At 28.7% G+C, this 57,671-nt stretch carries 59 protein-coding genes (2 of these 59 only partly in view); 26 read left to right on the forward strand and 33 right to left on the reverse strand.

All coding sequences use genetic code 11. From position 1 onward, the window contains the following. The 3 genes in view from ileS to ACTTA6_RS05435 are tightly spaced (each overlapping or abutting the next) and all read right to left on the reverse strand, a layout consistent with a single transcriptional unit that may run on beyond the window. On the reverse strand, window positions 1-1,827 hold the 5' portion of the coding sequence (gene ileS / locus ACTTA6_RS05425; RefSeq protein WP_440613759.1) for an isoleucine--tRNA ligase. Its footprint begins 903 nt before the window's first position; the window shows 1,827 of its 2,730 coding nt (coding positions 1-1,827); it begins with the start codon at window positions 1,825-1,827; its stop codon lies off the left edge, out of view. Next, window positions 1,824-2,747, reverse strand: coding sequence for a bifunctional riboflavin kinase/FAD synthetase (locus ACTTA6_RS05430; RefSeq protein WP_440613758.1), 924 nt, complete (start codon window positions 2,745-2,747; stop codon window positions 1,824-1,826). The genes ileS and ACTTA6_RS05430 overlap by 4 nt, the downstream gene beginning before the upstream one ends. Then, window positions 2,741-3,559 (reverse strand): TIGR01459 family HAD-type hydrolase, encoded by an 819-nt coding sequence (locus ACTTA6_RS05435; RefSeq protein ID WP_440613757.1) that lies wholly within the window; start codon window positions 3,557-3,559, stop codon window positions 2,741-2,743. The genes ACTTA6_RS05430 and ACTTA6_RS05435 overlap by 7 nt, the downstream gene beginning before the upstream one ends. 130 nt (window positions 3,560-3,689) lie before the next feature. Here ACTTA6_RS05435 and groES point away from each other — a divergent pair, with 130 nt between their 5' ends. The 3 genes from groES to typA all read left to right on the forward strand — a co-directional run bounded on the left by groES (window position 3,690) and on the right by typA (window position 7,767). Continuing rightward, the gene (gene groES / locus ACTTA6_RS05440) at window positions 3,690-3,980 is read left to right on the forward strand and encodes a co-chaperone GroES (protein WP_440613756.1); all 291 of its coding nucleotides are present in this window, start codon (window positions 3,690-3,692) and stop codon (window positions 3,978-3,980) included. 23 nt (window positions 3,981-4,003) lie between these two features. Continuing rightward, window positions 4,004-5,668, forward strand: a complete 1,665-nt coding sequence (gene groL, locus ACTTA6_RS05445; RefSeq protein WP_075506444.1) for a chaperonin GroEL — start codon at window positions 4,004-4,006, stop codon at window positions 5,666-5,668. A gap of 272 nt (window positions 5,669-5,940) precedes the next feature. Beyond that, window positions 5,941-7,767, forward strand: coding sequence for a translational GTPase TypA (gene typA, locus ACTTA6_RS05450; RefSeq protein WP_440613755.1), 1,827 nt, complete (start codon window positions 5,941-5,943; stop codon window positions 7,765-7,767). On the opposite strand, the gene yczE is transcribed toward typA, so the two are convergent. Next, window positions 7,764-8,411, reverse strand: a complete 648-nt coding sequence (gene yczE, locus ACTTA6_RS05455) for a membrane protein YczE (RefSeq protein WP_440613754.1) — start codon at window positions 8,409-8,411, stop codon at window positions 7,764-7,766. The genes typA and yczE overlap by 4 nt on opposite strands. Window positions 8,412-8,455: 44 nt before the next feature. Between yczE and ACTTA6_RS05460 the strand changes: the two genes are divergently transcribed. Next, window positions 8,456-9,136 carry a DUF6134 family protein gene (locus tag ACTTA6_RS05460; protein ID WP_440613753.1) on the forward strand — a complete coding sequence of 227 codons (681 nt, stop codon included), beginning with the start codon at window positions 8,456-8,458 and terminating at the stop codon, window positions 9,134-9,136. A 2-nt stretch (window positions 9,137-9,138) separates the two neighbouring features. On the opposite strand, the gene ACTTA6_RS05465 is transcribed toward ACTTA6_RS05460, so the two are convergent. From ACTTA6_RS05465 to tldD, 3 genes are read right to left on the reverse strand one after another with little or no spacing between them, the layout of a single operon-like run. Then, the gene (locus ACTTA6_RS05465) at window positions 9,139-10,110 is read right to left on the reverse strand and encodes an NAD(P)-binding protein (RefSeq protein ID WP_440613752.1); all 972 of its coding nucleotides are present in this window, start codon (window positions 10,108-10,110) and stop codon (window positions 9,139-9,141) included. Continuing rightward, the gene (locus ACTTA6_RS05470) at window positions 10,107-11,423 is read right to left on the reverse strand and encodes a TldD/PmbA family protein (RefSeq protein WP_440613751.1); all 1,317 of its coding nucleotides are present in this window, start codon (window positions 11,421-11,423) and stop codon (window positions 10,107-10,109) included. Before ACTTA6_RS05470 ends, ACTTA6_RS05465 begins: the two co-directional genes overlap by 4 nt. 3 nt (window positions 11,424-11,426) lie before the next feature. Beyond that, on the reverse strand, window positions 11,427-12,839 hold the full coding sequence (gene tldD, locus ACTTA6_RS05475; RefSeq protein WP_440613750.1) for a metalloprotease TldD: 1,413 nt from the start codon (window positions 12,837-12,839) through the stop codon (window positions 11,427-11,429). 86 nt (window positions 12,840-12,925) lie between these two features. On the opposite strand from tldD, the gene ACTTA6_RS05480 reads away from it, so the two are divergent. Further along, window positions 12,926-13,276: a DCC1-like thiol-disulfide oxidoreductase family protein gene (locus ACTTA6_RS05480; protein ID WP_440613749.1), complete on the forward strand. Its 351-nt coding sequence runs from the start codon at window positions 12,926-12,928 to the stop codon at window positions 13,274-13,276. Here the strand turns inward: ACTTA6_RS05480 and ACTTA6_RS05485 are convergent. The 6 genes from ACTTA6_RS05485 to ACTTA6_RS05510 are packed head-to-tail and all read right to left on the reverse strand — an operon-like array spanning window position 13,269 to window position 18,404. Next, window positions 13,269-13,562 (reverse strand): hypothetical protein, encoded by a 294-nt coding sequence (locus ACTTA6_RS05485; protein WP_440613748.1) that lies wholly within the window; start codon window positions 13,560-13,562, stop codon window positions 13,269-13,271. The genes ACTTA6_RS05480 and ACTTA6_RS05485 overlap by 8 nt on opposite strands. Window positions 13,563-13,592: 30 nt before the next feature. Continuing rightward, a complete protein-coding gene (locus tag ACTTA6_RS05490) occupies window positions 13,593-14,795 on the reverse strand; it encodes a hypothetical protein (protein WP_440613747.1) in 1,203 nt (400 codons plus the stop codon). Window positions 14,796-14,823: 28 nt separating this feature from the next. Further along, window positions 14,824-16,014 (reverse strand): class I SAM-dependent methyltransferase, encoded by a 1,191-nt coding sequence (locus ACTTA6_RS05495; RefSeq protein ID WP_440613746.1) that lies wholly within the window; start codon window positions 16,012-16,014, stop codon window positions 14,824-14,826. A gap of 1 nt (window position 16,015) precedes the next feature. Then, window positions 16,016-16,894 (reverse strand): dihydrodipicolinate synthase family protein, encoded by an 879-nt coding sequence (locus tag ACTTA6_RS05500; protein ID WP_440613745.1) that lies wholly within the window; start codon window positions 16,892-16,894, stop codon window positions 16,016-16,018. Between the two features lie 11 nt (window positions 16,895-16,905). Then, window positions 16,906-17,907 (reverse strand): glycosyltransferase family 4 protein, encoded by a 1,002-nt coding sequence (locus ACTTA6_RS05505; protein WP_440613744.1) that lies wholly within the window; start codon window positions 17,905-17,907, stop codon window positions 16,906-16,908. After that, complete coding sequence (locus tag ACTTA6_RS05510; protein WP_440613743.1) at window positions 17,904-18,404, reverse strand: J domain-containing protein; 501 nt, start codon at window positions 18,402-18,404, stop codon at window positions 17,904-17,906. Before ACTTA6_RS05510 ends, ACTTA6_RS05505 begins: the two co-directional genes overlap by 4 nt. Before the next feature lie 15 nt (window positions 18,405-18,419). Between ACTTA6_RS05510 and ACTTA6_RS05515 the strand changes: the two genes are divergently transcribed. Together ACTTA6_RS05515 and ACTTA6_RS05520 are read left to right on the forward strand one after the other, a co-directional pair. After that, window positions 18,420-20,498 carry a S9 family peptidase gene (locus ACTTA6_RS05515; protein WP_440613742.1) on the forward strand — a complete coding sequence of 693 codons (2,079 nt, stop codon included), beginning with the start codon at window positions 18,420-18,422 and terminating at the stop codon, window positions 20,496-20,498. Between the two features lie 101 nt (window positions 20,499-20,599). After that, window positions 20,600-21,046 carry an Hsp20 family protein gene (locus ACTTA6_RS05520; protein ID WP_440613741.1) on the forward strand — a complete coding sequence of 149 codons (447 nt, stop codon included), beginning with the start codon at window positions 20,600-20,602 and terminating at the stop codon, window positions 21,044-21,046. A gap of 41 nt (window positions 21,047-21,087) precedes the next feature. Here the strand turns inward: ACTTA6_RS05520 and ACTTA6_RS05525 are convergent, their stop codons facing one another. Continuing rightward, entirely contained in the window at window positions 21,088-21,393 is a 306-nt protein-coding gene (locus ACTTA6_RS05525) for a hypothetical protein (RefSeq protein WP_440613740.1), read from the reverse strand. 125 nt (window positions 21,394-21,518) lie between these two features. Here ACTTA6_RS05525 and ACTTA6_RS05530 point away from each other — a divergent pair, with 125 nt between their 5' ends. Beyond that, entirely contained in the window at window positions 21,519-22,829 is a 1,311-nt protein-coding gene (locus ACTTA6_RS05530; RefSeq protein ID WP_075506462.1) for an NCS2 family permease, read from the forward strand. 38 nt (window positions 22,830-22,867) lie between these two features. Here the strand turns inward: ACTTA6_RS05530 and ACTTA6_RS05535 are convergent, their stop codons facing one another. Further along, window positions 22,868-23,401: a phosphoribosyltransferase gene (locus ACTTA6_RS05535; RefSeq protein WP_440613739.1), complete on the reverse strand. Its 534-nt coding sequence runs from the start codon at window positions 23,399-23,401 to the stop codon at window positions 22,868-22,870. A gap of 28 nt (window positions 23,402-23,429) precedes the next feature. Between ACTTA6_RS05535 and ACTTA6_RS05540 the strand changes: the two genes are divergently transcribed. Then, window positions 23,430-23,726 (forward strand): DUF1330 domain-containing protein, encoded by a 297-nt coding sequence (locus ACTTA6_RS05540; protein ID WP_075506464.1) that lies wholly within the window; start codon window positions 23,430-23,432, stop codon window positions 23,724-23,726. Here the strand turns inward: ACTTA6_RS05540 and ACTTA6_RS05545 are convergent. Together ACTTA6_RS05545 and ACTTA6_RS05550 are read right to left on the reverse strand one after the other, a co-directional pair. Then, window positions 23,713-24,348, reverse strand: coding sequence for a DNA-3-methyladenine glycosylase family protein (locus ACTTA6_RS05545; RefSeq protein ID WP_440613738.1), 636 nt, complete (start codon window positions 24,346-24,348; stop codon window positions 23,713-23,715). The genes ACTTA6_RS05540 and ACTTA6_RS05545 overlap by 14 nt on opposite strands. Next, window positions 24,341-25,222, reverse strand: coding sequence for a DMT family transporter (locus ACTTA6_RS05550; protein ID WP_440613737.1), 882 nt, complete (start codon window positions 25,220-25,222; stop codon window positions 24,341-24,343). Before ACTTA6_RS05550 ends, ACTTA6_RS05545 begins: the two co-directional genes overlap by 8 nt. 33 nt (window positions 25,223-25,255) lie before the next feature. Between ACTTA6_RS05550 and msrA the strand changes: the two genes are divergently transcribed. The 4 genes from msrA to ACTTA6_RS05570 are packed head-to-tail and all read left to right on the forward strand — an operon-like array spanning window position 25,256 to window position 30,639. Then, window positions 25,256-25,699, forward strand: a complete 444-nt coding sequence (gene msrA / locus ACTTA6_RS05555) for a peptide-methionine (S)-S-oxide reductase MsrA (RefSeq protein WP_440613736.1) — start codon at window positions 25,256-25,258, stop codon at window positions 25,697-25,699. Window position 25,700: 1 nt separating this feature from the next. Beyond that, the gene (locus ACTTA6_RS05560) at window positions 25,701-26,513 is read left to right on the forward strand and encodes a rhodanese-like domain-containing protein (RefSeq protein WP_440613735.1); all 813 of its coding nucleotides are present in this window, start codon (window positions 25,701-25,703) and stop codon (window positions 26,511-26,513) included. Between the two features lie 3 nt (window positions 26,514-26,516). Further along, a complete protein-coding gene (locus tag ACTTA6_RS05565; RefSeq protein ID WP_440613734.1) occupies window positions 26,517-27,512 on the forward strand; it encodes an efflux RND transporter periplasmic adaptor subunit in 996 nt (331 codons plus the stop codon). A 4-nt stretch (window positions 27,513-27,516) separates the two neighbouring features. Then, window positions 27,517-30,639, forward strand: coding sequence for an efflux RND transporter permease subunit (locus ACTTA6_RS05570; protein WP_440613733.1), 3,123 nt, complete (start codon window positions 27,517-27,519; stop codon window positions 30,637-30,639). On the opposite strand, the gene ACTTA6_RS05575 is transcribed toward ACTTA6_RS05570, so the two are convergent. Continuing rightward, window positions 30,636-31,235, reverse strand: a complete 600-nt coding sequence (locus ACTTA6_RS05575; RefSeq protein ID WP_440613732.1) for a transglycosylase SLT domain-containing protein — start codon at window positions 31,233-31,235, stop codon at window positions 30,636-30,638. The genes ACTTA6_RS05570 and ACTTA6_RS05575 overlap by 4 nt on opposite strands. Next, complete coding sequence (locus tag ACTTA6_RS05580) at window positions 31,222-31,611, reverse strand: hypothetical protein (RefSeq protein ID WP_440613731.1); 390 nt, start codon at window positions 31,609-31,611, stop codon at window positions 31,222-31,224. The genes ACTTA6_RS05575 and ACTTA6_RS05580 overlap by 14 nt, the downstream gene beginning before the upstream one ends. A gap of 45 nt (window positions 31,612-31,656) precedes the next feature. Between ACTTA6_RS05580 and ACTTA6_RS05585 the strand changes: the two genes are divergently transcribed. Beyond that, window positions 31,657-32,367 (forward strand): 2,3-bisphosphoglycerate-dependent phosphoglycerate mutase, encoded by a 711-nt coding sequence (locus tag ACTTA6_RS05585; RefSeq protein WP_440613730.1) that lies wholly within the window; start codon window positions 31,657-31,659, stop codon window positions 32,365-32,367. On the opposite strand, the gene ACTTA6_RS05590 is transcribed toward ACTTA6_RS05585, so the two are convergent. The 7 genes from ACTTA6_RS05590 to polA are packed head-to-tail and all read right to left on the reverse strand — an operon-like array spanning window position 32,345 to window position 40,836. Continuing rightward, a complete protein-coding gene (locus tag ACTTA6_RS05590; protein ID WP_440613729.1) occupies window positions 32,345-33,034 on the reverse strand; it encodes a sugar phosphate nucleotidyltransferase in 690 nt (229 codons plus the stop codon). The two genes, ACTTA6_RS05585 and ACTTA6_RS05590, sit on opposite strands and share 23 nt — an antisense overlap. A gap of 3 nt (window positions 33,035-33,037) precedes the next feature. Then, on the reverse strand, window positions 33,038-33,979 hold the full coding sequence (locus ACTTA6_RS05595; protein ID WP_440613728.1) for a phosphotransferase: 942 nt from the start codon (window positions 33,977-33,979) through the stop codon (window positions 33,038-33,040). 12 nt (window positions 33,980-33,991) lie between these two features. Next, entirely contained in the window at window positions 33,992-34,444 is a 453-nt protein-coding gene (tsaE, locus tag ACTTA6_RS05600) for a tRNA (adenosine(37)-N6)-threonylcarbamoyltransferase complex ATPase subunit type 1 TsaE (protein ID WP_440613727.1), read from the reverse strand. Next, entirely contained in the window at window positions 34,428-35,714 is a 1,287-nt protein-coding gene (gene ahcY / locus ACTTA6_RS05605; protein ID WP_440613726.1) for an adenosylhomocysteinase, read from the reverse strand. Before ahcY ends, tsaE begins: the two co-directional genes overlap by 17 nt. Before the next feature lie 42 nt (window positions 35,715-35,756). Continuing rightward, window positions 35,757-37,298, reverse strand: a complete 1,542-nt coding sequence (locus ACTTA6_RS05610; RefSeq protein WP_440613725.1) for a sensor histidine kinase — start codon at window positions 37,296-37,298, stop codon at window positions 35,757-35,759. Next, window positions 37,298-38,005 (reverse strand): response regulator transcription factor, encoded by a 708-nt coding sequence (locus ACTTA6_RS05615; RefSeq protein ID WP_440613724.1) that lies wholly within the window; start codon window positions 38,003-38,005, stop codon window positions 37,298-37,300. The genes ACTTA6_RS05610 and ACTTA6_RS05615 overlap by 1 nt, the downstream gene beginning before the upstream one ends. A gap of 56 nt (window positions 38,006-38,061) precedes the next feature. Further along, window positions 38,062-40,836, reverse strand: a complete 2,775-nt coding sequence (gene polA, locus ACTTA6_RS05620) for a DNA polymerase I (protein WP_440613723.1) — start codon at window positions 40,834-40,836, stop codon at window positions 38,062-38,064. Window positions 40,837-40,947: 111 nt separating this feature from the next. Here polA and ACTTA6_RS05625 point away from each other — a divergent pair, with 111 nt between their 5' ends. Beyond that, on the forward strand, window positions 40,948-41,499 hold the full coding sequence (locus ACTTA6_RS05625) for a biotin transporter BioY (protein WP_440613722.1): 552 nt from the start codon (window positions 40,948-40,950) through the stop codon (window positions 41,497-41,499). Here the strand turns inward: ACTTA6_RS05625 and ACTTA6_RS05630 are convergent. Further along, the gene (locus ACTTA6_RS05630; RefSeq protein WP_440613721.1) at window positions 41,492-42,055 is read right to left on the reverse strand and encodes an ActR/PrrA/RegA family redox response regulator transcription factor; all 564 of its coding nucleotides are present in this window, start codon (window positions 42,053-42,055) and stop codon (window positions 41,492-41,494) included. The genes ACTTA6_RS05625 and ACTTA6_RS05630 overlap by 8 nt on opposite strands. Window positions 42,056-42,219: 164 nt before the next feature. On the opposite strand from ACTTA6_RS05630, the gene ACTTA6_RS05635 reads away from it, so the two are divergent. Genes ACTTA6_RS05635 through speB form a run of 3 tightly spaced genes read left to right on the forward strand, consistent with a single transcriptional unit; the run spans window position 42,220 to window position 45,325 of the window. After that, entirely contained in the window at window positions 42,220-43,404 is a 1,185-nt protein-coding gene (locus ACTTA6_RS05635) for a type III PLP-dependent enzyme (RefSeq protein ID WP_440613720.1), read from the forward strand. Continuing rightward, the gene (locus tag ACTTA6_RS05640; protein WP_440613719.1) at window positions 43,404-44,447 is read left to right on the forward strand and encodes a 1,9-bis(guanidino)-5-aza-nonane synthase; all 1,044 of its coding nucleotides are present in this window, start codon (window positions 43,404-43,406) and stop codon (window positions 44,445-44,447) included. Before ACTTA6_RS05635 ends, ACTTA6_RS05640 begins: the two co-directional genes overlap by 1 nt. Window positions 44,448-44,449: 2 nt before the next feature. Then, entirely contained in the window at window positions 44,450-45,325 is an 876-nt protein-coding gene (gene speB / locus ACTTA6_RS05645; protein WP_440613718.1) for an agmatinase, read from the forward strand. On the opposite strand, the gene ACTTA6_RS05650 is transcribed toward speB, so the two are convergent. From ACTTA6_RS05650 to ACTTA6_RS05665, 4 genes are read right to left on the reverse strand one after another with little or no spacing between them, the layout of a single operon-like run. Further along, window positions 45,322-45,876, reverse strand: coding sequence for a queuosine precursor transporter (locus ACTTA6_RS05650; protein ID WP_440613717.1), 555 nt, complete (start codon window positions 45,874-45,876; stop codon window positions 45,322-45,324). The genes speB and ACTTA6_RS05650 overlap by 4 nt on opposite strands. Further along, complete coding sequence (gene rpmB / locus ACTTA6_RS05655) at window positions 45,876-46,187, reverse strand: 50S ribosomal protein L28 (RefSeq protein WP_075506505.1); 312 nt, start codon at window positions 46,185-46,187, stop codon at window positions 45,876-45,878. Before rpmB ends, ACTTA6_RS05650 begins: the two co-directional genes overlap by 1 nt. 52 nt (window positions 46,188-46,239) lie before the next feature. Then, the gene (locus ACTTA6_RS05660; RefSeq protein WP_440613716.1) at window positions 46,240-47,292 is read right to left on the reverse strand and encodes a quinone-dependent dihydroorotate dehydrogenase; all 1,053 of its coding nucleotides are present in this window, start codon (window positions 47,290-47,292) and stop codon (window positions 46,240-46,242) included. Next, a complete protein-coding gene (locus ACTTA6_RS05665; protein WP_440613715.1) occupies window positions 47,292-48,854 on the reverse strand; it encodes a lysine--tRNA ligase in 1,563 nt (520 codons plus the stop codon). The genes ACTTA6_RS05660 and ACTTA6_RS05665 overlap by 1 nt, the downstream gene beginning before the upstream one ends. Before the next feature lie 87 nt (window positions 48,855-48,941). On the opposite strand from ACTTA6_RS05665, the gene ACTTA6_RS05670 reads away from it, so the two are divergent. The 3 genes from ACTTA6_RS05670 to ACTTA6_RS05680 are packed head-to-tail and all read left to right on the forward strand — an operon-like array spanning window position 48,942 to window position 52,493. Continuing rightward, a complete protein-coding gene (locus ACTTA6_RS05670) occupies window positions 48,942-50,381 on the forward strand; it encodes a TrkH family potassium uptake protein (protein ID WP_440613714.1) in 1,440 nt (479 codons plus the stop codon). 2 nt (window positions 50,382-50,383) lie between these two features. Next, a complete protein-coding gene (locus ACTTA6_RS05675) occupies window positions 50,384-51,760 on the forward strand; it encodes an AmpG family muropeptide MFS transporter (RefSeq protein ID WP_440613713.1) in 1,377 nt (458 codons plus the stop codon). After that, entirely contained in the window at window positions 51,750-52,493 is a 744-nt protein-coding gene (locus tag ACTTA6_RS05680; protein ID WP_440613712.1) for a C40 family peptidase, read from the forward strand. The genes ACTTA6_RS05675 and ACTTA6_RS05680 overlap by 11 nt, the downstream gene beginning before the upstream one ends. On the opposite strand, the gene ACTTA6_RS05685 is transcribed toward ACTTA6_RS05680, so the two are convergent. Together ACTTA6_RS05685 and hisC are read right to left on the reverse strand one after the other, a co-directional pair. Further along, entirely contained in the window at window positions 52,490-53,386 is an 897-nt protein-coding gene (locus ACTTA6_RS05685; RefSeq protein WP_440613711.1) for a prephenate dehydrogenase, read from the reverse strand. The genes ACTTA6_RS05680 and ACTTA6_RS05685 overlap by 4 nt on opposite strands. Beyond that, window positions 53,387-54,469 carry a histidinol-phosphate transaminase gene (gene hisC / locus ACTTA6_RS05690; protein WP_440613710.1) on the reverse strand — a complete coding sequence of 361 codons (1,083 nt, stop codon included), beginning with the start codon at window positions 54,467-54,469 and terminating at the stop codon, window positions 53,387-53,389. Between the two features lie 192 nt (window positions 54,470-54,661). On the opposite strand from hisC, the gene metX reads away from it, so the two are divergent. From metX to rpmA, 5 genes are all read left to right on the forward strand, one after another. Next, window positions 54,662-55,792 carry a homoserine O-acetyltransferase MetX gene (metX, locus tag ACTTA6_RS05695; protein ID WP_440613709.1) on the forward strand — a complete coding sequence of 377 codons (1,131 nt, stop codon included), beginning with the start codon at window positions 54,662-54,664 and terminating at the stop codon, window positions 55,790-55,792. Continuing rightward, the gene (gene metW / locus ACTTA6_RS05700; RefSeq protein ID WP_440613708.1) at window positions 55,782-56,378 is read left to right on the forward strand and encodes a methionine biosynthesis protein MetW; all 597 of its coding nucleotides are present in this window, start codon (window positions 55,782-55,784) and stop codon (window positions 56,376-56,378) included. The genes metX and metW overlap by 11 nt, the downstream gene beginning before the upstream one ends. Then, window positions 56,379-57,098: a hydroxyacylglutathione hydrolase gene (gene gloB / locus ACTTA6_RS05705; RefSeq protein WP_440613707.1), complete on the forward strand. Its 720-nt coding sequence runs from the start codon at window positions 56,379-56,381 to the stop codon at window positions 57,096-57,098. It begins immediately after the preceding gene. Window positions 57,099-57,164: 66 nt separating this feature from the next. Further along, window positions 57,165-57,563 (forward strand): 50S ribosomal protein L21, encoded by a 399-nt coding sequence (gene rplU / locus ACTTA6_RS05710; RefSeq protein ID WP_440613706.1) that lies wholly within the window; start codon window positions 57,165-57,167, stop codon window positions 57,561-57,563. A 14-nt stretch (window positions 57,564-57,577) separates the two neighbouring features. Further along, a protein-coding gene (gene rpmA / locus ACTTA6_RS05715) for a 50S ribosomal protein L27 (RefSeq protein WP_075506491.1) crosses the window boundary here: on the forward strand, window positions 57,578-57,671 show its 5' end (the start). 161 nt of this gene lie beyond the right edge of the window; 94 of the gene's 255 nt are visible here — the first part of the coding sequence; it begins with the start codon at window positions 57,578-57,580; its stop codon lies beyond the right edge, outside the window.

A 57,671-nucleotide genomic window follows, 5' to 3' on the forward strand; every position in this document is an offset into this window, starting at 1 on the left:
TAGAGATTTAGACATTTTTAAACCTTTTCCATCTACCACAAAACCATGAGATAAAATTGACTCAAATGGGGCTCTCCCTCTTGTGCCACAAGACTCTAACAAAGATGAATGAAACCAACCTCGATGCTGGTCTGATCCTTCTAAATACATTGATGCTGGCCATTTAAGGTCATTTCTTTTCTCTAATACAAATGAGTGGGTTGAGCCACTATCAAACCAAACTTCAACAATATCACTTAATTTATCATAATCTTGTGCTTTATATTTATCGCCTAAAAATCTTTGCGGATCGTCTGAAAACCAACAATCAGATCCCTCTTTTTCATAAATTGATGCAATATTTTCATTGACTTCATCATCAACTAAAATTTCTTTGGTTTTTTTATTAACAAAAATAGGTAAAGGGACACCCCACACTCTTTGTCTAGAAACGCACCAATCAGGTCTAGTTTCGATCATAGATTTTAATCTTTCTTTTCCCTTGCTTGGATAAAATGTTGTATCATCAATGGCTTTTAAAGCTTTGTCTCTTAATTTATGACTTTCCATAGAAATAAACCACTGAGGTGTTGCTCTATGAACCAATGGTGCTTTTGATCTCCAAGAATGAGGATAAGAATGAACTAGCTCACCATTTGATAATAAATTTTTTTGCTCTTTAAGTTTTTCAATTACTATTGGGTTAGCTTTAAAAATATGAATACCTTCAAATAATTTTACATTATTTGTATATTTCCCATCACCATCAACTGTCTCTATTGCTTTTATTCCATTATTCAAACATAAATTAAAATCATCTGGTCCATGACTTGGCGCACAATGAACTATTCCTGTGCCCTGCTCTGTCGTCACAAATCTTGCTTCTAACATTGGGATCTCAGTTTCATAACCTAAGTTTAAAAAGGGATGATTACAAATAGTATCCTTGAACTCTTTTCCTTTAAACTTTTTAATCTCTTTATAATTTTTAATTCCACATTCTTTTATGACTGACTCAAGTAAAGCTTGTGCGACAACTATTTTTCTGTTTTGAAAATCTCCCTCATCATTAACTTGCAATAAAACATATTCTAATGCTTCATTATAAGCTAAAGCTTTGTTTGCAGGAATCGTCCATGGTGTTGTGGTCCAAATTATAATTTCACTTTTTTCTAATTCTTTGATCTTAGACGACCTTACTGGAAACGAGGTATATATAGTATCTGACTTATGATCTTGATATTCTACTTCTGCATCAGCAAGTGCAGTTTTTTCAACAGTTGACCATAAAACTGGTTTGTAACCTCGATATAAACTTCCTTCTTTAAGAAATTTTCCTAGCTCTCTTACTATTTGAGCCTCCGCATCAAAGCTCATTGTAGAATAATAATTTTCCCAATCACCAACTACGCCTAATCTTTTAAATTGACCTTTGTGAATTTCAATCCATTTTTCCGCAAAAGATCTACACTCTTTTCTGAACTCAACTATAGGAACATCGTTTTTATTTTTCTTATTTTTTTTGTATTCCTCTTCTATTTTCCATTCAATGGGCAAACCATGACAATCCCATCCAGGGACATAAATTGAATCTTTTCCATCCATTTGATGAAATTTTACAATTATATCTTTTAAAATTTTATTTAATGCAGTCCCCATATGAATATTGCCGTTTGCATAGGGAGGGCCATCGTGTAAAATAAATTTTTCTTTGCCTTTACTAGATTTTCTCAATTGATCATAAAGATTTATTTTTTGCCAATAATCTAGAATCTCAGGCTCTCTGATTGGTAAATTGGCCTTCATAGAGAAAGCTGTTTTAGGTAAATTTATATTAGATTTACTCATTTAGTTTTTTTTGCAATATTTAAATCAGATTTAATCTGTCTTTTAAGTTGATCAACATTCTTAAATTTTTTTTCTTTTCTAATAAACTTTAAAAACTGCACTGATAAAAGCTTATTATAAAGATTTCCAGAAAAATTGAACAAATGCACCTCAAGTAAGATTTTTTTTTGATTAAATGTAGGTCTATAGCCAAGATTTGCTATTCCACTCAATTTTTTTTGATTTTTTTTTCTTAATACTCTTACTGCATAAACTCCAGGCTGTGCTAGGACATAATCCTTAATATCTATATTACATGTTGGAAAACCAATTTTTTTTCCAACTTGTCTTCCCTTTTGAACTATTCCATCAATGGTCCACTCTCTTCCTAAAAATTTATTAGCTCTATTTAAATTACCTTTTTCAAGTAAGTTTCTTATTATCGTTGAAGATACTATTTTTTTACTTTTTAAAAGTGGCTTTGGTTTAATAACTTTATAATTATAATTTTTTTCATTTTGTATAAGTAATTTAACATCACCTTCTCTTTTATTTCCAAATCTAAAATTATTACTTACAAATATAAACTTGCAATTGAGTTTTTTATATAAAATTTCTTTTATAAATTTAATTGATTTTATTTTGGAAAAATTTTTATCAAATTTTTTTGTAATTATAAAATCTACTTTTAATTCTTTAAGTAAATCTAATTTTTGATTTACAGATGAAATTTTAAAATTCTTCAATGAATTGTTAAAATACATCTTGGGCATTGGATCAAAATTAATCACACCAATTTTTGAATTATATTTTTTTTTATATGATAGAGCTAATTTAAATAATTTTTGATGTCCTAAATGAAGACCATCAAAATTTCCAATTAATATAATTGAATTTTTATGGTGATTATTAATATTGAAATTTTTATATAACTTTACCATTTTAATTCTGTTTGAGTAAAATTAACGATAGCTTCATACTCTTTTGATACTTCAGTAACTCCTTTGTTCTGTATTTCTTCTTTATGAATTCCATTACAAACCAACAAGGAATGGTAATTTAATAAGTTAGCACCTTTTATGTCTGTATTTAAATTATCACCAATTGCCAAAACTTTCTTACCAATATTATCTATAGACTGATTATAAACCTCCGCATGAGGTTTGCCAAAATAAATTACTTCTCCACCCATTTTTTCAAAAACCATAGCAACTGAGCCTGCACACAACTCTCTTATATTTCCTCTATCAACAATTAAATCAGGATTTGTACAAATCATTTTTTTTGTTATGTGTTTTTCAAGCAAGTTTTTATAATAACTTAAATCATCCTCATGCTCATCGAACAAACCTGTGCAAAGTAAATATTCACTTTGATTTAGTTCAGTTGATTTATAATTTTTAAATTCATTGAACAAATCAAAATCTCTAGGAGGACCTATATGAAAAAAATTCTTAGATTTGAAAGATGTTTTTAAAAAATTTAAAGCTGCTTCACCCGAAGTATAAACATGTTTTGTCAAATCATCACTCATGCCCATTTTTTCTAAAAATTTATTTACTGTAGTATTTGGTCTTGGGGCATTGGTTAAAAGAACAAAACTTTTATTTTTTTTCTTTAGTTCATTTAGAGTTGCTATTGCTGAGTTATGTAATTTGACACCATTATGAATAACCCCCCACAAATCTATATAAAAAAGGTCATAATTATCAGCAATTGACTGAAGGCCGTCTAAGTCTAAATTTTTGGTCATTATTTTACCTATAAACCATAATATTTAGATTTTCCTAGCATAATTACTCTGAAAAGATTCTCTTATCTTGAAATAGGCCATGAAATATCTATATGAGGCTCATATTTATATAGAATTATAAAGGAGATTTATGAAGTTTAAACCGTTACATGACAGAGTGTTAATAGAAGTTTTAGACAGCAGTGAAAAAACTGCTGGTGGAATAATTATCCCAGATACAGCTCAAGAAAAACCTCAAGAAGGAAAAGTTGTTGCTGTTGGTGGTGGAGCTAAAACAGAAGATGGAAAAACAATTCCAATGGATGTTAAAGTTGGAGACAAAGTTTTATTTGGCAAGTGGTCAGGAACTGAAGTCAAAATAGATGGCAAAGAATATAGCATAATGAAAGAGTCTGACATTATGGGTATTTCAACTAAGTAATTTAATTTAAAGGAGAAAACAAAATGGCAAAAGTTGTTAAATTTGATGCTGAAGCAAGAGCAGCTATGATTAGAGGAGTAAATATCTTAGCTGATACTGTTAAAGTAACTTTGGGTCCTAAAGGAAGAAACGTAGTAATGGATAAATCTTATGGTGCACCTAGAATTACTAAAGATGGTGTTTCTGTTGCTAAAGAAATTGATCTTGAAGATAAGTTTGAAAATATGGGCGCGCAGATGGTTAAAGAAGTTGCTAGCAAAACAAATGATGAGGCTGGTGATGGTACAACAACTGCAACTATTCTTGCACAAGCAATTGTTAGAGAAGGTGTAAAATACGTAACTGCTGGCATGAATCCTATGGATGTTAAGAGAGGAATTGATGCAGCGGTTGAAGTTGTAAAAGAAAACTTAGTAGCATCAGCTAAAAAAGTAAAAGACAGTGATGAAATTGCACAAGTTGGAACTATTTCTGCAAATGGTGATAAAGAAATTGGAACTATGATTGCAAAAGCAATGCAAAAAGTTGGAAACGAAGGTGTTATCACAGTTGAAGAAAATAAAGGAATTGAAACTGAACTAGACGTTGTTGAAGGTATGCAATTCGACAGAGGTTATTTATCACCATACTTTATTACCAATAGTGATAAAATGACTACTGAGTTAGATAATCCTTTCATTCTTTTACATGAAAAAAAATTAACAAACCTACAACCAATGGTTCCTCTACTAGAAGCTGTTGTTCAAGCAGGTAGACCATTAATGATTATTTCTGAAGATGTTGAAGGAGAAGCTTTAGCAACTTTAGTGGTAAACAAGTTAAGAGGTGGTCTTAAAGTAGTTGCGGTAAAAGCACCTGGTTTTGGTGATAGAAGAAAAGCAATGCTTGAAGATATTGCTATCTTAACTGGAGGTCAGGTTATTTCTGAAGATTTAGGAATTAAACTTGAGAATGTTAAACTTGATGACCTAGGTTCATGTAAGAAAGTTAAAGTAGATAAAGATAACAGTACCATTGTTAATGGAAGTGGTAAAAAATCTGATATCGAAGGAAGATGTGCTTCAATTAAACAACAAATTGACGAAACAACTTCTGACTATGACAGAGAGAAACTTCAAGAAAGACTTGCAAAACTAGCAGGCGGAGTTGCTGTAATCAAAGTTGGTGGTGCAACTGAAGTTGAAGTTAAAGAAAGAAAAGATAGAGTTGAAGATGCTTTGAACGCAACAAGAGCCGCAGTTGAAGAAGGTATTGTAACTGGCGGTGGTTGTGCATTACTTTACGCTGCTCAAGACCTTAATAAGGTTAAAGCAAAAGGTGATGATCAAAAAGCTGGCGTAGAGCTTGTTAGAAAAGCACTTGAAGCTCCAATCAGACAAATTACTAAAAATGCTGGTGTAGATGGTTCGGTAGTTGTTGGTAAATTGTTAGAGCAAAACAAAAAAACACACGGGTACGATGCACAAAGCGAAGAATATTGTGATATGTTCGCTAAAGGTATTATAGATCCTGTTAAAGTTGTAAGAACTGCTCTACAAGATGCTGCTTCAATATCTGGATTATTAGTAACTACAGAAGCGATGATTGCTGACAAACCTGAGGAAAAAGATGCTGCTGGTGGTGGAATGCCTGGTGGTATGCCTGGTGGAATGGGCGGCATGGGAGGAATGGGTGGAATGGGAATGTAATCCCACTACTCTAAAACTAAAATTTAAAAGGCCATCACATGATGGCCTTTTTTTTATGTAAGTTTAAATTATGTCAAAAAGATACAGTGGAAAGTCATTTAAGGATTCGAGTGTAAAAAAGAAACCCAAATTAAGCTTTAAAGAAAAAAGGAAACTTAAAAAAGATAAACAAAAAAAGCCTAATTAATCACAAGTTATTTAAATTTATCAAGACAGTCATGAGTTTTTTTAAGTTTTAATATCAAATTAAATATGTATAAGAGCCACAATTTATGAGCAACAATATAAGAAACATCACAATCATAGCCCATGTTGACCATGGCAAAACTACTTTGATTGACAATTTAATGAAACAAAGTGGATCATTTAGAGAAAATGAAGTTGTTGATGAAAGATTAATGGACTCTGGGGAACTAGAAAAAGAAAGAGGAATTACAATTCTTGCAAAACCTGCCTCGATAAACTGGAATGATTCAAGAATAAATATTATTGATACGCCTGGCCACAGAGATTTTGCGGCAGAAGTTGAAAGAGTTTTGAGTATGGCTGATGGAGCTCTTTTATTAATTGACTCTGCAGAGGGAGTAATGCCTCAAACAAAATTTGTTTTATCGAAAGCATTAAAACAAGGTTTAAAACCAATTGTAGTTATTAATAAATTAGATAAAGCAGATCAAAGAGCTAATGAGGTCTTGGATGAAACTTTTGATCTGTTTGTAAGTTTAGATGCTAATGAAGAACAATTAGATTTTCCTGTTTTATATGCGAGTGGAAGATCTGGATGGGCAGATCATGAGGTAGATGGACCAAGAAAAAATTTAAATCCTTTATTAGACTTAATAGTGGACCACGTTAAACCAGCTGAATTAGATAAGACCAAACCTTTTGCAATGTTATCTACATTGCTTTATTCAGACAGTTTTTTAGGTAGAAGTCTTGTGGGTAGAATTACACAAGGGACAGCAAAAGCAAATCAACCAATCAAAGCTATTAATTTAAATGGTGAAAAAGTTGATGAAGGAAAATTAACAAAGATTTTTAGATATGAAGGAACTAAAAAAGTTCCAATTGATGTTGGAGAAGCAGGAGATATTGTCGTTGTAGCTGGATTAGAAAAGGCAAATGTTGCTGATACAATCTGTAATTTGGAAGTTAATGATCCTATACCAGCAACTCCGATTGATCCTCCTACAATGTCGATTACAATAACTGTTAATACTTCTCCATTAGCAGGAACAGAGGGTAAAAAACTTACAAGTACACAAATTAGAGAAAGATTAGTTCAAGAAGCACAAAACAATGTTGGAATTACTTTTTCAGAAAATGATGGAAAAGACTCATTCGTTGTAAGTGGACGAGGTGAATTGATGTTGGAAATACTTCTTACTCAAATGAGAAGAGAAGGTTTTGAAATGACAGTGAGTCCACCAAAAGTTTTATTTAAGACTGATGAGCAAGGAAACAAACTTGAACCAATTGAAGAAATTACTATGGATTTAGATGAAGAACACTCTTCAAAAGTAATCGACTCAATGAATAGAAGAAAAGGTAAGTTAATTGAACTAAAAGATACCGGTACAAATAAGAAAAGATTGATATTTCATGCACCTACGAGAGGTTTGATGGGATACACAAGTAGATTTCTAACGCTTACTAAAGGGGAAGGTGTAATTAATAGAATTTTCCATGACTACGGTCCTTTTGAAGGTGAAATGGAAGGTAGAAGAAATGGTGCATTAATTGCAATGGAACAAGGAAAAGCAGTAGCTTTTGCAATCTTTAACCTTCAAGCGAGAGGAGAAATGTTTGTTACTCACAATGATCCTGTTTATCCAGGTATGATTGTTGGATTATCACCAAAACCAGGTGACATGATTATAAATGTCATGAAAGGAAAAAAATTAACAAATATGAGAACACAAGGAACAGACGAAAACGTCGTTCTTACTCCTGTTAGAAAAATGTCAATAGCTGAACAACTAAGTATGCTTAACAGTGATGAAGCATTAGAGATTACACCTGAGTCTTGTAGATTGAGAAAAGCAATTCTTGATCCTCATGAAAGAAAAAGAAGTGAGAAAACTAGCGCAGCTGCTTAGTTAAATATTTTTCCAACTAAAAATAATCCTAAAGCTACACAAGGGCCAATTCCAAAAGCAAATATAAGTGTGCCCACTCCAACGGTCCCACCTAAATACCAACCAATAATTACAACAGTAATTTCTAAAGAAGCTCTTACTAAGGCTATAGGTAAATTTGTTGTTTTTGTTAGTCCTGTCATTAAACCATCTCGTGGACCTGGACCAAGATTAGCTACTAAATAAATACCACTACCAAGTCCTACTAAAATTACTGAAAGAACTGCTAATAAGTATTTTGTAAAAAGAGATGAAGGTGGTTGAAAATAATTTAGAGTGAAATCAATCATAGCAGCAATCACGATGATATTAAATATTGTTCCAAGACCTGGTTTTTGTTTTAAAAAAATCCATAAAAAAAGTACTCCTACACTTACAAAAAAAGTTGCTGCTCCAATGGATAAACTAGAGTTAAGCGAAATTCCTTCAGCTAATACTGACCAGGGTGAGTTTCCAGTTGTTGATAAAATTAACAAACCTTCTCCCAAACCAAAAATTGTTAAACCAAAAATTAAAAAAAATGATGTTGAAAATTTTGGCTTAAAGTTCAAACTTTCGTTTGAGCTCCAATTTACTTTTGGAATATTTTTTATAGATAGGAACATTAAATATTGATACTTTTAATTTAATTTTTATTTATATTATTATCATGAAAAAATTTTACACTATTATTATATTTTTTTTATTTACTTTTAACTCAAACGCACATGTTGGTCATTATAATAACTTCAAAAAAATTGAACTTGAAATCTTAAGAAATAACGAAGTTATAGGATATAATAATTATTCTTTTTCTAGGAAAGACAATGAAACGACTGTAAATAATAAATATAAATTTACAGTAAAACTACTTGGAGCAACTATTTTTGAAGTAGAAGGTTTTGGAGAAGAAAAATATTTAGGAGATAATTTAATTTCCTTTAAATCTAAAACACGTCAGAATAAAAAAGAAAAATTTGTAAATTTAATATTAAATAATCAAACGAATAAATTTGATATTCAAGGATCTTCTTTTTCTGGTGAAGCTTCTTCAAAAAATACAATTGGAAATTGGTGGAGCCATAAATTGTTACAGGCAGAAAGCCAAATTAGTCCTATTTCTGGAAGTATAAAAGAACAACTAGTTACATTTATCGGTAAGGAAAAAATCACTATCAATGGAAAAGAATTTGATACTGATCATTTTAAACTCACTTCTAAAGATATGGCACTTCCAGAAGACAAAAGATTAAATTTTGATATATGGCTTGATAAAAAAACTTCAGTGATAGTTAAAGTTACCTATGAAAGAATGGGAAGTTGGGAGTATAGAATTAAAAATATTGAGTAATTTTATCTCTTTATTTTCCTAAAAAGGTCATTAGCACTTATCCATCCCGCTTCTAGCCTAGGTCCAACAAACCAATCAGCACAAACTCCTAAATTAATTTTTGAATTCCAATAACTTTTAATTTTTAAAGGTTTTGAATTTGATGAATACATCCATCCATGATTTAAAGAAAAAAGAACGTTGCTTTTTTTAATACCAGTAAGATCAAAAAATTTATTAATTAATATTTTTGAATTTAAATCTTTATTTTCTTTATTTTTCAAAATTTTTTTATTTGCCCATATTGCTGTGCTTTGAAGTGTCCAAAATTCATAAATACTTTTAAATCTTAACTTACTATTTTCTCTAGCAGCCCAACCTAAAATTTGATCATCAAACAAAAAACTACTTATATTTTTTTTTGTTTTTTTCATTTTTATCATGACAGTAATATTTGCATCCATTTTTAATTTTTTTTTAATAAAAGAATGATTAATAAATTTTTTTGCTAATTTAAGTAATTGAGGATGTGGGCAAGTTAAAATTAGATTATCATAAAATTTATTATCACCATCAGAAAAGGTAAGTTTCCATTTGTTTTTATTATAATCAATTTTTTTTAATTCTTTTTGAAAATTACAATTAATTTTTTTTAATAAATACTTGCTAATATCGTTATTACCTTTTCTGCCAATTATTTTTTGATGGTTTTTATTTTCTTTTATCTTTTTATTTTGAAAAATATGCTGGCCCTTCCAATTTTTTAATATTTTTTTTGCTATGAGTTTTGTTGTGAATTTTTTAAACTCACTAGTCTTAGGGGAAATATATTGAACGCCATGATCAAAGCCTATTTTTTTATCTAACCTTTTAAATGACGATCTCCCACCAGGACCTCTTGCTTTGTCATAGAGGTCTACAGAGTGTTTTTTATTTAATAGATTTGAAATTGTAGCACCAGATATTCCAGATCCAATTACACAGAAAGTGCTCATTTACCTGCAACTGTCATTCCTTCTATCATCATAGTTGGTGAGTTAATGGAATATTCAAAATCTAAATCACTGGCTAAAGTTATATTTTTAAACATATCTTTGAAATTTCCTGCAATTGTTATCTCATTTACTGGAAATTTAAATTCGCCATTTTCAATTAGGAAGCCTGTTGCACCCACTGAATAATCTCCTGTAACTAAATTACTTCCATGGCCTATTGTTTCGGTTACATAAATATGTTTTGAATTACTCTTTAATAAATCTTCAAAACTAATATTTCCATTATCGAAATATAAATTTGTTGTACCACCAGATCTTCCATTTGATTTTAAGTTAAGTTTTTTTCCATTGTAAGTATCGACTAAATAATTTTTTAAAACACCATTTTGTACAAGATTTAAAGTATCTGATTTTACTCCCTCTGAATCAAAAATTTGGGACCCAACACCTTTGTTTATATCGGGTTTATCAATAACATTTATTGTTTCTGTAAATATTTGTTCATTGATTTTGTCCTTAAGAAAAGATGTTCCTCTAGAAATCGCAGATGAAGATATGGCCCCTGCAAAAGCTCCCAACATCCCTTTTGCAATTCTTTTATCGAATATAATGCTTATTTTTTCACTTCCAATTTTATTTGGGCTTAATTTTCTTATAGTTTGTTCAGAAGCTTTTTGACCAAGTTCTTTTGCGCCCTTAATGTCAGATAAATGACGTTTGCTTGTAAATTCATAGTCTCTTTCCATACTATTTTCATCTTTAGCAACAGTAACACAAGATGCACTAAATGAAGATGATTTGTATCCATCACAAAATCCATCACTATTTGCTAAAATAAAGTTAGATTTATTTTCAGTAAAACTAGACTCTGTATTTATGATTTTTTCTTCTGAAGATGCAACGCTCTCAAGTTCTTTTAAATATTCAATTTTTTTTTCATTATCAAAGTGTGTTTCATCATATAAATTTAAATTTTTAATTTCTTTAGCTAAAAGATCTTTATCTGGTAAAGAATTAAATTCATCTTCAGGGGTATTTTTAGTTGTTTCAAAACATTTTTCTATTAGGGTTTTAATGTTATCATCTAATAAGTTTGATGAAGAAATTGAAGATCTTTTTTTTCCCAAATAAGTCTCTATACTTATTGCTAATCCATCTGATCTATTAGACTCGTCTAAAGTATTATTTCTAAAATTTACAGTTTCAGAAATTGAATGACCTACTGTTACACTTGATCCAGTTGCACCTAATTTTTTAGCTAAATCTAAGCAAAATGATGCTTTTGATCTTAAATATTCTTGATCCTTAACCATAATTTAAAGTTTTGTTCCACCAACTGTCATTTTATCGATTAGAATTGAAGGTTGGGCAACTCCAACAGGTACACCTTGTCCAGCTTTACCACAAGTTCCTATACCAGGATCTAACATCATATCGTTTCCAACCATAGAAACTTCTTTTAAAATTGAAGGACCATCTCCTATTAATGTCGCTCCCTTTATCGGTGAACCAATCTTTCCGTTATTAATTTCATATGCCTCAGTACAATTAAATACAAATTTTCCAGATGTAATGTCAACTTGTCCTCCTCCAAAACTTACTGCAAAGATTCCTTTGTCTACTGATTTGATCATTTCTTCTTGAGTTTGGTTTCCACTCAACATCATTGTATTTCTCATTCTTGGCAAAACAACGTGTCTATAATTTTCTCTTCTTCCTGAGCCAGTCGATTTGGTTTTCATCAATCTAGCATTTAATCTATCTTGCATAAAATTCTTTAATATCCCATTTTCAATCAATACTGTTTTTTCTGTTGGTGTACCTTCATCATCAATAGTTAAGCTACCTCTTCTATTATCAATTGTTCCATCATCAACAATCGTAACTCCCTCACTGGCAACTTTTTGGCCCATAAGATCATGAAATGCAGAAGTTTTTTTTCTATTAAAGTCTCCCTCTAAACCATGTCCAATAGCTTCATGTATTAAAATTGCTGGCCATCCAGGTCCTAAAACAACTTTCATTTCTCCTGCTGGAGCAGGTTTACTTTCTAAATTTACTGACGCAATTCTAAATGCTTCCTCACATACAGTTTTCCAATTGTCATTTTTGAGATATTCATCATAAGATTGTCTTCCACCTATTCCATAAACGCCAGTTTCTTTTCTTCCATTTTTTTCTAACATTACAGATACATTAAATCTAATTAATGGTCGGACATCAGTTAATACCTCACCACCTGATCTTATAATCTCGATAGATTTTTGTTCACCTGCAAAACTTGTGGTAACTTGTTTTACAGATTGATCTTTTTTTCTTAGATACTCATTTACTTTATTTAATACTTCTAATTTCGAATTTAATGTTTTTTGCTCTATGGGATTAATATCCTGATAAAATTTTTTATTAGATCTTGAAATATCTTGATTATAAGTACCTTTCATAGACTTCAATGTAGATTTTAAATTTTCAGAAGATTTTTTTAATGAATCTTTTGATATTTCGTTAGAGTGAGAATATGCAACAACCTCTCCCGTAATTGCTCTAAATCCAAAACCTAAATCTGAACTATAGCTTGAGCTTTTAATTTTATTATCATCTAATAAAATAGATTCGGATTTAGTGTCCTCCAAATATAGCTCACCATCATCACAATTTTGTAGTGTATCGGATACTATTGCATCAGCATCTTTTCTTGTTAAATCAGATTTGTCAAAAAAATTACTCACTCGGTTTAGATAGTGCTTTATTATTAATTTTCAACTAATCATTTGGCGCATTTACATGCTTAATTTTAAAGTTAATATAATTATCTATGAAAGTTTATTTTAATAACTCTTGCAAAATTTGCAGATCAGAAATCAATATGTATAAAAAAGAAAATATTGAAGATATTGATTGGATAGATATTACAAATAACAAAGAAGCAGAAAAAGAAACTTCCAAAAATGACAAAGAACTTTTAAGAAGATTACACATTAAAGAAAACGATCAAGTAATTGAAGGTGCAGAAGCTTTCCTTTATGTTTGGAAGAGAATACCAAAATATAAATTTTTATATAGTTTTTTCAAACTTCCTGTAATCTTTACAATTTTTAAATATGGATATGAAATAGTTGCGTATTTTTTGTATTTGAAAAATAAAAAACAATTAAAAATTAATTAAGAAAAAATATCAAAATTTGACTCAATAAAGACATTGAGAGGATAAACATAACTAAAACTACTGAATACATGAGAGTGATAATTTTATTTCTTTTTCTTCTTAATCTTACAAAATTTTTGTCATCCAAATCTGATATGTCTCTTTCTCCATCAACTTCATAATCGTAACTCCATCTCCAAGTTGATTGTCCTAACCTTTCGTCTTGACTATTAAAATATCTGATCCAAGCAAGTATATAACTTAGCAACACATATAGAATTACCATTGCAATTATTCCATAAAACATAACTAATAATACTTAAATTAAACGTAATAATTAATTGTTATTTTTGGCTCTTTTTCTTGCAATTAATTGAGTTAAAGAATCCACCATTGTGTCTGAAGCTTTAAATATTTCATTATTTTTAAATTCATGAGAGATGTTTTTCTCAGGATTAGTTTTATCTTCAATGACTATACCTTCATCAGGAGAATTATTTTTAATATAAATTAATAATAACCATTCCTCATCAGGAGCTTCATCCCACTTAACAAATATCTCACCTGTTTCAAATCTTCTGTCGATACATCGAAAAATAGACATGTGTCTTGTAATATGTCTTTTATTTAATTGGAAAACTAAACTACTGGCACTCCTATAAAAGCTTTCAAGAGCAAACTCAATTTTTTGCCTTGCTAAAGTGTATTCTTTTTCTTTCTTAAGTAATGTTTCCCTATCTTCATCACCTTGAATTTTAACTCCTAAAGCCTCTACTCTTTCTCTTATTTTTTGATCTCTTATTATTCGATATTTTTCTTTTAACTTCTCAATTCTTTGTTGAAGTCCTGCATAATCTTCTCTTTTTTCTTTTAATGAAATTTTTTCTAATTTTTCTAATTCTTTAACTTCCCTTACTCTAAATTTTTCAATTTGTTTTTCTAATTTTAATTGTTGTAAAAATTTCTTCTGCTTTTCAGCCTGTTCAATTCTTATTAGTGCCTGTTCTTTTCTTAAAAATAATTTAATTTCTTTTGTTCTTTGTTTCTCTAACCTAATTTCTTCTTTTATTACTTGTTCATTTAGTTTTAGCTTTAATTCTTGTTCTTTTTGCTTCTCTTGCTGTAAGGCTAGTTTTTCCTGTCTCTCTTGCTCTTGTTTTTCAATTTTAATTCTTCTCTGCTCGTCTTTTTTAAGGACTTTATAATCATTAATTGTTTCAGATATTTTATCAAAAAATGCTTGGATATATTTTTCTATATTAATATTTATCCTGAATTTAAATTCAGGTTTAAGTGAATTTTGAAAATTAATTATTTTTAAAAGAAAACTTTTTTCTTTAGGTTTATTTAGAATTTTTTTTTTTGTTTTTTCTTTTACTTTTGAAATTTTTTTTTTTTTAGCTTTAACTTTATTTTTTTTGTTAATTTTAGATTTTATTTTTTTTACTTTAGAAATTTTTTTAGATCTTTTTGATTTTAATTGAGATTTTTTTTTGCTTTTTTTAATAGATTTATTTTGTTTTTTTTTTAAATTTTTCATTTAAAGGAATTTATTTTTTATCAATAAATTACTGATAAATATAGTCTCTTGTAACTGGTGTAGAAGAATAGTTTTTGGTTAGCTGAAACTGATATACAACTTGGTCTCCCCATTTAAAAGCCATTTCACAACCCGCTAAATAGAATTCCCACATTCTAAAAAAACGCTCATCAAACATATTAATAATTTTATCTTTATTTTTTAGACAATTTTCTTTCCAATGTCTTAATGTATGAGAATAATGCATTCTTAATACCTCAATATCAGCCACAATTAAGCCAGCTTTTTCAATTGGAGTGGTAACTTCACTTAAACTTGGAGTATAACCACCTGGAAATATATATTTTGTTATCCATGGATGAGGGTCTCTTGGAGGATTGACTGATCCAATGGTATGAATTAGTGAAACTCCATCATCTTTAAGAAGTTTTTCAACTTGTGAGAAAAATTTTTTATAAAACTTTCTTCCAACATGTTCAAACATTCCAACACTTACAATCCTATCAAATTTTTCATCGAGCTCCCTATAATCCATTAACTTAAATCTTAATTGATTTTCTAAATTCTGTTCTTTAGCTTTTTGTTTGCAATATTTTAATTGATTTTCTGATAATGTTATTCCAGTGACTTCACAATTAGCTGATTTTGCAATATCGACTGCTAAAGATCCCCATCCACATCCAATATCAAGAACTTTTTGATTTGGCTTTATATTTAATTTCTTAATTATGTGTTGAATTTTATTATTTTGGGCATCCTCTAAAGTATCATTTTCATTTTTGAAATAAGCACATGAGTATTGTCTTTTAGGGTCTAAAAATAAATCATAAAGATCATCTTTAATATCATAATGATGTGAGACATTCATTTTGGATTTTTTGATAAAATTGAAATTTGTTAGATATCTATACGAACCCCTCAATCTGTTAATTAAGTAACTAAAAAAATTTAATTCTCCTCTTCCAAAATTCATCAAAGATAAATCTAAAAAATCTGTGAGACTTCCATTCTCAATCACTATATCTCCATCAGTATAAGCTTCCCCGAAGTAAAGGTCGGGATGAAATAAAAGTTTATAATGAAGTTTTTTATTTAATATTTTAACTTTTATGGGATTTTCCTTCTCTGGATTTCCAATAATATAACTTTTAGAATTTGCATCGACCAATATAAATCCATCTTTCTTAAAAACACTATTTAAGAACCTTGCTAACTGCATTTTATGCTGCCATTGATGATTTTAGTGAAAAACTAAATTTTTCTAAATTATTTAAAAGATCCACCTCTTCTTGTTTATTAAGAATTCTTAAAGGTGGTAGTAGATTTTCATAAATGCTATCTTTGTTCTTATAAAAAGTGTGTAAGCCAGAAATTAGGTTATATTTTTCAAATGTCCCTCTTACATCACATAATTGGGTATTAACTTTTTGCTCTCTTCCATCTTTAAAATCGTCATATACTTTTCTAGCAAGTTTAGATGTTGCATTGCACGTTGCTGTAATTATTCCTGAACAACCTAATTCAAGTCCCTTCAATAATTTAGATTCAGATCCTGGCATTATAGAAAAATTATCTAATTTTAAATTTTCAAAAAGATTATATGAGCTATCTTTTACACCAACAATTTGTTCTGGAAAATTTTTTACCAATTTTTCAACACACTCTACACTAAATTTATATCCACAAAGCTTTTCAAAATTATATAAAATAATTTTAGCTTTTGGTGTTGCTTCTACTAATTTGGAATAAAAACTAAAAACATCATCATCGGCATATTTATAAAATGCAGGTGGCATTATTAGAAATTTTTCTAAATTTAATGACATTGCAACTCTCATTAAATTTATTGTTTCTCCTAAAGAATTTAATCCTGTTCCAATAATAAATTTATCTTTGTATTTGTTGGTTGATATTTTATTTAGCAATTTAATTTTTTCTGCAACAGGAATTAGTTGAGCCTGACCAGTGCTGCCAAATATTGCAACACCGTGGGAACCATTATCAATTACCATCTCTGCATGCTCAAGAGTTTTGTCAACATTTAAAGTCAAATCTTTATTCAAAATTGACATTGATGCTGCAATTATTCCTTTAATCATAATTTATAAAATTATTTTACTAATAATTCTCTATAAATACTAGTAATTGCCTCACAATTTTTTTTATAATCAAATATTTTTAAATCATAATTTTTCTTTGTCGGCTTTGATTTATAATGTTTTTTAATTAAGGCTTTTAGTTGTTTTTTATTATTTATATTGGCTTTAGAAATTTTAAATTTATTGAACCAATCTTTATTACCTATATGTGTGCTACTTATAATTGGTAATTTATATTGCATAGCTTCAACTAGGCTATAACCAAATGTTTCCCATCTTGAGAAGAAAAGTCCTACATCAAATAAATTATAATAATTTGATACATTTTTAATTTGTCCAATAATTTTAAAATTATTATTTTTGGTTTCAAGAAACTTGTATTTTTCATGTCCATTTCCAATTAAGATCAATGTACAATTTTTTAAATTCATTTCTTCAAAGCACTCAATCAAAATATCAAAACCTTTTTGAGGGTGAAACCTACCAATTGACCCAAAAATAAAATTTTTTTTTGGTATATTTAAATTTTTTTTTAATTTTTTTTTGTTAATTTCAATCTTTGGTAGTTTTACCCATAAGTAAGATTTAAATAATTTTCCAAAATATTTTTTTCTGATTTCTTTATATTGAGTATTGTTTGAAACAATAATAGCGTCTGAATTTTTATAATCTTTATGTTTATAATTCATGTGCATTGTTGCAACAATTTTATATTCTTTTGATTTTGAAACTAATTTTGCTGCTTCACCTAAATGTGTGTGAACTATTTGAGGTTTAATTTTGTTAATTATTTTTTGAATATTATATTTTTTTAAAAAACTACTTATTTGATATATTTTTAACTTCTTTTCTAAAGAATTTTTTAATTCTTTATTTTGTTTTAAAATTATAACATGGACCTGATTATTTTCATTTTGATGATAAGTTAAATCAACGACATATTTTTCAGATCCTGCAAAACCTTTTGACAAAATTACATGAATTATCTTTAATTTTTTTTTAAATTTCCTCATTTCAATAAAGTTTCTTTTGCTTGATTTACTATAGATGCAAGACTACCTAATTCTGGACTGACATCAGGGTGAATTTTTTTCATAATTTTTTTATATGCTTTCAAAATTTCTTCTTTTGAATTTTTTTTTTTAGGATCTAAATTAAGTATGTTGCAAGCTTCCTCTTTAGACATGGTTTGAGAATTTTGAATATTATTATTGCCACTATAATCAAAACGACCATTGGTTTTTAAAGTTCTAAATAATGTCCACAACCTTAAAATCTGAAAAAGTGTTATACCTGCTTTAGTTTTTATCAAAGGCAGTATTGCTAAAAGAAAAGGTAACGAAAAAATGTATCTACCAGCAACCAAGGCCAAAATTGCTAATAGTACAGATGAGAAAATTATTATTTTTCTTACATAAATACTAATTTTTTTAGACGAGGATCTAACAAACCATTTTAAGACAAAATAAATTGACAATAATATTGCTATTGTTACAAAAAAAAAATTCATATATTCAAAATTTTAATGAACAAAGTACCACAATTAAAAAAAAAATTAGAGATTAAATCATGTCACAATATCAAATGGGAAGACAATTATAGCTGGATACATCAAGAAAATATTTTAGAAGTCTTGCAAGACAAAACCAAGCTTCTTCCAGAAGTAAAGAAATATTTAGAAGATGAAAATGAATATACTGATTATCATCTAAAAAATACAAAAAATGCTCAAAAAATATTATTTGATGAAATTAAAGGTAGAATAAAATTAGATGATGAGAGCTTACCTTTTAAAGATCATTCATATGAATATTGGACAAAGACAACTGCTAAAGGAAATTACTCTATAAAATTAAGAAAAAAAATTGGTTCGTCAGAAATTGAAGAAATTTGGAATGGAGATAAAGAAAAAGAAAAATTAAATGTTGAATATTTTGGTGTTGGAGATTTAGAGGTTAGTAACAATGATCAATATCTTGGGTACTCACTAGATACTAAAGGTTCCGAGTATTATACAATTTATGTAAGAAATATTAAAAATAATAAAATAATTTCAAAAGAAATCAAACAAACATCAGGAAGTATAATTTTCAGCTTAGATGATAAGTATCTTTTTTATTCAAAGTTAGATGAAAATCATAGAGCTAGAAAAATTTATAGACATAAAATTGGAGATTTTGAAAATGAAGATGAACTAATCTTTGAGGAAAAAAGTGAAGCTTTTACTGTTAGTATTATATTAAGTTCTGACGAGAAATATTATTTCATAAATACTTCGGATCATAATACATCGGAACAATATTATTTTCATGTGAATGAAACAAAACCAAATCCAAAATTGATAATCAAACGAGAAAAAGGGATTCTTTACTCTGTAAATTCATGGAATGGAAAATTTTATAATCATACAAATAAAGATGCAGAGGATTTTAAAATAGATATTTCAGAAAGTTTAGAAAATCAGAATTGGGAGAAATTTATTCCTGCAAAAAAAGAAGTGTTAATTGGTGGACTTTCATTTTTAAATAACTGGATAATTAGATCCGAAACATCAGATGCTTTGGACAAGTTGTTTGTTATTGATACTTCATCAAATAATGAAGAAGAACTAATATTTTCTGACGAAAAAGTATGTGTTCCTGGTGTTTCATTAACTCAAAGAAATAGAGACACAGATGAGGTTTATGTTTCATATTCTTCACCCAAAACACCTTCGAGAGTTTACAAATACAATTTAAAAACTAAATCTAAAATACTTGTAAAAGAGCAAGAAATACCATCAGGCCATAATACAGATGATTATATAGTTGAGAGAATAGAGTTTAAATCCCATGATGGAAGAATGGTTCCACTTACGATTACAAGACACAAAAATACAAAAATAGACGGTACAGCAAATTTGTTACTTTACGGATACGGATCGTATGGTAGTTCGATGAGTCCAGGTTTTTCCTCAACAAGACTGAGCTTAATAAATAGAAATATTATTTGGGCTACTGCACATATTAGAGGTGGAATGGAAAAAGGAATGAAATGGTGGAAAGAAGGAAAGTTAACTAATAAAAAAAATACGTTTGAAGATTATATTTATGCTGCAAAATATTTGATAGAAAACAACTACACCTCAAAAGGAAAAATAATCGGAATGGGTGGATCTGCTGGTGGTTTATTAATGGGAGCTGTTGTTAATCAAGCTCCTGAATTATTTTTAGGTATAATTATGGCTGTTCCTTTTGTTGATTCATTAACTACAAATCTTGATCATTCTTTACCTCTCACAGTTGGTGAATTTGATGAATTTGGTAATGCTAAAGAAAACAAAGAGCACTTTGATTATATATTTTCATATGCTCCATATAATAATATAAAAAAAATGGATTACCCTCATATGCTAATAACAACTAGTTTAAGTGATAACAGAGTTTTGTTTGATGAACCTGCAAAATTTACAGCTAAACTTAGAGACTATAAAACTGATAATAATTTATTACTTCTCAAAACAGAAATGAATGCAGGTCATGGAGGTAAATCTGGTAGGGATGGAGCAATAGAAGAAATTGCACTCGACTACGCATTTGCATTAAAAATTTCGGAAAAAATTTAATTTTTCAGATATTGAAATATTTTTAATCGTACCTAAATATATCTTGTAAGTCGCCTGATGGGGCTTACGTAAAATAAACTTGCTTTAAAAAGGAGAATATTATGACAAGTAAGGATCTATCTATATTTAACTCACTAAGACCTTTTTCAATTGGCTTTGACGATATGTTTGAGCAATTCGAAAGTATGTTGGGCAATGGAGGTTTGACAATGCAATCAAACTATCCCCCTTACAATATCAGAAAAACTGGTAAGGATAATTATGCAATTGAAGTTGCATTAGCTGGTTTTAATAAAAATGATGTTGAGGTTGAGTTTGAAGATAATTTATTAACTGTAAGAACAAAACAAGTTAATAAATCTGAAAAAAATGAAGTTAATGGAGAAATAATTCATAAAGGTATTTCTCAAAGACAATTTGCAAGATCATTCACTATAGCTGATGACGTAAAAGTTAACGGTGCTGAACTTAGAGATGGTCTTTTAACAATATCTTGTGAAAGAATTATCCCTGAGCACAAAAAGAAAAAACTTATAGAAATTAAATAAGTTTAACCTTACTTGCGAGGATTTATCCTCGCAGGTAAAACCTAAAAACATCCATTTGAAGCAAATCCAATTACAATTTTATCTGGATCTATTTCAAATCTTCTTTCACATGGAAATCCATACTTCTTAGTGTTGTAGACAAAGATAAAATTACCTTTTTCATTTTCAAAATCTTCATCAGGTTTTCCAAGTTCCATTTGTAATTTACTTGCTGATTGACCAATAAATTCACTCAACTTTTTATTTTCTTTTTCAATAGCGGCATCAGTTTTTTGCTTTACTGTTTGACACCCTGAAACAGATAGAAAGATAACAAATGTAGTGAATAAAATTCTCAAATTTTTCATATAACAACACTATCATTACAATTATGGCATAAATATAAACTTTGAGTTGAATTTTGTGAATAAAAGTGACTTATTCAAAGTATTATTCAACAGAATCAAATAATTATCTGACATTAGGAGGGCAAATGCTTGATAATTATTTTAATTACAAAAAACACAAAACAGATTTTAAAACAGAGGTTATAGCGGGAACTACAACGTTCTTGACGATGGCTTATATAATGTTTTTAAATCCATTTATCTTATCGGGAGAATTCGCCGGACCCGAAAAAGGTTTCTTTGATTTCGGCGCAGTATATACAGCTACGATTTTAGCCACAGCTTTAGCATGTTTTATTATGGCTTTTTATGGAAAGACTTGGCCAATAGGACTTGCACCCGGAATGGGTATTAACGCATTCGTTGCATTTGGTGTATGTGCGGGAATGGGATACACACCTCAAGAAGCACTTGGTGCTGTATTGGTGGCAGGGGTATTATTCTTAATAATATCTTTAACGCCAATAAGAGCATGGCTAATTAACTCAATTCCAAAAAGTTTAAAATTAGGAATTGGTGCAGGTATAGGATTATTTTTAGCGATTATCGGATTACAAATTATGGAAGTGGTTGTAGATGATCCTGTTACTTTAGTTAAATTAGGTAATCTTGGAGATCCATTAGTTCTTTTAGGATGTGCAACTTTTATAGCAATCATTGTTTTAGAAAAAATGAATGTAAAAGGTAACATTATCATAGGGATATTGGTATTTAGTATCATTGCTTGGGCTGCTGGCCTTGCTAAATTTAATGGTTTAGCTAGCTCACCTCCTCCAATGACATATCTTTTTGATTTTGATCTGTCTGCTGCAATGACTGCTAGTATGTCTACAGTAATCTTTACTTTATTGTTTATCGACTTCTTTGATACAGCTGGAACTTTAACTTCTGTTGCAAACGTTGCGGGTAAAGTAGGTAAAGATGGAAAAGTTCAAGATATCAATAAAGCAATGCTATCTGACAGTGTTGGAACAGTTGCAGGTGCAATGATGGGAACTACTACTGTAACAAGTTATGTTGAGTCTGGTGCTGGTGTAAAAGCAGGTGGTAAAACAGGAATGACATCTCTTGTAATAGGTATTTTGTTTTTAGCATGTATCTTTTTTGCGCCTTTAGCAACTAGTTTGCCTAAACAAATTGATGGTGCAGCTCTACTTTTTGTGTCTGTTCTTTTTGTAAGAAATATTACAGATATTGAGTGGAACGATATTTCTGAGTCTGCTCCTGCAATACTTGCAATGATAGCAATGCCGTTAACATACAGTATTAGTAATGGAATTGCCCTAGCATTTGTTTCTTACGCATTAATTAAAATATTTACTGGAAAGTTTTCAAGCACTTCTCCAGCGATATGGGTGGTTGCAATACTTAGTGTTGTAAGTTTTGCTGTAAGTTAAATAAAATCTTAACAGGGCTAGTTTACTAGCCCTGTTAACTAATTTCTTTCAATTAATTCTTCAATAGATAATTCTTCATAATGTTCAGTTGGCTGAACAATCCATGGGTCAGAATCTAGTCTTACAGGACAGAAATCTGGTTCGAAAGTTGATGATTTTTTTTTCCAAAGACAAGCAGTTTTAACTTCTTTAATAAAATCTTTTGTTTGAGGATAATTTTTTAACCACTCAATACTTTTATTTAAAGTTAAACCAGTATCAGAAAGGTCATCTATCAATAAAACTTTACTAAAATCCTCGTTATTAGCTAATGAGCTTATTTCTCTAGCAAACATAAGTTCACCTTGCTTATCTTCCATTCCTTCGCCTGAATAACTTTGAATAACAATGTAGGCTATTGGTAATTTTAAAATCCTCGATAAGATATCAAGGATCGGTGCAGCACCTCTCATAATACCAATTAAAACTGTAGGTTTGTATTCCTTGTGAATTTGTATTGCCAGTTTCTCAACAATTTTTATATATTCATCAAAAGAGATTATGAGTTTGTCAGCCATGAAGTTTAGTATCATAAGTAAAAAAATTTAAAAAGGAGAAATGATGAAGGTTTACTGGATTGCTTTGTACAAAAAGATAGATAGCCAAGAAAATATTAAAAAATATGGAGCTAAAGTTACAGATATAATCAAAAGTTATGGGGGTGTACCACTAGTAAGAGGAGGAAAGTTTAATACTTTAGAGGGAGAAACTTACCCAAGAACAGTAATTTGGGAATTTCCTAGTTATGAAAAAGCTATGGAGTGTCATGACTCTAAAGAATATCAAGAAGGTTGGGCGCTCGCAAAAGATACTACCGAAAGAAACTTACAGATAGTCGAAGCTTTTAATATTGAATAGGCTCAGGATCTATACTTCTCCAAAGATACCATGTGGCTACAGAACAATATGGGGAAAATCTTTTTTGCAATAAGTTTACATAACTTTCTGGTGGAAGATATTTTTTATTATAATTTTTTGAAATAGCTCTTAGAAGTCCTATATCTTGTACAGGCCATATATCAGGGCGATTGTAAGTAAATAATAAAATCATTTCAGCTGACCATCTTCCTATTTGTCTCAGTTTAGATAAATAAATAATTGCTTCTTCATCAGACATACCTGGAATAACTTTAGGATTAAATGTTTTATTTAATACTTGTTCTGCTAAACTTTTTATACCCTTAACTTTTTGTCTACTTAATCCACAGCTCTTTAATTGAGAGCTTGATAATTTATTCACTGTTTTTGCATTAATTTTGTTTTTACATTTTTTTTTAAACTTTAAAAAAACTGAGTTAGCAGCAGCTACACTAATTTGTTGACCAATTATACTTTTACAAAGAGAAAAGAAAACATCTCGCCTTGATGTAAGAACAGTTTCTGATGGTGACTTATATTTTTTAATCAAAAAAGACATTGTTTTATCTTTTTTTGATAAATACTTTTTTGCTTTATTCCAATATGATGGGGTTTTACTCATGACGTGAAACAGATAGTTTTTTTTTCAAATACATTTCTCTTCTAAATATAATTATAGATGAAACAATAACTAATAAAGCACCTAACAAAGTTTTAGAAGTTGGTATTTCATTCCAAATAAAATATCCAAATATTATTGCAAAAACTAATCCAAGATATTTTAATGGAGAAACTAAACTAACTTCTGAATATTTATAAGATTGTGACAGCCATAAATTTGCAAGACCACCTAATATACCAACCATTGATAGCAAAAATAAATCAAGTAAACTTGGCATGATCCATCCCTGATAAAACGATAAAAAACTTAGAAGCATTATCGAGAATGAAAAGAAAAAACTGATCAACCAGGCAGGTTCGGTTGATGATAATTTTCTTATAGCAATTGCTACATAGGAAAGACCTAAACAAAAAATAATTGGGTAAATATAATACACATTTAAAGAACTAAATCCTGGCTCAGTAATAAATATTATTCCTAAAAATCCAACTAACACTGCCATCCATCTATATAAACCAACTTTTTCATTTAATAAAAAAATTGAAAAAATTGTAATAAAAATTGGTGCAGCAAAGGAAATACTTACAACAGTTGCCAAAGGTAAATTTCTAAGTGCAACAAATATAGAGACTAAAGCTATAAGTCCCGCTAAGCATCTTTTAAAATGAAGCACAGGTCGCGTTGTTTTATAGAAATCAAAATACCGATCTTTAGGGATAAGGAATAAAATTGGGATTATTCCACAAAAGCCTCTAAAAAACAAAACTTGCCCAACTGGATAATCATCAGACCATTTAACAATTAAATCCATTAGCGAGAAAGCGCATACAGATATAAACATATAAAAAAAGCCCAATTGATTTTTTGATAACATGTGATTAACTTAGATTAATTAAGGTATTTATCAATGGAAATAGCAATTTTAGGTTTAGGATGTTTTTGGGGACCAGAAATAAAGTTCAGCAAGCTTGATGGTGTTACAAAGACAGAAGTAGGATATTGTGGAGGTAACTCTTACAAAACAAATTATAAAGAAGTTTGTTCTGGTACAACCAATCATGCTGAAGTAGTTAAGTTAGAATTTGATCCAAATATAATTTCTTACGAAAATATTCTTGAACATTTTTTTAAATTTCATGACCCCACTACGTTAAATTCTCAAGGGCCTGACTTTGGAACTCAGTATAGAAGTGAAATTTTTTATACAAACGATGATCAAAAAACTATTGCACAAAAGATGGTAGAAAAAGAAAATATTAAACTATCTGGCAAAGTAGTAACAAAAATTTCATTAACTAAAAACTATTGTACAGCAGAAGAGTATCACCAAAAGTATCTAGAAAAAAGATAGTATGTCATTGGTTGATACAGATTGGCTAGAGAAAAATCTCGACAAAGTGAAGATAATTGATTGTTCTTGGCATATGCCTGCTGAAAATAGAAATGCTCAAGATGAATTTGATAAAGAGCATATCCCAAATGCTATTTTTTTTGATTTAGATAAAAATTCAAAACAAGACACTGACCTTCCTCATATGCTTCCAAGCTTAGTAGCTTGGAATAAAATAATTTCAGACTTAGGAATTTCAAATGATGATCAAATTGTAATTTATGATAATTCAAATGTCATAAGTTCATGCAGAGGTTGGTATAATTTTATTTATTTTGGTCATGATCCAAAATTGGTTAATGTTCTTGATGGTGGTTTTAAAAAATGGAAAAGTGAAAATAAAAAGACCTCAAATATTTCAACAAATTTAAATAAATCTAACTATGAGGGTAATGAATTATCTAAACTCGTAAAAAATAAAGTCTTAATTGATCAAAATATTTCTAAAAAAGAATTTAAAGTAGTAGATGCGCGAAGTAGAGAAAGATTTGAAGGTAAAGCTCCAGATCCAAGAAAAAATGTAAGAAGTGGTTCTATTCCAAATTCGGTATGTTTGCCTTTTGTAGAGGTAATAAATGAAAATAAGACTTTTAAAAATAAAGAGGATTTAAATAAATTATTTCAAGAAATATCAAAAAATTTTGAGGAAAATTTAGTTTTTTCTTGTGGATCTGGTGTTACTGCTTGTATTTTAGCACTTGCATATTCTTTAGTTAATACTAAATATCTTCCAACCATTTATGACGGATCTTGGTCAGAATATGGAAAAATTTAAATTATGAAAACATCAACTAAAATCACGAGTATAATCGTCATCTTCTTTTTAATTATTGCCATAGTGATTATTGGTAGAACAATGATTGGAAATCATTTTAAGAAAAAATTTAGTAAAAGACCTCCTCCTGGAATAATAGTAACCACAACACAAGAGAGAACTTTTGAAAATGTTATAAGTACATACGGAACAGCAGCACCAGTTAAAACCCAGTCATTTAAGGTTGAAAAGTATGAGATATTAAAGCCAATAGATTTTAATAAAAAAGTTAAAAAAGGTGATGTTGTTGCTAATCTTAAGAATAGAAAAATTATTGCTCAATTTGATGGGGTTATTGGGAAAAGAGAATTTTCTGAAGATTTAGAGGTATCAAAATCTTCTCTATTAATTAATTTAGAAGATACTAGCTCATTATATTGTGATGTGGATATACCAGAAATTTTTGTTCCATTTATAAAAGTTGGTTTACCTGTTGATATAAAGTTTTCTGGATATAAAAATAAAATTTATAAAGGTGAAGTTGACTCCTTCGCAAGTAGAATAAGTCAAGACACCAGATCATTAGCTACAAGAATAAAAATGGATAATAAATCTGGAGAAATTTTACCAGGTTCATTTTTAGAAATTTCAATTAAATACAATGTTAGAGATGGTTTAAGTGCGCCTGACACAAGCACAATTGTAGAAGGTGAAAATATTTTTATATATAAAGTGGATGAGAAAAATAAAGTAATGAAAACAAACGTTACTGTAGGTGATAGGTATTTAGGATTTGTAGAGATTTTAGATGGATTAAATAAAGGAGATAAAATCGTTGCTGAAGGCACAAAAAAAGTTAGACCAAATTTAACGATCAGACCTATAGAAAAAGGTGCAAAGAAAAAACAAGGAAATTCTGGTTGGGGTAAAAAAAAGGGATCTAAAAAAGCTGAGGAAAAAAAAGGTAAATTTGATTGGTTAAAAAATATTTTTAAAAAATCTGAAAAAGAAAAAAAATAATTAAATGTATATAACCGAAGTTAGTATTAAACGACCTGTTGTTGCTTGGGTAATGTCTTTAATTCTAATCATTTTTGGAATATTTGTTTTTGCAGAGCTACCTGTTAGAGAACTTCCAGATGGAATACAGCCTCCAGTAGTCCAAGTTCAAACAGATTATAAGTCAGCATCAGCAGAAATTGTTGATGAAGAAATAACTCAAAAACTTGAAGACGTAATAGGTGGTGCAGAAGGTATTAAAAACATAGACTCTAGTTCTTTGAATGGACGAAGCAGAATTAATATACAATTTAATACAGATATTGATTTAGACGATGCAGCGAATGATATTAGAGAAAGAGTTGCTCGTGTTGTTGACAATTTACCTAGCGAGTCTAATCCACCCCAAATTCTAAAACAAGCAGCAGGTTTCACAACTACAATGTGGGTAGCACTAACATCTCCTACATGGGATGATCTTGATCTTGGAGATTATGCTGAAAGATATCTGATAGATGCTTTTTCAAGTGTTCCAAATGTTGGAAGGATTTTAGTTGGTGGACTAAGAGAGCTTAGTGTAAGAGTTTGGATAGACCCTATCAAATTAGCAGCCAATAACCTGACAATTCAAGAGGTTGAAAGAGCTTTAAGAAATGAAAATCTTAATATTCCTGCTGGTACATTAGAAGCAAATAATAAAGATCTAACTTTAAATATAGATAAGTCTTATTCAAACATAGATACTATAAAGCAACTTCCTCTTAGAAAAAATAAAGACAAAGTAGTAATACTTTCTGATGTTGCTAATATAGAATTTGGACCTGTTTCAGAGAAAACTTTATTCAAAGCACAAAGTAAAAATGCACTTAACTTAAAAACTGTAGGAATTGGCATATACGCTAAAAGTGGCGCTTCAACAGTAGAGTTGTCTAATCAAATTAAAGCTAAAATAAAAGAACTTAATAAGTCACTACCAGATGGACTAAGTTTAGAAATAGCGTTTAATAGAGCAACATATATTGGTGCTGCAATCGAAGAAGTTTACAAAAGTTTAATTATTGCTTTTGTTTTAGTGGTTTTAATTATTTATCTTTTTCTTGGAAATCTTAAAGCAGTAATTGTACCAGCTGTAGCACTTCCTGTTAGTTTAATTGGTTCATTTCTTGGATTATATATTTTTGATCTCTCAATAAATATTTTTGTATTATTAAGTTTTATTTTAGCAATAGGAATAATTACTGATGACTCTGTAATTATGACAGATGCTATTTATACTAGAATAGAAAATGGTGAAACACCACTAGTTGCTGCATATAAAGGTTCTAAGCAAATTACTTTTGCTATTATTGCAACTACTTTAATTTTAATTGCAGTGTTCTTGCCCCTTATATTTATTAAAGGAATATCTGGAACTTTATTTAAAGAGACAGCCATAGCGCTATCATTTTCAATTGTAGTATCATCCTTTGTTGCATTAACTCTATCTCCAATGCTTGGAAGTAAGTTTTTAAATAAAAAAGAAAAAGTTAATTTCTTAGTTAAAAAATTTAATAATAAATTTAAATCTTTTACTGGATTTTATATTGATTCACTCAAGTACTGGATAAATAGACAAAAAACTATTTCGATATTTATAATTTTTATCGTTGCAGCTTCTGCTTATCTTTTTAATTTTTCAAAAAAAGAATTGTTGCCTATGGAGGATAGAGGTTCTTATTTAATAATAGGTTCAACAGATGAAGGTAGTTCATTTGAATATACCCAAGAAAAGGCTCAGATAATTGAAGGAAGAATATTAAGATTATTACAAGCAAAAGATAGCCCATATGAAAGACTAATCATGAGAGTTCCTGGATTTGGAAGATCCGCAACATCTTATAACACTTTTATAATAATTGCTTTACTTGATGAATGGAAAAATAGAGAAAAAAATAGTCAAACTGTATTAAGAGAAGCTATTGGACAAGTGGTTTCGGTTCCAGAAACTTTTGCATTTCCAATATCTCCGCAAGGAATAAGAGTTTCAAACTACAACAAACCAGTACAGATGGTTATTTATGGGACAAGCTATGAAGAATTAGAAGATATTCAAAATAGTGTTCTAAGAGAATTAAGAAAAAATAGAAATATGTTCAGAATTGAAAGTGATTACACAAAAAACAAACCTGAAGTTAAACTAATCACAAACAAAAATCGAGCTAATGACCTAGGTGTATCTACAGAAAATATAGGTAGAACTCTTGAAACACTTTATGGAGGAAAAAGAGTTACTTCATTTAGCAAAGAAGGAAGAGAATACCCAATAATCTTACAACAATATTTAGCTGATAGACGTGATCAAGATGGATTATCAAAAATATTTGTAAGATCAGAAACAACTGGAAAATTAGTTTCAATAGCTAGTCTTGTGGAATTTGAGGAAAAAGGAACTGCAGAGGCATTGCCAAGATATAATCGACAAAGAGCTGTTACAATTTCAGCTGCACTATCAGAAAATTACACACTAACTGAAGCTGTTAAATATCTAGAAGATGTAATGATAAAAGTTGCACCTCAAAACCAAATTACTTGGAAAGGAAAATCAGAAGAATTGAAAGAAACTACAAATGAAATTTATTTAATTTTTGCTTTAGCTTTGTTAACTGCTTATTTAGTAATGGCAGCAACATTTAACTCTTTTGTACACCCTTTCATAATTATTTTGACAGTTCCTTTGGCTGTGTTTGGTGGTTTAGTATTTATTTTATTTTTAAATAGTTCAATAAATATATTCTCACAAATTGCCCTGATTATTCTTATTGGTATTTCTACGAAGAATAGTATTTTAATTGTTGATTACGCAAACCAAATAAGAACAACAGGTGTTAAAATTCAAGAAGCAGTGTTGAAAGCCTGTAAGCTAAGAATTAGACCTATTATAATGACATCACTAAGTACTATGATTGCTATGATACCTTTGGTTATCGGAAATATAGGTCCTGGTGCTGGAGAAGGATCAAGATTAGCAGTTGGTGCAACTATTTTAGGTGGAATGATTATATCAACATTCTTTACTCTATATGTAACCCCTACAATGTATTTAGCATTAGCAAAAAATACTAAGCGGATTGATGCCGTAGATATAGAGCTGAAAAAACAATTAAATTAAAAAATAATATACTTACTTGTAGTTAATTTATTTTTACAATCTGATAATTGTTTTTTATAAATATTTGACTGTTTCTCAACTCTTTTAGCTAAGTTAATAACCTTATTATTTTTTTTATAATTTTTGTAATCCCCCCACCCCTCATGGTATGCAACATATTGTCTAAAAGCATCTTTCTTTGAAACTTTTAAAATTTTCTCAGTTTTGTTTGTATACCAACCAATAAAATCCACACTATCTTTAAATCTTGTTCTTATTGCAAATTTATTTCCAGTTTCTTCTTTGTATTGTTTCCAAGTACCTTTGACTGCTTGGGAATATCCAAAAGAACTAGAGAGTCTTTTGTAAGGGATAACTTTGAATATTTTTTGTCTTGGAGGTTTTGCCAACCTATCAAAGCTAGATTCCATCTTTATAATAGCTAATTGTAAATACACAGGTGTACCCCACTTTGCTTCTGCTTTTTTAGCATGTTTATACCAAAGATATTTTTCATTAAATATTGAGCAACTATCAGAAACATTTTTTGGGATTGAAGAACAACCACTTAAAAATAAAATAAATATAAATATATAAATACTTCTAATATTTTTCATTTTTTCTTAAAAAAAAACATATGATAACAACTATTACAACACCAATTAAGTTTCCAAATAAATCAGAAAATTGAAAACTTCTTTCTGGAATTAATAAATGGAGAAATTCTAAAACTATTGAAAGTAAAATAAGATAAATACTTATTATTTTAAAGTGTTCTATTTTATTAAATGTAAAAAATCCTACAACTGAAAGAATTAAAAAAGCATATAGATGGTTTGTTGAGATCCAAAAATCTGGTGTAATTTGTGGTTGTTTTTTCAAATCCCCATACAAAAAAAATCCCAATATACTTCCTGGAAATAAATGCAGAAAAATTATTACAAAGTTTAATGAATAAAAAATGAACTTATATCTTGAAAATATATTAATCATTAATGTAATAGTTTTATTTATCAAATTGATCTAAAAGATAAACAAATGAGTTATTTAATATTAGTAAGACACGGTCAAAGTGTTTGGAATTTAGAAAAAAAATTTACAGGATGGGTAGATGTTGATTTGACAGAAAATGGTAAATCTGAAGCAAAAAAAGCAGGTGAATTAATTAATAAAAACAACCTAACAATAGATCTTTATTTCTCATCTGTTCAATTAAGAGCCAAAAATACATTAAAAATAATTCAAGGAGAATTAAAGGACAATAAAGTTCCTAGTGAGGCATGGGAATTAAACGAAAGACATTATGGTGCACTTACTGGTCTCAACAAAGATGAAATGAAGGTAAAATTAGGGGAAGATAAGGTGCATCAGTTTAGAAGGTCTTGGGATTTAAGACCTGATCCTCTAGACAAACAAAATGCATATCACCCATCTAATATAGAAATTTATAAAAATATTCCTGAAGATAAAATACCTAGTACAGAATCTCTAAAAGACACTTATGAGAGAGTAATAGATTTTTACAAAAAAAAAATTGAAATCGTAAATGATAAAAATATTTTAATATCTGCACATGGAAATTCAATTAGAGCTCTTTGTAAGTACCTATTTAATTTGGATAATGATGTAATTTCAAAATTAGAAATACCGACAGGTAATCCTTTACTTATAGAAGTAAATGGAGATAAAAAAGTTTTAAGTGCTAAATATTTAGACTCTGACAGAGCTAAAGATCTTTTAGTTTTTTGAAGATTTCCAAATTAGTTAAATGATAAAAATTTTGTTTGCTTTCATATCCATGTAAATCTTTAGTATCAATCAATTTGTTCCAAATTTTAGAAATTGAAAACTTTTCATTAGTTTCATTTTTAAACAATTCTTTCTTTAATATCTGACAGCCGATGTAGATATAATTTTTATCTAATTCCTTAGTAATAAGATTATTTTCTAAATTGAAATCACCCTTTAAATTTTTATCAAAACTTAAATTTTTGTTTACTAATAAAAGAATATTTTTTAATTTTTCACTAAAATAGAACTCTTCCATTTTATTAATTTCATCAAAATACTCTTTTGTCCAAACAGTATCAGGATTAAAAACTATAAAATCATCTTCATTAGAATGCTTAATTAAATTTAAAATACCGCCCCCAGTATCTAGAATTTCTTTTCCATCTTCTATAATTTCAATATCAATATCAAAATTTTTATCTTTAAAAAATTTTGTAAAATGATCTTTTAAATAAAATGAATTTATTAAAATTTTCTTGATTCCCAAACTTTTAATCAATTGGATGCATTTTTCTAACATTGTTACATTATGTAACTCTAACAATGGTTTGGGCGTATCTAATGTTATTGGGTTTAATCTTTTTCCATATCCCGCACATAATATTAACGCTGTATTTATTTTCATAATTTAATTGATAAATTCTGGAAAATTATTTTTTAATAATAATTTTAAATCCTTAAAAATCTTATTCTTTTTTAATCTGTAATCTATCATTTCCCATGCATATGGGATTAATTGAATATACTTTTTTTTATTATCTCTATAAGCGAGCCTTGTGAAAATTCCAATGATTTTTAAATTTCTTAGAACTGACAGTATTTCAAAATCTTGTTTAAATTTAATTAAGTTAATTTTATTATTGGTTTTTATATAATAATCAAAAATCTTTTTTTTTAATCTGTTATTAGTTTTAAATCTAACATCGTCTATCAATGATGCTAAATCATAAGCTTTATTTCCAATAAGAGCGTCTTGATTGTCAATTAAGCCAATTTGATTTTTAAAATACATTAAATTTGAAACATGAAAATCCCTATGTACAAAAGTAACGTTTTTATTATTAAGTTTAGATAATAATTTCTTTATCTCGTTTTTAAATTTTTTCTTGAATAAAGATTTATTTTTATTTAATTTTTTTTCAACATACCAGTCGCTAAAAAGTTTTGCTTCATTATATAAAATTTTATTTTTATATAATTGAAGTTTATAAATTTGATTTAAAAAATTTTTTATCTTTTTAGTTTTTATACTTTGTAATTTATTAAGTAGTTGAATAATATTTTTAAAAAATAAATACTTATTTTTTTTTTTATTTTTTAAAATTTTAAAAAATGAGATATTCCCAAAATCCTGAATTTCAATGAAGTTTTTTTTATAATCATGGCTAATCAAATTTGGTGCAAAAATTCTATTTTTTATTAAAATTTTGTTGACTGCATCATAAATTAATAAATTTTTCTCTTTTTCTTTTTTTGCATAAACAACTATAGAGTTATTTTTTTTACTTCTATAAAATGTTCTAAATGATGCATCTCCTTTAATTTTTTTCAAATCTTTTGAATTTTTCATTCTAGTATATTCTTAATCAATGCCTGTGATTTCAACACTTCTATTATTTAGCTCATTTTCATAGTTAAATCTTAATACAATAACTTTTGCCTGAGTATCTTTAACTAGCTCTGGCCACTCAACAAAAGTAATTAAATTATTATCTTTTTCAAATAAGTTTAGATCATTAGTATCTCTTTTGTTTTTAATCCTAAATAAATCGTAATGTTTTATCTTCTTGGGACCTAATTGATATTCATTTAATAAATTAAATGTTGGACTTGAAACTTCTGTAATTGGAAAATCTGAACTTTTTTGAAATTCATTAACCAAATATTTTATAAATGTAGTTTTACCCACACCCATTTCACCGTATAAAAATATAATTTCTCCACCTTGTAAAAAATTTTTAAAACTTTCTGCTAAAACTTTTGTTGTTTCTTCTGAACTTATATCGATCTTGCTATTTTTAATAGCGATAGGCATCTGGTTTGAATGGGCCTTCTGTTCCAACACTTATGTAATCTGCTTGTTCTTTTGATAATTTTGTTAATTTAGCCCCAACTTTTTTCAAATGCAATGTTGCTACTTTTTCATCTAAGTGCTTGGGTAAAACATAAACTTTATTTTCATAATTTTTATGATTATGCCAAAGTTCTATTTGAGCAATTACTTGATTGGTGAAAGATGCGCTCATTACAAAACTTGGGTGTCCAGTTGCACAACCTAAATTAACTAATCTTCCCTCAGCTAAAAGGATAATTCTTTTTCCACTTGGTAATTCAATTTCGTGTACTTGGGGCTTAACTTCTGTCCATTTGTAATTTTTCAATGCCTCAACTTGTATTTCATTATCAAAGTGTCCAATATTACATAAGATAGCTCTATCTTTCATATCTCTCATATGATCAGCTGTAACTATATCTTTATTTCCAGTTGCTGTAACAACTATGTCTGCTCTACTAATAGCTTCTTCCATTAAAACTACTTCATAACCTTCCATAGCTGCCTGAAGTGCACAAATAGGATCTGCTTCAGTAACAAGAACTCTAGCACCACTTTGTCTTAAAGATGCGGCACTTCCTTTTCCAACGTCACCAAAACCAGCAACTATTGCAATTTTACCCGACATCATAACATCAGTAGCTCTTCTGATACCGTCAACTAAACTTTCTCTACATCCATATAAGTTATCAAATTTAGATTTCGTTACAGAGTCATTAACGTTTATTGCAGGAACTAATAGAGAATTATCTTTCTCCATTTTATTTAATGCTTTAATTCCGGTTGTAGTCTCCTCTGAAACACCTTTTATATCTTTCATTAAATCTTTGTATTCATTGTGCATGATGGCAGTTAAATCTCCCCCATCATCTAATAACATATTAGGTTTCCAATCAGGTTTTCCAACTATTGTTTGTTTAATACACCATAAGTACTCTTCTTCTGTTTCACCTTTCCAGGCATAAACAGGAATCCCAGCTTTTGCTATTGCTGCTGCTGCGTGGTCTTGTGTAGAAAATATATTACAAGATGACCATCTTACTTCCGCTCCAAGGTCTGCTAATGTCTCAATTAGGACTGCTGTTTGAATAGTCATATGAAGACATCCAATGATTCTAGCACCTTTTAAGGGTTTTTCTTTTGAATACTCTTCTCTTAATGCCATTAAACCTGGCATTTCGCTTTCTGCGATAGAAATTTCTTTTCTTCCAAATTCAGCTTGGGAAATATCTTTTACTTTAAAATCATCCATAGCGAGCTTTATACAGTTAAGTTCTATTTTATCAACTAAAGATTATAAACTAGGGAATTGTATTTCTATCAATGCTCCTTGCTTATCTAGCCTATTGGATGCTTCAATTTTTCCATCATGAAGATCAACTAAATTTTTTACAATATTTAAACCTAATCCTGAATGCTCACCAAAATTTTCTGGTCTGTTACTGTAAAAACGGTTAAAAATTTTTGAAGTATCTTTTTCTTTAAATCCTTGTCCTTCATCTAAAATTTTAACTATAACTTTTTTTTCTAATCCATTTGAAACATTCACAATTACCTCACTACCATCTTCACTAAATGAAATAGAATTATCCAATAAATTAGCAACGATTTGTTCAATCCTATTTTCTATTCCATTAATTAGATACTCTGACTTTCCATCATTTTGATAGTTTATACTTATATTTTTCTTGAATTTATAAATGTTGTTATAATCATCAACAACAGATTGGATAATTGGTTGTATATCTAATTTTTTCATTTGCTCTTTACTAAGAGCAACTTCATCTTTCAACATTTGTGAATAATCTGTAATTAATCTTTCAATTCTTTGAACGTCATGAGTAAGAATATCTAAAAGCTTAGTTCTTTGATTTATATCTTTTGTATCTTTTAAAATTTCCGAAGCACTTTTTAAAGATGCTAGTGGATTTCTTATTTCATGAACTAAATCTGTTGAGAAATTTTCTGCATGAGAAATTCGTTTTTGTAATTCATTTGTCATATCCTCCATTGAATTTGATAATAATCCTAATTCATCATTTCTATTCTTCAAATTTTCAATTCCTGTTTTGCCAGCGTTTTTTTCTTTTACTTTGATCGTGTATCCAACTAGGTTTTGAATTGGTTTAATAAAATATCTGCTAAGTACAAAAGAAAAAATTAAAATTACAAAACCAACTGATATAGCTGTTCTAATTACAAATGCTCTTCTCTCATCTATAGCTGTCTTAATCTCATTGGCGTTCTCCGAGATAACTATAAAACCTAAATTATTTTCATCACTTTTTACATTTTTAACTGTTGTAACTTTAAATTGATTTAAATTATCTTCTGTAAAAGTATAAAAATTTCCATAGTTATCTGAATTATTATACCTTTCTAATAAATCTTTAAATGAAGCCTTTGTTTCATTATTTTGAGAAGAATTATTTTCTTTGTTTTCATCTTCATTGACTTCTTCACTCAAACTTTCAAATTCAATTTTATCTAATCGTGTTGAAAAAGATCGTGGATCAAGATCTAAAGTATCAGTATCACCAATTAATTCTAATTTATTATCGAAGAAAATGACTCTGTCTAAATTTTGAAAAATAAATCTTGTAGAAAATAAAAATTTTCTAATGTCATTTTCCTGAAATTTTATATTCAATCTTTTAATATTATCAGTCGTATTATTAATAATATTAATATGATCTTCAGATTTTTTTTTTAATAAACTTGGTTCAATATTAGTAAGATAAATAAGTGTAAATAAACCAATAATTGTAAATATTACAAAGTTTATAAATAGAAATTTTTTAAGAATAGAAAGAGTCTTTAAGTATTTACTAAACATCAGCTAACATTCCATCTATATCCACTACCATATCTAGTTTCAATAGCTGAAAAATCAGGATCTACTTTTTTGAATTTTTTTCTTATTCTTTTGACGTGACTATCAATAGTTCTATCTTCAATATCTGTATCTTCTCTGTAAGCAATGTCCATTAGTTGAGCTCTTTCTTTAATAATCCCAGGTCTTTTTGCCAATTCTTTAACAATCAAAAATTCAGTAGTTGTTAATTTATCTGGCAATTGTTTGCCATTCCACTCACACTCAAGCTGAGATGGATCGAGTTTTAATCTACCATGTGATATTAAGCTTTTATTTTCCTCTAATGTATTGTTTGAGTCTTTTTTTCTTAATTGAACTCTTATTCTTTCAATCAAAACTTTAATTGAAAATCCTCCAGATTTTTTTACAAAATCATCTGCACCTAATTTTAATCCTAGCAACTCATCAATTTCATCATCTTTGGATGTTAAAAATATTACCGGCAGAGAAGTTTTTTTTCTTAATTTTTTAAGCAATTCTTCGCCATCCATTTTAGGCATTTTAATATCAATAACTGCTAAGTCAGGTGGCATTCTAGTAAGACCGATTAATGCACTCTCTCCATCAATATAAGTTTGAACTTTGAAACCCTCTTTTTCTAAGGCAATACTAAGACTAGTTAGTATGTTTCTGTCATCATCAATTAGAGCTATAGTTTGTGTTTGCATTTTTATTTTTACATTTAAAAATATTAAATTGTTCTAAATTAGGCAATTGAATATAATTAGTGAAGCATTCCCCAATTATCACCAACATTTACATCAACTGTTAAAGGAGTAGAAAAGGAATGATAATCACTTTGAGTAACACTGGTCATCTCATTCTGTATTAACTTGACCATTGCCTTTTCCTCTTTTTTTGGGACTTCAAAAATAAGCTCGTCGTGTATTTGAAGAAGTATTTTTGATTTCAAATTTTTTTCTTCATTCAATTTTTTGTATAATCTGATCATTGCTAACCTCATAACTTCAGATGCTGACCCTTGTATTGGAGCATTAATTGCTGCTCTCTCTTGAAAATTTCTTACATTAAAATTTTTATCATTTATTCCATTAAAATGAGATCTTCTTCCGAATATGTTATTTACATAGCCACTTTTTCTACAAAACTTAATTGTGCTCTCCATATAAACTTTAATTTCAGGAAATTTAGCAAAATAAGCATTAAGAAATTCTTCTGCTTCATAATTAGAAACATTTATTTGTTTGGCTAAACCATATTGAGAAATTCCATAAATTATTCCAAAGTTTATTGCTTTAGCCTTCCTTCTGTGGTCTTGATTTACCTTTTTGATATCAATATTAAATATTTGGCTAGCTGTTAATGAGTGAATATCCTCGTTATTGTTAAAAGCTTTTTTAAGTTCTTTAACATCTGCAAGATCTGCTAAAATTCTCATCTCAATTTGATTATAATCCGCGGATATTAATAGATGATCTTTTTTAGCCTTAAACGCTTTTCTTATATCTTTTCCATCTTCAGATTTAATTGGAATATTTTGCAAATTTGGATAACTTGAAGCTAATCTGCCTGTTGTTGTTGCTGCCAATAAAAAAGATGTGTGAACCCTCTTTGTATTTGGATTAATATGCTCTGGCAAAGCGTCGGAGTAAGTATTTTTTAATTTTGAAACCTGTCTCCAATCTAATACTAATTTTGGAAATTCATGACCTTTGAAGGCTAAATCTTCTAAAACACTTGCACTTGTTGCAAAACTTCCCTTTTTTGTTTTTTTTGTCCCTGCAATCTTAAGATCATTATAAATAATTTCTCCTAATTGTTTTGGTGAAGCAATGTTAAATTCTTTCTTAGAAATCTTGAAAACTTCTTTTTCAATTTTTTTAATTTTTTTATCAAATTTAGAGGAAAGAGAATTTAAAAATTTACTATCTACTTCAACACCTTCGATTTCCATAAATGCAAGTATTTTAATTAGTGGTTTTTCAAAAATCTCATAGATATTAAATAATTTTTCAGATTTTAAACTTTTGATAAATTTTTTATATAACCTGAAAGTAACGTCTGCATCTTCTGCTGCGTAATTTTTTGCTGTTTCTAATTCTACCTCACTAAAATTTATTTCTTTTTTGCCAGTACCAACAATTTCTTTAAATGAAATTGTTTTATGTCCAAGATGGATATCCGAAAGGGTGTCCATGTTATGTCTGTTCTTTCCAGCATCTAATACATAAGACATAAGCATAGTATCTTCCATTGACGAAAGTGAAATGCCAAGTTTGTAGAAAACTATAAAATCAAATTTAATATTTTGACCAATTTTTTTAACACTTGGGTCCTCTAATAAATTTTTTAATTTATTGATAACGCTATCTTTATTTAAACAATCCTTAGATTTATGACCAACTGGGATGTAACAAGCTTTTCCAATTTTTGAACAAAGTGAAATTCCAACTAAATCGGCCTGATGGGGGTCCAACGAACTTGTCTCTGTATCGACAGCAACTTCCCCTGCTTCCTCAGCTTCTTCTATCCACTCATCAATTTCATTAATATCTGTAATTAGATGATAATCTTTATTGCTTATTGGTTTTTGTTTTTCAGTAGATTTTAAATTATTTTCAGATCCAGATAACTTTGGTTCCCCATAAGCTGAAATTGCAGAACTTAACAATCTATTAAATTCCATTTCTCTTAAAAATTTATAAAGTTTATCTTTATCAACCTCTTTGAGTTTAAATTCTGTTAAGTTTTTATTTACTGGAGACTTATTATCTAGAGTTACAAGTTTTTTACTAATTAAAGCTTTATCTTTATTCTCTATTAAAGTTTCTCTTCTTTTGTTCTGTTTAATTTCATGGGCAGAGTCTAATAATTTTTCTAGAGTACCATATTTATTAATTAATTCTGCGGCTGTTTTAACTCCTATTCCTGGAACACCAGGTACGTTGTCACTACTATCGCCTGCTAAAGATTGAACATCTATAACTTTTGAAGCATCAACACCAAACTTTTTAATCACATCGTCCTCTGTGATAAATTTATTTTTCATCGGGTCAAAAATTCGAACACCTTTTTTATAAAGTTGCATTAAATCTTTATCTGATGAAACGATTGTAACTTTAGCCTCTTTTTTGAGTATTTGATCAACATATGTGGCTATGAGATCGTCAGCTTCATAGTTTGGCAAATCTACAGAAGGTAAATTAAACGCTAAAACTGATTTTCTAATATACTCAAACTGAGGTGCTAGATCATCTGGGGCTTCTGATCGATTAGCTTTATAATCACTATAAATTTCATTTCTGAAAGTCTTTCTGGCAGAATCAAAAATTACAGCAAAATGTGTTGGTTTTTGTAAATTTTGATCAGATTTTGAATCCTCTAACAATTTAAACAACATGCTACAAAATCCACTTACAGCACCTGTGGGTAGTCCATCACTTTTTCTAGTCAATGGTGGTAAAGCATAATAAGCTCTAAAAATATAACCAGAGCCATCAATTAAATAAAAATGATCTGTTTTTTGTATTTTATCCATGAAGATTAACAAATATTACATTGCTAATAATTTCTGTATATAAAAAAATAAATTTAAACCTTTAAGCTAATATAGCTAGATTATTTTTTATATTTTGAGTATTATTTTACTATGGAACTTACAAAAAACTTAACACAAACAAAAATCATAAAATCTTTGTTAGCTGTGATTCTGGGTTCAATTGCTTTAACTATCTCTGCAAAAATTAAAATTCCATTTTATCCAGTTCCAATGACAATGCAGACATTTGTTGTTTTATTCTTAGGTGTAAGCCTAGGTTATAAAATTGGATTAGCTTCTGTAGGTTTATATTTGTTAGAGGGGATTGCGGGATTACCTGTATTTTCAAACTCTCCAGAAAAAGGAATTGGTATAGTCTATTTTACAGGCCCAACGATGGGCTATTTAATTGGTTTTTTAACTGCTTGTTATTTAGCCTCAAAAATTAATACAAAAGATAGTTTTATAATTATTCTAACTAAATTAGTTATTGCAACATCTACAATCTATATCTTGGGTTTAATATGGCTGGGTACTCTGATTGGTTGGGATAAACCGATATTTTCACTTGGTGCAAAACCATTTTTATTAGCAGAACTATTTAAAATTATTATTTTAGCTTTAGCCGCTAAACAAATAATTAAAATAAGAAATATTATCTAGGGGATCTTTTAGATAAAATTCTTTGAAGAGTTCTTCTGTGCATCTTCAATCTTCGAGCTGTTTCAGAAACATTCCTATTACATAATTCAAATACTCTATGAATATGTTCCCATTTAACTCTATCTGCTGACATTGGATTTTCTGGTGGTGCAGCCTTTTTAGCTGGATCTGCCAACAATGCTTTTTCTACATCTTCTGCATCTGCTGGTTTTGCTAAGTAATCAATTGCACCTTCTTTAATAGCTGCAACTGCAGTGGGAATATTTCCATAACCCGTTAGCATTATAATTCTACTATCATTATTAGAAGATTGAATCTCCTTAACGACCTCAAGGCCATTACCGTCTCCAAGTCTTAAGTCCACAACTGCAAAACCTGGTTTTTTACTTTTAACGGATTCAACTCCCTTTTGTACACTCTCAGCTTGAAAAACTTCAAAACCTTTTTTTTCCATAGCTCTTGCCAATCTTTCTCTAAAAGGATTGTCATCATCTACTATTAGAAGCGACTTATTTTCGAAATCGCTTAGATTTTGTAATTTGGCTTCGTTTTTCATCAACCTTATATGGGGTCAAAATCTGATATTACAATATATGAAAATTGCGCAAATCAGCCTTGAATTATTTGCTTTACATTGCCTGTGTTTACATTATATGGCTCAAATTATTAAAGTTTTATTAAAAACTTTTTTTTATTAAATTTTTTTTGGAGGCATATGAAATGCAAAAATTTAAGTCAGTTGAAGAACTTATAAATCAACTGAAACCTGAAAAGCCTGTTTATTGTATTAGGAAGAAATCCATAGAGTCTTCGGTTAAATTTTTCTTAGATAAGTTCCCTGGAAAAATCTTATATGCAGTTAAAACAAACCCACATCCCGAAGTTATTCAAACAATTTTAAACACAGGTGTAAACCAATTTGATGTTGCCTCAATTGAAGAAATTAAAGCTATAAGAAAACTTACTCAAAATGCAAAATGTTCTTATATGCATACTGTAAAAAGTAGAGAAAGTATCAAAGAGGCCTATTTTAATTATGGTGTAAAAACTTTCTCATTAGACACAAAAGAAGAGTTAATCAAAATTATTGAAAGTACAAATAATGCAAAAGATTTAGAATTATTTGTAAGAGTTGCTGTTTCAAATGAGCATGCTGAAATTGATTTATCTAAAAAATTTGGAGCACTAACATCTGAAGCTGTAGGATTACTAAGATTAGTAAAACAATATGCAAAAAAAATTGGATTAAGTTTCCATGTTGGATCGCAGTGTATGCATCCAATTTCATATGCTAAAGGTATAAATGAGATTGGAAATATAATTAAAAAAACAAAAATAATCCCTGATACAATAAATGTTGGTGGAGGATTTCCAACAATTTATCCAGATTTAATTCCGCAATCATTAGATGAATACTTCAATGAAATTAAAAAAAGTTTGTCTAATTTAAAATTAGAAAAGTTGCCGGAGATAATTTGTGAACCAGGAAGAGCATTAGTTGCGGAAAGTGGTTCAACAATAGTTAAAGTTAATTTAAGAAAAAAACAAAAACTTTATATAAACGATGGAACATATGGAACCCTATTTGATGCAGGAACACCTAACATAGTTTATCCATCTAAAATGATTAAAGAAAATTCAAATAAAATAATTTCAAAAAAATTGACTGCTTTTGATTTCTTTGGTCCTACTTGTGATAGCATGGATTATATGAAAGGACCTTTTCTATTACCAAATAATATTAAGGAAAATGATTACATAGAGCTTGGTCAACTTGGAGCATATGGATTAACTTTTAGAACACAATTCAATGGTTACTATTCAGATGAAATTTATGAAGTTGAAGATAAACCAATAATGTCAATGTATGAAAAAGACGTTAACAGCGCTCATATGGTTGCTTAATGTCAGACCAAAAAAATCCAGGACATAACAGTAAAAGAGATTTTTTAAAAAATCCTGTCGAACATATAGATATTACTTCATTTGACTCTAGAACAATTATTTCTTCAATGGAGAAAATGTCATTTGTATCTAGAGAAACTGCAAATGCAGCGAACATTTACAACGAAATGCTTAAAGATAAGGAATGTACAATTTTTCTTACTTTAGCAGGATCAACATCTGCAGCAGGATGTATGAATATTTATAAAGATCTTGTTAAATACAATATGGTTGATGCCATTGTAGCAACAGGGGCATCAATTGTAGATATGGATTTTTTTGAAGCTCTTGGATTTAAACATTATCAGGGATCTCAGTTTCAAAACGATACTGAATTAAGAGAAAACTATATTGATAGAATTTACGACACATATATCGACGAAGAAGAGCTTCAAATGTGTGATAAAATTATTTGTGAAATAGCAGATACTTTAGAACCAAAAAGTTATACCTCGAGAGAGTTTATTTTAGAAATGGGAAAATATTTAAAAAAAAATTCAAAAAAGAAAGGCTCTTTAATTGAAACAGCTTACGATAATAATGTTCCAATTTTTTGTCCAGCTTTCACAGACTCAAGTGCAGGTTTTGGTCTTGTAATGCATCAGGAAAAAAATCCTAAAAAACATATGACTATAGACTCAGTTAGAGAATTTAGAGAACTAACGGAAATTAAAATCAAATCAAAAGGTTCTGGTTTATTTATGATTGGTGGAGGAGTTCCTAAAAATTTTATTCAAGACACTGTTATTTGTGCTGAGCTTCTTGGTAAAAATGTAGATATGCATAAGTATGCTGTACAAATTACAGTTGCTGATAGTCGAGATGGTGCATGTAGTAGTTCTACTTTAAAAGAAGCAAGTTCTTGGGGTAAAGTAGATATCACTAAAGAACAAATGGTATTTGCTGAAGCAACAAGTGTATTGCCATTAATTGCTAGCGATGCTTACCATAAAGGTGAGTGGAAAAATAGAGAACGAAAAAACTTCTCAAAAATATTTATATAAAATTGAAATACTTATCAAACAAACATGGTTTCTTGGGAATTGATAATACATTCAAATTCAAAGAAAAAGTAGTAGTTGTTCCATTTGGACTAGAAAAAACAGTTAGTTATGGTGGTGGAACAAAAAATGGACCAAAAGAAATTATCAAAGCTTCTCACCAAGTTGAACTTTATGATGAGGAACTAAATTGTGAACCTTACAAAAAAATAGGTATCAAGACATTAAAACCATTCAAAATTGATAAAAATATCAAAGTAGCATTAAATAAAATTTCTAATATCAATGGGGAAATTTTAGATAAAAAACTATTTCCAATGACTTTTGGTGGTGAACATTCAATTACACCAGGGTGTATTGTTCCTTTTACAAAGAAATATAAAAATATTTGTCTTTTACATTTCGATGCACATGCAGATTTACGTGAAAGTTATAATGGTGAAAAATTTTCACATGCATCTGCAATAAGGAGATGTTTAGATTATAAAAATGTGTCTTTGATCTCTTTTGGAATTAGAAATATATCAGAAAGTGAAATTCCATTTTTGAAAAAAAATTCAAATAGAATAGATATCTTCTGGGCAAAAGATAAAAAAAAATGGAATTTAAATAAATTTAAAAAATTAATTAAAAATAAGACTGTTTACTTAACGTTTGATGTCGACGGATTAGATTCAAGTATTATGCCTGCTACCGGAACACCTGAACCAGGTGGATTATTGTGGGACGAGACATTAGAGATAATTAGAATTGCAGCAAAAAATTCAAATATAGTTGGAGCTGACATTAATGAACTTTCTCCAATTAAAGGCTTCAACTCCTATAATTTTCTTGTTGCTAAATTAGCTTACAAAATTTTATCTTATAAATTTTTATATTAGACTTTAATTGGCTTAAATATTTTTAATAACATTCTAAATGGTATTAACATTATTAGTGCTACTATCAACTTAACAGCTAAATCACCTAAGGACAAAGTTACCCAAGGAACTCCTGTTCCATAAAATGATATTGAGAAAAATAAAAAAGTATCAATAGTTGAACCAATTAATGATGAAGTTAGAGGTGCAACAAACCACTGTTTTTTTCTTAAACGATCAAATATTTGAATATCTAGCAATTGGGCTGTAAGGAAAGCAACTCCAGATCCAACTGCAATTCTAATGGATATTAAATCATCGAAGTTTGTTGAAAAAAATAAAGTAAAAATAATTCCTATAAAAAAACCAAAATAAACTATTTTTCTCGCAATTATCTTTCCATAAGATCTATTTGCTAAATCAGTTATCAAAAAAGCTACTGGATAACTAAAAGCTCCATAAGTAAGAATTTCATTTAATCCATAATAATTTATTGGAAATTGAACAAGATAGTTTGAAGATAAAACAACCACACCCATCATTAAAGATAGGCTGATAAAAAATTTATTCATTAAGCAGATTTAGCTACAGGCTTTTTTTTATATGGTGATTTTAATAAAATAACTTTTTTAAGTTTTTTTAATCTTGGTGATATATTTTTATTTTTTACAGTTTTTAAGAACTCGTCAAAACTTCCTTTTTTATCAACTGATCTTACTCCTGAATTACTAACTGTTAGTTTTAAACTTCTTCCAGCAAGCTCACTTGTAAATTTTACTTTTTTTAAATTGGGTAAAAATCTTCTTTTAGTCTTATTGTTAGCATGACTAACATTATGACCCTTCATAGGAATTTTACCAGTTAGTTCGCATTTTTTTGACATAATTTCAGTGCCTATATAAGGGGAGATATTAAGGGCGTCAAGTTTATTAAAATTAAGAAAGAGTTTTATTTCCAACGATTTCTGAAATATTTTTCACTCCATCTCTAAGAAGTAATTCTTTTAGCTCTTTTTTAATGTTTGCAGCAATGTTGGGTCCCTGAAATACCATACCGGTATATAGCTGAATATAGTCTGCCCCTGACAAAAATTTATCATGTGCAGACTTCCCAGAGTCAATACCTCCCACTCCAATTATTTTAATTCTACCATTTAACAATTTAAAGAATTGATTAATAAGTAAATTTGATTTTTGTTCAATTGGCTTTCCTGACAAGCCTCCTTTTTGGTGTCGTTGAATATTTTTCAAATCATCTCTAGTACTTTCTGATGTATTTGAAATAATTATTGCAGATATATCATTTTCTAAAAGAATCTCTGATATTAATTCTATTTGCTTTAAATCAATATCTGGAGAAATTTTAACTACGATTGGAATATTTATTTTCAGTTCATTTTTTTTATCTTTGATTGATTTTAATAATTCATTTAATTTATTTTCATCATGAAAATTTCTTAAATTTTCAGTATTCGGAGAAGAAATATTAATTGTAATATAATCAGCAACTTCATGAAATTTTTCTAATCCAATTAAATAATCATTTAATCGATTATCAGAGTCTTTATTTGGTCCAACATTTACTCCAAGTATTCCATTTTTTTTATTTGATTTTATTCTATTTAAAATAGTTTCAGATCCTTGATTATTAAATCCCAATCTATTAATTAACGCTTGATCTTCAACTAATCTAAATACTCTTGGCTTTTCATTACCATATTGTTTTAAAGGAGTAACAGTTCCAACTTCAACAAAACCAAATCCCAATTTAAACAAAGGATTGTAAACTTCTGCATTTTTGTCAAAACCAGCTGCTATTCCTATTGGATTACTTAAATCTTTACCAAATATTTGAGTTTTGAAAATTGGATCATTTTTATTTTCATCAAATACATTTGATACCAAATTAAATTTTAAAGATTGAATTGCTAGAGTATGAGCTTTTTCTGGATCTAATTTGAAAATTAAAGATCTTAAATTTGAATACATTATTTGAGTTTACTCATTATAAGGTCTTTTGTTTCATTAACACCAAAAAAACTTATAAAAAATCCCATTCTTGGTCCATTTTCATCACCAAAAACTACCTCATAAATAAGTTTAAACCAATCTCTTAAATTTTCAGCATAACCATTTTCTTTTCCAGTAGAATAAATCAAAGTTTGAATTTCCTCTGGTGGCATCTGATCATTGCATTTTTCTAAAGTTGAAATTAAAGCCTCAAGCGCTTTTTTTTCATCTTCAGAAGGCGTCTTGTATTTTTTTTGAGACTTAATTACATCATTAAAATATTTAATTGCATATCCTACTAATCCATCAAAAATTGGAAAATTAGTTTCTTGAATATTTGGTTTGTATTTTTTTACAAATTTCCATAACAAATCTTTACTATCTGCATTACTTGTTTCTACTAAGTTCAATAACATTGAAAAACTCATAATCATGTCTTCTTTTGGAATACTCCCATTGTGGACATGCCACACTGGATTCATTACTAATTGCTGCTCAGTCTGCTTTTTAGATTTTTCAATGTTATCCAAATACTCATCTACTGCTTTTGGAACTATTTCTTTATAAAGTTTTTTAGCTCTTTTTGGATTTTGATACATATATAAAGATAAACTTTCTGGTGAAGCATACTTCAACCATTGATCAATAGTTATTCCATTACCTTTAGATTTTGAAATTTTCTCACCCTTTTCATCTAGAAAAAGTTCATATGCAAATCCTGATGGATTCTTTTTACCCAATAAATTGATGATTTTTGTAGATAAAATTGCACTTTCAATCAAATCCTTGCCATACATTTCAAAATCAATATCTAAAGCAAACCATCTCATTGCCCAATCTACTTTCCACTGTAATTTACAATTCCCGTCTAAAATACTACTCTCTAATTTTTTACCTTTATTATCGAATATTATTTTAGAATTAGACTGATCAATTTCTATAACAGGTATCTCCAAAACATGACCTGTGTCAGGACAAACTGGTAAAAAAGGACTGTATGTTTTTTGTCTTTCTTTCCCAAGTGTTGGTAAAATAATATTCATTATTCCTTCATAATTTTCTAAAATGATTTTCAAAGTAGGATTAAAAATTCCTGCCTTGTACAAAGATGTAGAACTTTTAAAATTATATTCAAAATTAAAACTGTTTAAAAAATCCTTCAGCATTTCATTATTATGTTCTCCAAAACTATTAAATTTTTGAAAAGGATCAGGCACTTGTGTTAAGGGTTTGTGAAGGTTTTTTTGCAACAATTCTTGGTTAGGAACATTATCTGGAACTTTTCTTAAGCCGTCCATGTCATCTGAAAATGTAATAATTTCCGTTGGTAAATCTGTGAGTTGATTAAGTGCATTAACCATCATTGAAGTTCGTGCAACTTCTCCGAAAGTTCCTATATGAGGTAATCCACTTGGACCATATCCGGTTTGGAGAGTAATCTTACCTTTTTTTTCAATAAAAGCTTTTCTTTCACGAAGCATTTTTTTAGCTTCAACAAAAGGCCAAGCACTTGTCTTTTCTAGGACATCTTTTTTAATCATGAATTGCTCTTTTTAACCTTAAACTAGTGATTATATTAATTCTTATAGAGTTGAAATTTATTTACCATAAAATATTGTTCTTTCAAAATGTCTAATTACAAAACTGTTTTTTTTACGCTTGGAATTCTGCAAATAATATTGGGTGTATCAATGTTCATCCCAATTATAGTACAATTCTTTTACTCAGAGATAGACTCATCTTTCTTTGGCTCATCTATTGTAACCATAATCTTTGGAACTTTATTTTTTTTATCAAATTTAGATCACGATAAAAAACTTAATCTACAACAAGCTTTCTTATTAACTGCACTTTCTTGGATTAGTATTGCTGTATTTGGATCTTTACCTTTTGTATTCTCTAGTATTGAGCTTTCAATTACAGACTCTTTTTTTGAAAGTATGTCAGGAATTACTACAACTGGATCTACAATAATCTCAGATTTAGAGAACGCACCAAAGGGTCTTCTTTTATGGAGGGCTATTTTACAATGGCTAGGTGGAATTGGAATAATTGTAATGGCGATTACTTTAATGCCTACAATGAATGTTGGAGGTATGCAATTATTTAAAATTTCAAGTAATGACTCTTCAGAAAAAATACTCCCTAAGTCAAAAGAAATAGCACTTAGATTAATTTATATTTACTCAGGATTAACAGGCCTTTGTGCAATCACTTATTGGATATTTGGTATGGGTAAATTTGACAGCTTAACCCACTCAATGACTACAATTGCTACTGGAGGCTTTTCTAACTACAACGAGTCAATTGGTTACTTTAATAGTTTACCAATTGAAATTTCATCAATGTTTTTTATTATATTGGGAAGTATTCCTTTCATTGCTTACATTAAATTTATAAGTGGTAACAAAAAAATTTTTTTAAATGATATTCAAATCAAAACTTTTTTAAAAATAATATTATTCACTGTTATTATTTTATCTATTTACTTATTATTTTCTAACCAAGAAAACTTTAGTTTAAGATCAATATTTTTTAATACTATATCAATTTTGAGTGGTACTGGTTATGTAAACGCAGAATTTGATAGATGGGGTAGTTTTCCTATAACCTTGTTTCTTGCGCTGATGTTTATAGGTGGATGTGCTGGATCTACAGCTTGTGGTGTAAAAATATTTAGAATTCAAATTCTCTATCTATTTATTCTAAACCAATTAAAAAAAATAATTTATCCTAAAGGGGTATTTGTAATTAAGTATGATCAAAGTGCAGTTGATGAAAAGTTTATAGCTTCAATTATTTCATTTATTTATTTTTATATTGTAATATTTTTTACTCTTACTGCATTGTTATCGTTAACTGGTTTAGATTTTATTACAGCTATCTCTGGTGCCGCTACATCTATTTCAAATGTTGGACCTGGTCTTGGTCCAATAATTGGCCCAAATGGAGATTTTTCTTCGTTACCAGACCTTTCTAAATGGATTTTAACAATTGGTATGATTTTAGGTAGACTTGAGCTATTTGCAATATTAGTATTGTTTTTACCATCATTTTGGAAAAATTAAGTATGTCTGAAATAAAAAAAACATCCTGGTTAGAATCCATTTCAGTTTACAAAGATATCCGGATGCTAAGAATTTTATTACTTGGTGCAATCAGTGGATTTCCATGGGTCTTGATTGCTAGTAGTTTAAGTCTTTGGTTAAAAGAAGAGGGATTAAGTAGATCTACTATCGGATGGGCAGGACTTATTTTTGGAGTTTATGCTTTTAATTATCTTTGGGCACCAATTATAGATAGAATTCAAATTCCTTTCCTAAATAAAAAATTAGGTCACCGAAGAGGATGGATCGTTTTAATGCAATTAGTAATTCTATTAAGTTTACTAGTTTGGAGTATTATAAACCCTACAGAAAACTTAGCGTTAATAATTACAGTTGGATTGATAATCGCTATAGCATCAGCAACTCAAGACATAACTGTAGATGCATTAAGAATTGAACAAATTAACGAAAATGAAGGAAAATCAATGGCAGCAGGTGCTGCTGTGGCTGTAGTTGGTTGGTGGACGGGTTACAAATTAGGTGGTGTAGTTGCTTTATTTACTGCAGAGTTCTTTGAAAATATTGGTATCCAAGATTACTGGCAAGCAACTTTTTTAATATTAGGTGTTCTAATTATTTTAATGAATATTGCCCTAATGTTTGTTCATGAACCAGTGGAAACTGACAGACAATCAAAACAAAAGGAAACCGACAATTTAATTAAAGGTAAACTAGGATCTAGCAATATTATTACAACGTTTATTGCCTATATATCTGGAACAATTGGTGGGCCTATAATTAGCTTCTTTAAAAAAAATGGTTTCTCCATAGCTGCAGGAATTTTAGGATTTGTCTTTTTGTTTAAAATTGGAGAAGCATTCATGGGTAGAATGTCGATTGTATTTTATAAAGAAATAGGCTTCTCAAAAGGACAAATAGCAATCTATTCAAAAGGATTAGGTTGGATCACAACTGTCGTATTTACTTTAATTGGTGGGGTAATGGCCATGAGAGCTGGAACTATAAAAACTATGTTCTTTGCTGGAGGATTAATGGCAATTACAAATCTGTTATTTGCTGTCTTAGCATGGACTGGTAAATCAGAATTATTATTTGCAATAGCAGTTATTGCTGATGATATTACTGCAGCTTTTGCAACTGTTGCATTTGTAGCATTTATATCTTTACTGGTAGATCGAACATACACTGCAACACAATACGCATTACTTGCATCTATAGGAACTGCTGGGAGGACAACTTTAGCATCATCATCAGGAGCTTTGGTAGATTGGTTAAATGGAGACTGGGGAACATTTTTTGTCTTAACAACTATTATGGTAATTCCTTCACTAATATGTCTATGGATGATAAAAAATAAAATTAAAATTGGTGCAAAATAAATTCTATTTTAAAGGTAGTTTTTCTAATATTTATAATAAACCTTCTAAATTTTCAGAAGTAACCTCACAAATATTGTATGGAGAGAAATTTAAAATTTTATCTAAAAATAAAAATTGGATAAAAATAAAATCTAATTTTGACAATTATACTGGGTATATTCAAAATAAAGATTATTCAAAAGAATTTAAAGCTAATTATAAAGTAAGTAACTTAAGAGCAAATATCTATAAAAAACCAAATTTAAAAACGAATATTTATCTATCTCTTGGATCAAAGTTGTCAGTTAAAGAAACTAATAAAAATTATGCTAGAATTGATAAAAATAAATGGATAAAAAAAAAAGATATAAAAAAAATAAATTATAAAGAAAAAAACTTTATTAAAATTTTTAAAAAATTTTTGAATATAAAATATATCTGGGGTGGAAAAAGTTACAAGGGAATAGATTGCTCAGCCTTATTACAAATATTTTACTATTATAATAATAAGTTTTTTCCTCGAGATACCAAAGATCAAATCAAATATTTAAAAGGAAATATAAAAAGAAATTATCAAAAGGGAGATATCATTTTTTGGAAAGGACATGTCGCAATGTGTTTAAATTCCAAGCAATTAATACATGCATATGGACCTGAAAAAAAAGTGTTGATCATGCCTATAATTAAAACAATTAGAAGAATTGAAAATACAGCAAAACTTAAAGTTAAAAAAATAGCTAAAATTAAAATTTAGCTTCTTCCAAAATCTGGCTTATTAATATCTTGTTTAAGTTTGATTATTTTTGATCTGACTTTTTTAGTTTCAGTAAGCTTGTTAATAATAGATTTATTATTTTTTGAATTAATATCAGATTTAAATGATTTCAAATTTTTAATAAATAAATCAATAGCATTTGAAATATTTTTATTGTTGTTAAAAAAAATATCTCGCCACATAATCTCATTAGAAGCTGCTATTCTTGAAAAATCTCTTAGTCCTCCTGCACTATATTTGATTAAATCATAGCTTTGTTTTTTCTCAAAATCTTGAGCTGACTTAACTAAATTATATGCAATTAAGTGAGGCAAATGACTAGTTATTGAAAAAATTTTGTCATGTTTTTCTGGTGACATGATTGTTACTTTTGATCCAATCTTCTCCCAAAATTTTTTCAGAAAATTTAAATTTTTTTTAATTGTATTTTTTTCTTTAATTAAAATACACCATCTACCCTCGAACATGTTGCTCTTTCCGTGCTGTGGTCCACTTACTTCAGAACCAGCAATTGGGTGACTGGAAGTCCATGCAATTCCTTTTTTTAAAAATTTTTTTATTATTTTTGATGATTCAATTTTTGAAGAACCAACATCTGTAATTAATGTGTTAGGAGAAATAAAATTATTTATTTTCATAATAATATTTTTGTATTCACTCATAGGTGTACAAAAAATAATAAAATTAGATTTTGTTACAGCTTCTTTTAATGAACTAACTACTTTTCCAGGTAATTTAAGATTTTTAATTCTTGATATATTCTTTTTTGACTTTTCATAAATAAATATTTTATTTGCTATTTTATTTTTGTGTATAGATCTTAAAACCGAAGATCCAAGCAAACCACAACCTATGATTAAAATATTTTTCATTTAATTAAAAATCTTTCTCACTGCATTCATGAATATTAAATTTTCTCTAGATGAGCCAATAGTTAATCTCAATTTGTTTTTAATATGATAACCATCTTCAGTAGATCTTAATATAATTCCTTTATTTTTTAATTTTTGGTAAAGAAAATTTGCTGAATATTTACAGTCATCAAAATTTAATAGTAAAAAATTTGCTGATACAGCGTTTGAAAAAATATTATATTTTTCGAGAAATTTTTTTAGTCTATTTGCATAATTTAAATTATGTCTAATTGACTTTTGAATGAATTGCTTATCCTTCAAAGACTCTGTGGCCGCAACTTGAGCCAAACCATTTACATTAAAAGGTGGTTTAATTACATTTAACGCTCTAATTATTTGTTTCGATCCATATCCCCAGCCAATTCTTAATGAGGCCAAGCCAAACATTTTAGAAAATGTTCGTAATATAAATACGTTGTCTTTATTTTTAAATAATTCTAAACCAGAGCTGTAATCATCATTTTTCATATATTCTGAGTACGCGTCATCAATTACTAATAAAATATTTCTATTCAACTTTCTTCTAAGTTCTAATGTCTCTTTTTTAGTTAAATATGTTCCTGTTGGATTGTTTGGATTTGCAATAAAAACTATTTTGGTTTTCTTAGATACTTTTTTCAATATTTCTTCAATTGAAACTTTAAAATTATTTTCTTTTGCAAATACAACTTTTGCACCAACAATTTTTGCATAAATCCTGTACATTAAAAAACTATATTGAGGAACAATCACTTCATCCTTTGGATGTAGATATAATTGACATAACATTTGAATTACCTCGTCAGAACCTGCTCCACATATTATTTTATCGAAATTGCATTTATACGCTTTAGATATTGCGATTTTAAGATTGGTAGACTTTCCATCTGGATATTTATCTAATACTAAATTTTTTTGAGATATTACTTTTTTTGCTAACGGGCTCATCCCTAAAGCAGACTCATTAGCTGACAATTTAATGACCTTTTTAATTTTGTTAATTTTAGATTTGCCAGGCTTATAAGCTTCTATGTTAAATTTTTTAAATTTAGGCGTGTTCATTTTTTTTATTTTTATGAGCTCTTTATAGATAAAAAAACAAATATTTATAGAGAATATGATCTTATTTTAAAAAATTGACATAAATTACAAGTTCTTGTACAAAATTTATGCGCTGATTTAACTGAATTGCGAGCGCTTAAAAAAAACCGCTAAAATAGTTTTTTTTCTCACAATTCATCTAAAGGCTTTAAAATGAATACAGAAAAAAATATTAAGACATTAATTATAAAAAAACCTCTTAAATTAGATTGCGGTAAAACTATAAACAATTTTCCAATTGCATTCGAAACTTATGGGTCTTTAAATGAGAATAAAGACAATGCTATATTAGTATTTCATGCACTAACTGGAGATCAATTTGTAACTGGTTTAAATCCTATTACTAAAAAAGATGGTTGGTGGAGTTTTGCTGTAGGCCCAGACAAAGCAATAGATACCAATAAATATTTTGTTATTTGTTCAAATGTAATTGGTGGATGTATGGGATCTTATGGACCAAGTCATAAAGATCCTGAAACACAGAAAACTTTTGGAACTGATTTTCCAGTTATTACAATTAATGACATGGTGAATGCACAATATAATTTACTTGAACACTTTGGAATTGATAAACTATTTGCAATTACCGGAGGTTCTATGGGAGGTATGCAAGTTCTTCAATTTATCACCAACTTTCCTGATAAAGCTAAAACGGTTATACCCATTGCCACAACTTCAAGTCATTCGGCACAAAATATTGCTTTCAATGAACTAGGACGACAGGCAATCACTGCTGACAGCAATTGGAAGGATGGAAATTATGAAGCTAATAACACAAACCCAGGTAAAGGGCTTGCTGTTGCAAGAATGGCAGCTCATATAACTTATCTCTCTAAAAAAGGTTTGCAGGAAAAGTTTGGAAGAAAATTGCAAGAAAGAGAAGATTTGAAGTTTGGTTTTGATGCGGATTTTCAAATTGAGAGTTATTTGAGATACCAAGGATCTGTATTTGTAGATAGATTTGATGCAAACAGCTACCTCTACATAACTAGGGCTATGGATTATTTTGATTTAGTTAAACAATTTAATGGAAATTTATCTGATGCATTTAAAAATACAAAAGCTAAATTTTTTGTTATTTCTTTTACTTCTGATTGGCTTTATCCAACCCAAGAAAATAAAGATATTGTTATAGCTTTAAATTCTATTGGAGCAGATGTTGGTTTTGTAGAAATTGTATCTGATAAAGGTCACGACTCTTTTTTATTAGATGTACCTGATTTTTTAAATGCACTAAAGAATTTCTTAGACAAATCTTATATAGAATTAAAAAATGAAAAGTGAATTTAAAGTAATATCAGATTTAATTGAGGATAATAAAAAAGTTTTAGATGTAGGTTGTGCAGATGGAACTTTGATGCAATTTTTAAAAGAACATAAAAATATAAATGTAAGAGGACTGGAAATTTCTAAGGAAAAAGTACAAGAATGTATTGCAAAAGGATTAACTGTAATAGAAGGTAACGCAGAGAAAGACTTAAAACAATTTCCTGATAAATCGTTTGACTATGTAGTATTGAGTCAAACACTCCAAGCATTTTTAAGCCCTGAAATTGTTTTAGATGAACTTTTAAGAGTTGGAAAAAAAGCAATTGTAACGATACCAAATTTTGGTAATTGGCAAGTTAGATTGCATTTATTATTTAAGGGCACAATGCCAATAACAAAATCTTTGCCAGAACAATGGCACAGTACACCTAATTTACATATGTGCACAATTAAAGATTTTGTAAATTTTATAAAATTTAAAGAAATTAAAATGATAAAAACTTTAGCTTTAAATAGCAACAACACTTCAAATATAACAAATAGTAATTTAGGAACTAAAAATTTATTTGCTGACCTTGGAATATTTTTAATAGAAAAATAAATGAAAGTTGAAATTATACCCTGCCTTCAAGATAATTATAGTTATTTAATTATAGATGAAGATAAACTGGAAGCTTGTGTTGTTGATCCAAGTGAAGCTAAACCAATAATCAATTACTTAAATGACAAAAATATTAAATTAAAATATATCTTAAATACTCATCATCACTATGATCATATTGGTGGTAATACTGAATTAAAAAAAAGATTTGGATCTGTTGTTTTAGGATTTAATGGAGATGCAAAAAGGATACCAGAGATTGATATCTTATTAAAGGATAACGAAAATTGGAATAGCGGAAATTTTAAAGCTAAAATTATTCACATCCCTGGACACACAACAGGACATATTTGTTTTTATTTTTTTAAAGAAAACTTATTATTCACCGGAGATACTCTCTTCTCACTTGGATGTGGTAGAATTTTTGAGGGTACATATGAACAAATGTATAACTCTTTAAATAAATTAAAATCTTTACCTAAAGAAACAAAAATCTACTGTGGCCATGAATATACTTTGAATAATTCAAAATTCTGCTTGGAACATGATTCTGAAAACTCTTCTTTGATAAAGAAAATAGAATTTATAAAACAACAAAGAAATAATAATTTGCCTACTATTCCATCAACCTTACAAGATGAAATTGATTGTAATATTTTTTTAAGAGCTAATGACCTAAAATCCTTTTCAAAATTAAGGGATTTAAAGGATAATTTCTAACTAATTCAGCTTGACTATAGGCTTCCGGTAACTATATTGCGGTTACTTAAATTTAATATTCATACTATGTCATACGCAGTAATAAAAACAGGTGGTAAACAGTACAAAGTTAAATCTGGTGAAATATTAAAAATTGAAAAATTACCAGATTCAAAGCCTGAAACTAAGATAGAATTTAATGAAATCCTAGCATATGGGGATGATAAAAATATTGAGGTTGGAACTCCTAATATTGAAGGTGCTAAGGTAGAGGCAGATTTAATTAAAAATAGTAAAAATAGAACAATTCTAATTTTCAAAAAAAGAAGAAGACAAAATTCAAGAAGAAAAAATGGACACAGACAACAATTTTCTTTGATAAGAATAAACAAAATTTTTTCAAAAGATGGTAAAGTATTATCTGAAGCTGAAAAAATTAAACCAGCTTCCAAAAAAGAAGAAGTTAAGGAAGCTGCAAGTAAATAGTTATTAGGTAAATTATGGCAACAAAAAAAGCAGGTGGGTCATCGAGAAATGGACGAGATAGTGCTGGTCGAAGACTTGGTGTTAAAAAATACGGTGGAGAAACTGTAA

Origin of the sequence: Candidatus Pelagibacter sp. HIMB1636, assembly GCF_052047675.1 — a bacterium.
In the GTDB taxonomy this organism is placed as follows: domain Bacteria; phylum Pseudomonadota; class Alphaproteobacteria; order Pelagibacterales; family Pelagibacteraceae; genus Pelagibacter.

Bases quoted from the DNA above. Each gene is read 5' to 3' on its own strand.
- ACTTA6_RS05500 (WP_440613745.1), bottom strand. From the start codon at position 16,894: ATGATTAAAGGAATAATTGCAGCATCAATGTCAATTTTGAATAAAGAT.
- rplU (WP_440613706.1), top strand. From the start codon at position 57,165: ATGTCATACGCAGTAATAAAAACAGGTGGTAAACAGTACAAAGTTAAA.
- ACTTA6_RS05515 (WP_440613742.1), top strand. From the start codon at position 18,420: ATGAACAAAGTACCACAATTAAAAAAAAAATTAGAGATTAAATCATGT.
- polA (WP_440613723.1), bottom strand. From the start codon at position 40,836: ATGGATAAAATACAAAAAACAGATCATTTTTATTTAATTGATGGCTCT.
- tsaE (WP_440613727.1), bottom strand. From the start codon at position 34,444: ATGCCTATCGCTATTAAAAATAGCAAGATCGATATAAGTTCAGAAGAA.
- ACTTA6_RS05480 (WP_440613749.1), top strand. From the start codon at position 12,926: ATGAAAGTTTATTTTAATAACTCTTGCAAAATTTGCAGATCAGAAATC.
- ACTTA6_RS05590 (WP_440613729.1), bottom strand. From the start codon at position 33,034: ATGAAAATAAATACAGCGTTAATATTATGTGCGGGATATGGAAAAAGA.
- metX (WP_440613709.1), top strand. From the start codon at position 54,662: ATGAATACAGAAAAAAATATTAAGACATTAATTATAAAAAAACCTCTT.
- ACTTA6_RS05520 (WP_440613741.1), top strand. From the start codon at position 20,600: ATGACAAGTAAGGATCTATCTATATTTAACTCACTAAGACCTTTTTCA.
- ACTTA6_RS05505 (WP_440613744.1), bottom strand. From the start codon at position 17,907: ATGAGGAAATTTAAAAAAAAATTAAAGATAATTCATGTAATTTTGTCA.
- ACTTA6_RS05465 (WP_440613752.1), bottom strand. From the start codon at position 10,110: ATGAGCACTTTCTGTGTAATTGGATCTGGAATATCTGGTGCTACAATT.
- yczE (WP_440613754.1), bottom strand. From the start codon at position 8,411: ATGTTCCTATCTATAAAAAATATTCCAAAAGTAAATTGGAGCTCAAAC.
- ACTTA6_RS05545 (WP_440613738.1), bottom strand. From the start codon at position 24,348: ATGAGTAAAACCCCATCATATTGGAATAAAGCAAAAAAGTATTTATCA.
- ACTTA6_RS05550 (WP_440613737.1), bottom strand. From the start codon at position 25,222: ATGTTATCAAAAAATCAATTGGGCTTTTTTTATATGTTTATATCTGTA.
- ACTTA6_RS05530 (WP_075506462.1), top strand. From the start codon at position 21,519: ATGCTTGATAATTATTTTAATTACAAAAAACACAAAACAGATTTTAAA.
- ACTTA6_RS05670 (WP_440613714.1), top strand. From the start codon at position 48,942: ATGTCTAATTACAAAACTGTTTTTTTTACGCTTGGAATTCTGCAAATA.
- typA (WP_440613755.1), top strand. From the start codon at position 5,941: ATGAGCAACAATATAAGAAACATCACAATCATAGCCCATGTTGACCAT.
- ACTTA6_RS05485 (WP_440613748.1), bottom strand. From the start codon at position 13,562: ATGTTTTATGGAATAATTGCAATGGTAATTCTATATGTGTTGCTAAGT.
- ACTTA6_RS05435 (WP_440613757.1), bottom strand. From the start codon at position 3,559: ATGACCAAAAATTTAGACTTAGACGGCCTTCAGTCAATTGCTGATAAT.
- ACTTA6_RS05660 (WP_440613716.1), bottom strand. From the start codon at position 47,292: ATGTATTCAAATTTAAGATCTTTAATTTTCAAATTAGATCCAGAAAAA.
- ACTTA6_RS05595 (WP_440613728.1), bottom strand. From the start codon at position 33,979: ATGAAAAATTCAAAAGATTTGAAAAAAATTAAAGGAGATGCATCATTT.
- ACTTA6_RS05560 (WP_440613735.1), top strand. From the start codon at position 25,701: ATGTCATTGGTTGATACAGATTGGCTAGAGAAAAATCTCGACAAAGTG.
- ACTTA6_RS05525 (WP_440613740.1), bottom strand. From the start codon at position 21,393: ATGAAAAATTTGAGAATTTTATTCACTACATTTGTTATCTTTCTATCT.
- ACTTA6_RS05575 (WP_440613732.1), bottom strand. From the start codon at position 31,235: ATGAAAAATATTAGAAGTATTTATATATTTATATTTATTTTATTTTTA.
- ACTTA6_RS05510 (WP_440613743.1), bottom strand. From the start codon at position 18,404: ATGAATTTTTTTTTTGTAACAATAGCAATATTATTGTCAATTTATTTT.
- ACTTA6_RS05635 (WP_440613720.1), top strand. From the start codon at position 42,220: ATGCAAAAATTTAAGTCAGTTGAAGAACTTATAAATCAACTGAAACCT.
- ACTTA6_RS05565 (WP_440613734.1), top strand. From the start codon at position 26,517: ATGAAAACATCAACTAAAATCACGAGTATAATCGTCATCTTCTTTTTA.
- ACTTA6_RS05650 (WP_440613717.1), bottom strand. From the start codon at position 45,876: ATGAATAAATTTTTTATCAGCCTATCTTTAATGATGGGTGTGGTTGTT.
- rpmB (WP_075506505.1), bottom strand. From the start codon at position 46,187: ATGTCAAAAAAATGCGAACTAACTGGTAAAATTCCTATGAAGGGTCAT.
- ACTTA6_RS05630 (WP_440613721.1), bottom strand. From the start codon at position 42,055: ATGAAAAACGAAGCCAAATTACAAAATCTAAGCGATTTCGAAAATAAG.
- ACTTA6_RS05640 (WP_440613719.1), top strand. From the start codon at position 43,404: ATGTCAGACCAAAAAAATCCAGGACATAACAGTAAAAGAGATTTTTTA.
- groES (WP_440613756.1), top strand. From the start codon at position 3,690: ATGAAGTTTAAACCGTTACATGACAGAGTGTTAATAGAAGTTTTAGAC.
- ACTTA6_RS05675 (WP_440613713.1), top strand. From the start codon at position 50,384: ATGTCTGAAATAAAAAAAACATCCTGGTTAGAATCCATTTCAGTTTAC.
- ACTTA6_RS05460 (WP_440613753.1), top strand. From the start codon at position 8,456: ATGAAAAAATTTTACACTATTATTATATTTTTTTTATTTACTTTTAAC.
- ACTTA6_RS05490 (WP_440613747.1), bottom strand. From the start codon at position 14,795: ATGAAAAATTTAAAAAAAAAACAAAATAAATCTATTAAAAAAAGCAAA.
- ACTTA6_RS05585 (WP_440613730.1), top strand. From the start codon at position 31,657: ATGAGTTATTTAATATTAGTAAGACACGGTCAAAGTGTTTGGAATTTA.
- msrA (WP_440613736.1), top strand. From the start codon at position 25,256: ATGGAAATAGCAATTTTAGGTTTAGGATGTTTTTGGGGACCAGAAATA.
- gloB (WP_440613707.1), top strand. From the start codon at position 56,379: ATGAAAGTTGAAATTATACCCTGCCTTCAAGATAATTATAGTTATTTA.
- ACTTA6_RS05430 (WP_440613758.1), bottom strand. From the start codon at position 2,747: ATGGTAAAGTTATATAAAAATTTCAATATTAATAATCACCATAAAAAT.
- ACTTA6_RS05495 (WP_440613746.1), bottom strand. From the start codon at position 16,014: ATGCAGTTAGCAAGGTTCTTAAATAGTGTTTTTAAGAAAGATGGATTT.
- ACTTA6_RS05625 (WP_440613722.1), top strand. From the start codon at position 40,948: ATGGAACTTACAAAAAACTTAACACAAACAAAAATCATAAAATCTTTG.
- ACTTA6_RS05665 (WP_440613715.1), bottom strand. From the start codon at position 48,854: ATGATTAAAAAAGATGTCCTAGAAAAGACAAGTGCTTGGCCTTTTGTT.
- ACTTA6_RS05470 (WP_440613751.1), bottom strand. From the start codon at position 11,423: ATGGTTAAGGATCAAGAATATTTAAGATCAAAAGCATCATTTTGCTTA.
- ACTTA6_RS05535 (WP_440613739.1), bottom strand. From the start codon at position 23,401: ATGATACTAAACTTCATGGCTGACAAACTCATAATCTCTTTTGATGAA.
- groL (WP_075506444.1), top strand. From the start codon at position 4,004: ATGGCAAAAGTTGTTAAATTTGATGCTGAAGCAAGAGCAGCTATGATT.
- hisC (WP_440613710.1), bottom strand. From the start codon at position 54,469: ATGAACACGCCTAAATTTAAAAAATTTAACATAGAAGCTTATAAGCCT.
- metW (WP_440613708.1), top strand. From the start codon at position 55,782: ATGAAAAGTGAATTTAAAGTAATATCAGATTTAATTGAGGATAATAAA.
- ACTTA6_RS05580 (WP_440613731.1), bottom strand. From the start codon at position 31,611: ATGATTAATATATTTTCAAGATATAAGTTCATTTTTTATTCATTAAAC.
- ACTTA6_RS05570 (WP_440613733.1), top strand. From the start codon at position 27,517: ATGTATATAACCGAAGTTAGTATTAAACGACCTGTTGTTGCTTGGGTA.
- ACTTA6_RS05540 (WP_075506464.1), top strand. From the start codon at position 23,430: ATGAAGGTTTACTGGATTGCTTTGTACAAAAAGATAGATAGCCAAGAA.
- ahcY (WP_440613726.1), bottom strand. From the start codon at position 35,714: ATGGATGATTTTAAAGTAAAAGATATTTCCCAAGCTGAATTTGGAAGA.
- ACTTA6_RS05610 (WP_440613725.1), bottom strand. From the start codon at position 37,298: ATGTTTAGTAAATACTTAAAGACTCTTTCTATTCTTAAAAAATTTCTA.
- ACTTA6_RS05615 (WP_440613724.1), bottom strand. From the start codon at position 38,005: ATGCAAACACAAACTATAGCTCTAATTGATGATGACAGAAACATACTA.
- ACTTA6_RS05685 (WP_440613711.1), bottom strand. From the start codon at position 53,386: ATGAAAAATATTTTAATCATAGGTTGTGGTTTGCTTGGATCTTCGGTT.